The sequence below is a fragment of the Cellulosimicrobium sp. Marseille-Q8652 genome, assembly GCF_965112045.1.
Map to the genome: position 1 here is coordinate 2,171,569 of NZ_CBCOPS010000001.1, position 54,752 is coordinate 2,226,320.

Annotated in this window: 55 protein-coding genes, 1 tRNA gene and 1 riboswitch (2 of these 57 only partly in view); of the genes, 31 read left to right on the forward strand and 25 right to left on the reverse strand. The window is 74.0% G+C overall.

Annotated elements, in window-relative coordinates; genetic code table 11:
* Positions 1-153: the 3' portion of an aspartate ammonia-lyase gene (aspA, locus tag ACWPWV_RS09630; RefSeq protein WP_454042702.1), read on the forward strand. 1,401 nt of this gene lie to the left of the window's left edge; only the last 153 of its 1,554 coding nucleotides appear in the window; the start codon falls outside the window, past its left edge; it ends in the stop codon at positions 151-153.
* Here aspA and ACWPWV_RS09635 read toward each other — a convergent pair.
* Positions 150-1,151, reverse strand: a complete 1,002-nt coding sequence (locus tag ACWPWV_RS09635; protein ID WP_454042703.1) for a DUF5937 family protein — start codon at positions 1,149-1,151, stop codon at positions 150-152. The two genes, aspA and ACWPWV_RS09635, sit on opposite strands and share 4 nt — an antisense overlap.
* A gap of 71 nt (positions 1,152-1,222) precedes the next feature.
* Between ACWPWV_RS09635 and ACWPWV_RS09640 the strand changes: the two genes are divergently transcribed.
* Both ACWPWV_RS09640 and ACWPWV_RS09645 read left to right on the forward strand, forming a co-directional pair.
* Positions 1,223-1,558: a cupin domain-containing protein gene (locus tag ACWPWV_RS09640; RefSeq protein WP_454042704.1), complete on the forward strand. Its 336-nt coding sequence runs from the start codon at positions 1,223-1,225 to the stop codon at positions 1,556-1,558.
* Entirely contained in the window at positions 1,558-1,851 is a 294-nt protein-coding gene (locus tag ACWPWV_RS09645) for a DUF4287 domain-containing protein (protein ID WP_454042705.1), read from the forward strand. The genes ACWPWV_RS09640 and ACWPWV_RS09645 overlap by 1 nt, the downstream gene beginning before the upstream one ends.
* 39 nt (positions 1,852-1,890) lie before the next feature.
* On the opposite strand, the gene ACWPWV_RS09650 is transcribed toward ACWPWV_RS09645, so the two are convergent.
* Positions 1,891-2,316 (reverse strand): MerR family transcriptional regulator, encoded by a 426-nt coding sequence (locus tag ACWPWV_RS09650; RefSeq protein WP_454042706.1) that lies wholly within the window; start codon positions 2,314-2,316, stop codon positions 1,891-1,893.
* Between the two features lie 119 nt (positions 2,317-2,435).
* Between ACWPWV_RS09650 and ACWPWV_RS09655 the strand changes: the two genes are divergently transcribed.
* The 3 genes from ACWPWV_RS09655 (at position 2,436) to ACWPWV_RS09665 (ending at position 4,805) form a co-directional block, all read left to right on the forward strand.
* Complete coding sequence (locus tag ACWPWV_RS09655; protein WP_454042707.1) at positions 2,436-3,944, forward strand: SulP family inorganic anion transporter; 1,509 nt, start codon at positions 2,436-2,438, stop codon at positions 3,942-3,944.
* Between the two features lie 70 nt (positions 3,945-4,014).
* Positions 4,015-4,500, forward strand: a complete 486-nt coding sequence (locus ACWPWV_RS09660; protein WP_454042708.1) for a hypothetical protein — start codon at positions 4,015-4,017, stop codon at positions 4,498-4,500.
* Positions 4,497-4,805, forward strand: a complete 309-nt coding sequence (locus tag ACWPWV_RS09665) for a transcriptional regulator (RefSeq protein WP_454042709.1) — start codon at positions 4,497-4,499, stop codon at positions 4,803-4,805. The genes ACWPWV_RS09660 and ACWPWV_RS09665 overlap by 4 nt, the downstream gene beginning before the upstream one ends.
* 19 nt (positions 4,806-4,824) lie before the next feature.
* On the opposite strand, the gene ACWPWV_RS09670 is transcribed toward ACWPWV_RS09665, so the two are convergent.
* A complete protein-coding gene (locus ACWPWV_RS09670) occupies positions 4,825-6,096 on the reverse strand; it encodes an APC family permease (RefSeq protein ID WP_454042710.1) in 1,272 nt (423 codons plus the stop codon).
* 127 nt (positions 6,097-6,223) lie between these two features.
* On the opposite strand from ACWPWV_RS09670, the gene ACWPWV_RS09675 reads away from it, so the two are divergent.
* Both ACWPWV_RS09675 and ACWPWV_RS09680 read left to right on the forward strand, forming a co-directional pair.
* Positions 6,224-6,469, forward strand: a complete 246-nt coding sequence (locus ACWPWV_RS09675; RefSeq protein ID WP_454042711.1) for a hypothetical protein — start codon at positions 6,224-6,226, stop codon at positions 6,467-6,469.
* A gap of 12 nt (positions 6,470-6,481) precedes the next feature.
* Positions 6,482-7,657, forward strand: coding sequence for a YhjD/YihY/BrkB family envelope integrity protein (locus ACWPWV_RS09680; protein ID WP_454042712.1), 1,176 nt, complete (start codon positions 6,482-6,484; stop codon positions 7,655-7,657).
* 87 nt (positions 7,658-7,744) lie between these two features.
* On the opposite strand, the gene ACWPWV_RS09685 is transcribed toward ACWPWV_RS09680, so the two are convergent.
* On the reverse strand, positions 7,745-9,634 hold the full coding sequence (locus tag ACWPWV_RS09685; protein WP_454042713.1) for an alkyl/aryl-sulfatase: 1,890 nt from the start codon (positions 9,632-9,634) through the stop codon (positions 7,745-7,747).
* Between the two features lie 155 nt (positions 9,635-9,789).
* Here ACWPWV_RS09685 and ACWPWV_RS09690 point away from each other — a divergent pair, with 155 nt between their 5' ends.
* The gene (locus ACWPWV_RS09690; protein ID WP_454042714.1) at positions 9,790-11,961 is read left to right on the forward strand and encodes a hypothetical protein; all 2,172 of its coding nucleotides are present in this window, start codon (positions 9,790-9,792) and stop codon (positions 11,959-11,961) included.
* A gap of 28 nt (positions 11,962-11,989) precedes the next feature.
* On the opposite strand, the gene ACWPWV_RS09695 is transcribed toward ACWPWV_RS09690, so the two are convergent.
* The 4 genes from ACWPWV_RS09695 to ACWPWV_RS09710 form a co-directional block, all read right to left on the reverse strand.
* A complete protein-coding gene (locus tag ACWPWV_RS09695; RefSeq protein WP_454042715.1) occupies positions 11,990-12,448 on the reverse strand; it encodes a VOC family protein in 459 nt (152 codons plus the stop codon).
* A complete protein-coding gene (locus tag ACWPWV_RS09700) occupies positions 12,445-13,380 on the reverse strand; it encodes a helix-turn-helix transcriptional regulator (RefSeq protein WP_454042716.1) in 936 nt (311 codons plus the stop codon). Before ACWPWV_RS09700 ends, ACWPWV_RS09695 begins: the two co-directional genes overlap by 4 nt.
* Before the next feature lie 47 nt (positions 13,381-13,427).
* Positions 13,428-14,012: a DapH/DapD/GlmU-related protein gene (locus ACWPWV_RS09705; protein WP_454042717.1), complete on the reverse strand. Its 585-nt coding sequence runs from the start codon at positions 14,010-14,012 to the stop codon at positions 13,428-13,430.
* An 86-nt stretch (positions 14,013-14,098) separates the two neighbouring features.
* On the reverse strand, positions 14,099-14,995 hold the full coding sequence (locus tag ACWPWV_RS09710; RefSeq protein ID WP_454042718.1) for a helix-turn-helix transcriptional regulator: 897 nt from the start codon (positions 14,993-14,995) through the stop codon (positions 14,099-14,101).
* A gap of 140 nt (positions 14,996-15,135) precedes the next feature.
* Between ACWPWV_RS09710 and ACWPWV_RS09715 the strand changes: the two genes are divergently transcribed.
* From ACWPWV_RS09715 to bsh, 3 genes are all read left to right on the forward strand, one after another.
* A complete protein-coding gene (locus tag ACWPWV_RS09715) occupies positions 15,136-16,158 on the forward strand; it encodes a zinc-dependent alcohol dehydrogenase family protein (RefSeq protein ID WP_454042719.1) in 1,023 nt (340 codons plus the stop codon).
* Between the two features lie 73 nt (positions 16,159-16,231).
* The gene (locus ACWPWV_RS09720) at positions 16,232-16,630 is read left to right on the forward strand and encodes a (R)-mandelonitrile lyase (protein ID WP_454042720.1); all 399 of its coding nucleotides are present in this window, start codon (positions 16,232-16,234) and stop codon (positions 16,628-16,630) included.
* A gap of 105 nt (positions 16,631-16,735) precedes the next feature.
* The gene (gene bsh / locus ACWPWV_RS09725) at positions 16,736-17,689 is read left to right on the forward strand and encodes a choloylglycine hydrolase (RefSeq protein ID WP_454042721.1); all 954 of its coding nucleotides are present in this window, start codon (positions 16,736-16,738) and stop codon (positions 17,687-17,689) included.
* 28 nt (positions 17,690-17,717) lie between these two features.
* Here bsh and ACWPWV_RS09730 read toward each other — a convergent pair whose 3' ends face one another.
* Complete coding sequence (locus ACWPWV_RS09730) at positions 17,718-18,074, reverse strand: iron chaperone (protein ID WP_454042722.1); 357 nt, start codon at positions 18,072-18,074, stop codon at positions 17,718-17,720.
* 197 nt (positions 18,075-18,271) lie between these two features.
* Between ACWPWV_RS09730 and ACWPWV_RS09735 the strand changes: the two genes are divergently transcribed.
* The 7 genes from ACWPWV_RS09735 (at position 18,272) to ACWPWV_RS09765 (ending at position 25,725) form a co-directional block, all read left to right on the forward strand.
* On the forward strand, positions 18,272-19,207 hold the full coding sequence (locus ACWPWV_RS09735) for a cold-shock protein (RefSeq protein WP_454042723.1): 936 nt from the start codon (positions 18,272-18,274) through the stop codon (positions 19,205-19,207).
* A 100-nt stretch (positions 19,208-19,307) separates the two neighbouring features.
* A complete protein-coding gene (locus ACWPWV_RS09740) occupies positions 19,308-20,696 on the forward strand; it encodes an alanine--tRNA ligase-related protein (RefSeq protein ID WP_454042724.1) in 1,389 nt (462 codons plus the stop codon).
* A 272-nt stretch (positions 20,697-20,968) separates the two neighbouring features.
* Complete coding sequence (dnaK, locus tag ACWPWV_RS09745; RefSeq protein WP_454042725.1) at positions 20,969-22,852, forward strand: molecular chaperone DnaK; 1,884 nt, start codon at positions 20,969-20,971, stop codon at positions 22,850-22,852.
* Entirely contained in the window at positions 22,849-23,520 is a 672-nt protein-coding gene (gene grpE, locus ACWPWV_RS09750; RefSeq protein WP_454042726.1) for a nucleotide exchange factor GrpE, read from the forward strand. The genes dnaK and grpE overlap by 4 nt, the downstream gene beginning before the upstream one ends.
* Before the next feature lie 151 nt (positions 23,521-23,671).
* On the forward strand, positions 23,672-24,682 hold the full coding sequence (locus ACWPWV_RS09755; RefSeq protein WP_454042727.1) for a DnaJ C-terminal domain-containing protein: 1,011 nt from the start codon (positions 23,672-23,674) through the stop codon (positions 24,680-24,682).
* A gap of 148 nt (positions 24,683-24,830) precedes the next feature.
* The gene (locus ACWPWV_RS09760; protein ID WP_454042845.1) at positions 24,831-25,235 is read left to right on the forward strand and encodes a heat shock protein transcriptional repressor HspR; all 405 of its coding nucleotides are present in this window, start codon (positions 24,831-24,833) and stop codon (positions 25,233-25,235) included.
* Between the two features lie 181 nt (positions 25,236-25,416).
* Positions 25,417-25,725 carry a DUF1540 domain-containing protein gene (locus ACWPWV_RS09765; RefSeq protein WP_454042728.1) on the forward strand — a complete coding sequence of 103 codons (309 nt, stop codon included), beginning with the start codon at positions 25,417-25,419 and terminating at the stop codon, positions 25,723-25,725.
* Between the two features lie 149 nt (positions 25,726-25,874).
* Here ACWPWV_RS09765 and ACWPWV_RS09770 read toward each other — a convergent pair whose 3' ends face one another.
* Positions 25,875-26,672 (reverse strand): hypothetical protein, encoded by a 798-nt coding sequence (locus ACWPWV_RS09770; protein WP_454042729.1) that lies wholly within the window; start codon positions 26,670-26,672, stop codon positions 25,875-25,877.
* A 205-nt stretch (positions 26,673-26,877) separates the two neighbouring features.
* Here ACWPWV_RS09770 and ACWPWV_RS09775 point away from each other — a divergent pair, with 205 nt between their 5' ends.
* On the forward strand, positions 26,878-27,720 hold the full coding sequence (locus tag ACWPWV_RS09775) for a sigma-70 family RNA polymerase sigma factor (protein ID WP_454042730.1): 843 nt from the start codon (positions 26,878-26,880) through the stop codon (positions 27,718-27,720).
* Positions 27,721-28,152: 432 nt separating this feature from the next.
* A complete protein-coding gene (locus ACWPWV_RS09780; protein WP_454042731.1) occupies positions 28,153-32,196 on the forward strand; it encodes a hypothetical protein in 4,044 nt (1,347 codons plus the stop codon).
* A 36-nt stretch (positions 32,197-32,232) separates the two neighbouring features.
* On the opposite strand, the gene ACWPWV_RS09785 is transcribed toward ACWPWV_RS09780, so the two are convergent.
* The 3 genes from ACWPWV_RS09785 to upp all read right to left on the reverse strand — a co-directional run bounded on the left by ACWPWV_RS09785 (position 32,233) and on the right by upp (position 34,685).
* The gene (locus ACWPWV_RS09785; protein WP_454042732.1) at positions 32,233-32,949 is read right to left on the reverse strand and encodes an NAD(P)H-binding protein; all 717 of its coding nucleotides are present in this window, start codon (positions 32,947-32,949) and stop codon (positions 32,233-32,235) included.
* A 137-nt stretch (positions 32,950-33,086) separates the two neighbouring features.
* Entirely contained in the window at positions 33,087-33,770 is a 684-nt protein-coding gene (locus ACWPWV_RS09790) for a winged helix-turn-helix domain-containing protein (protein ID WP_454042733.1), read from the reverse strand.
* Between the two features lie 279 nt (positions 33,771-34,049).
* The gene (upp, locus tag ACWPWV_RS09795; protein ID WP_454042734.1) at positions 34,050-34,685 is read right to left on the reverse strand and encodes a uracil phosphoribosyltransferase; all 636 of its coding nucleotides are present in this window, start codon (positions 34,683-34,685) and stop codon (positions 34,050-34,052) included.
* A gap of 304 nt (positions 34,686-34,989) precedes the next feature.
* Between upp and ACWPWV_RS09800 the strand changes: the two genes are divergently transcribed.
* Positions 34,990-35,421 (forward strand): nucleoside deaminase, encoded by a 432-nt coding sequence (locus ACWPWV_RS09800; RefSeq protein ID WP_454042846.1) that lies wholly within the window; start codon positions 34,990-34,992, stop codon positions 35,419-35,421.
* Between the two features lie 183 nt (positions 35,422-35,604).
* Here ACWPWV_RS09800 and ACWPWV_RS09805 read toward each other — a convergent pair whose 3' ends face one another.
* Positions 35,605-36,399 (reverse strand): NAD-dependent protein deacetylase, encoded by a 795-nt coding sequence (locus ACWPWV_RS09805; protein ID WP_454042847.1) that lies wholly within the window; start codon positions 36,397-36,399, stop codon positions 35,605-35,607.
* A gap of 315 nt (positions 36,400-36,714) precedes the next feature.
* Here ACWPWV_RS09805 and ACWPWV_RS09810 point away from each other — a divergent pair, with 315 nt between their 5' ends.
* The 3 genes from ACWPWV_RS09810 (at position 36,715) to ACWPWV_RS09820 (ending at position 38,777) form a co-directional block, all read left to right on the forward strand.
* Complete coding sequence (locus ACWPWV_RS09810; RefSeq protein WP_454042735.1) at positions 36,715-37,554, forward strand: siderophore-interacting protein; 840 nt, start codon at positions 36,715-36,717, stop codon at positions 37,552-37,554.
* Between the two features lie 8 nt (positions 37,555-37,562).
* The gene (locus ACWPWV_RS09815) at positions 37,563-38,603 is read left to right on the forward strand and encodes an iron-siderophore ABC transporter substrate-binding protein (RefSeq protein ID WP_454042736.1); all 1,041 of its coding nucleotides are present in this window, start codon (positions 37,563-37,565) and stop codon (positions 38,601-38,603) included.
* A gap of 87 nt (positions 38,604-38,690) precedes the next feature.
* Positions 38,691-38,777, forward strand: a tRNA-Ser gene (locus ACWPWV_RS09820).
* 376 nt (positions 38,778-39,153) lie between these two features.
* On the opposite strand, the gene ACWPWV_RS09825 is transcribed toward ACWPWV_RS09820, so the two are convergent.
* Positions 39,154-39,744 (reverse strand): TetR/AcrR family transcriptional regulator, encoded by a 591-nt coding sequence (locus ACWPWV_RS09825; protein ID WP_454042737.1) that lies wholly within the window; start codon positions 39,742-39,744, stop codon positions 39,154-39,156.
* A gap of 24 nt (positions 39,745-39,768) precedes the next feature.
* Between ACWPWV_RS09825 and ACWPWV_RS09830 the strand changes: the two genes are divergently transcribed.
* Positions 39,769-40,968 carry a YbfB/YjiJ family MFS transporter gene (locus ACWPWV_RS09830; RefSeq protein WP_454042738.1) on the forward strand — a complete coding sequence of 400 codons (1,200 nt, stop codon included), beginning with the start codon at positions 39,769-39,771 and terminating at the stop codon, positions 40,966-40,968.
* 249 nt (positions 40,969-41,217) lie between these two features.
* Entirely contained in the window at positions 41,218-42,915 is a 1,698-nt protein-coding gene (locus tag ACWPWV_RS09835) for a glycosyl hydrolase family 18 protein (protein WP_454042739.1), read from the forward strand.
* Between the two features lie 90 nt (positions 42,916-43,005).
* On the opposite strand, the gene ACWPWV_RS09840 is transcribed toward ACWPWV_RS09835, so the two are convergent.
* The 3 genes from ACWPWV_RS09840 to ACWPWV_RS09850 are packed head-to-tail and all read right to left on the reverse strand — an operon-like array spanning position 43,006 to position 44,843.
* Complete coding sequence (locus ACWPWV_RS09840; RefSeq protein ID WP_454042740.1) at positions 43,006-43,698, reverse strand: phosphatase PAP2 family protein; 693 nt, start codon at positions 43,696-43,698, stop codon at positions 43,006-43,008.
* Positions 43,698-44,396, reverse strand: coding sequence for a phosphatase PAP2 family protein (locus tag ACWPWV_RS09845; RefSeq protein WP_454042741.1), 699 nt, complete (start codon positions 44,394-44,396; stop codon positions 43,698-43,700). Before ACWPWV_RS09845 ends, ACWPWV_RS09840 begins: the two co-directional genes overlap by 1 nt.
* A 48-nt stretch (positions 44,397-44,444) precedes the next feature.
* Positions 44,445-44,843 carry a RidA family protein gene (locus tag ACWPWV_RS09850; protein ID WP_454042742.1) on the reverse strand — a complete coding sequence of 133 codons (399 nt, stop codon included), beginning with the start codon at positions 44,841-44,843 and terminating at the stop codon, positions 44,445-44,447.
* A 148-nt stretch (positions 44,844-44,991) separates the two neighbouring features.
* On the opposite strand from ACWPWV_RS09850, the gene ACWPWV_RS09855 reads away from it, so the two are divergent.
* Positions 44,992-45,483 (forward strand): NUDIX domain-containing protein, encoded by a 492-nt coding sequence (locus ACWPWV_RS09855; protein ID WP_454042743.1) that lies wholly within the window; start codon positions 44,992-44,994, stop codon positions 45,481-45,483.
* 61 nt (positions 45,484-45,544) lie between these two features.
* Here the strand turns inward: ACWPWV_RS09855 and ACWPWV_RS09860 are convergent, their stop codons facing one another.
* From ACWPWV_RS09860 to ACWPWV_RS09870, 3 genes are all read right to left on the reverse strand, one after another.
* The gene (locus tag ACWPWV_RS09860; protein WP_454042744.1) at positions 45,545-45,685 is read right to left on the reverse strand and encodes a hypothetical protein; all 141 of its coding nucleotides are present in this window, start codon (positions 45,683-45,685) and stop codon (positions 45,545-45,547) included.
* A 180-nt stretch (positions 45,686-45,865) separates the two neighbouring features.
* Positions 45,866-47,101: an acetyl-CoA C-acyltransferase gene (locus tag ACWPWV_RS09865; protein WP_454042745.1), complete on the reverse strand. Its 1,236-nt coding sequence runs from the start codon at positions 47,099-47,101 to the stop codon at positions 45,866-45,868.
* A gap of 112 nt (positions 47,102-47,213) precedes the next feature.
* Positions 47,214-48,464 carry an acyl-CoA dehydrogenase family protein gene (locus ACWPWV_RS09870; RefSeq protein ID WP_454042746.1) on the reverse strand — a complete coding sequence of 417 codons (1,251 nt, stop codon included), beginning with the start codon at positions 48,462-48,464 and terminating at the stop codon, positions 47,214-47,216.
* Between the two features lie 249 nt (positions 48,465-48,713).
* Here ACWPWV_RS09870 and ACWPWV_RS09875 point away from each other — a divergent pair, with 249 nt between their 5' ends.
* Positions 48,714-49,403 carry a hypothetical protein gene (locus ACWPWV_RS09875; RefSeq protein WP_454042747.1) on the forward strand — a complete coding sequence of 230 codons (690 nt, stop codon included), beginning with the start codon at positions 48,714-48,716 and terminating at the stop codon, positions 49,401-49,403.
* Positions 49,404-49,458: 55 nt separating this feature from the next.
* Here the strand turns inward: ACWPWV_RS09875 and ACWPWV_RS09880 are convergent, their stop codons facing one another.
* From ACWPWV_RS09880 to ACWPWV_RS09890, 3 genes are all read right to left on the reverse strand, one after another.
* Positions 49,459-50,184 (reverse strand): MBL fold metallo-hydrolase, encoded by a 726-nt coding sequence (locus tag ACWPWV_RS09880; RefSeq protein WP_454042748.1) that lies wholly within the window; start codon positions 50,182-50,184, stop codon positions 49,459-49,461.
* An 88-nt stretch (positions 50,185-50,272) separates the two neighbouring features.
* The gene (pnuC, locus tag ACWPWV_RS09885; RefSeq protein ID WP_454042749.1) at positions 50,273-50,968 is read right to left on the reverse strand and encodes a nicotinamide riboside transporter PnuC; all 696 of its coding nucleotides are present in this window, start codon (positions 50,966-50,968) and stop codon (positions 50,273-50,275) included.
* A gap of 171 nt (positions 50,969-51,139) precedes the next feature.
* A riboswitch (FMN riboswitch) is annotated at positions 51,140-51,264 on the reverse strand.
* Positions 51,265-51,357: 93 nt separating this feature from the next.
* Positions 51,358-52,125, reverse strand: coding sequence for a TetR family transcriptional regulator (locus ACWPWV_RS09890; protein ID WP_454042750.1), 768 nt, complete (start codon positions 52,123-52,125; stop codon positions 51,358-51,360).
* Between the two features lie 82 nt (positions 52,126-52,207).
* Here ACWPWV_RS09890 and ACWPWV_RS09895 point away from each other — a divergent pair, with 82 nt between their 5' ends.
* A complete protein-coding gene (locus tag ACWPWV_RS09895) occupies positions 52,208-52,690 on the forward strand; it encodes an MOSC domain-containing protein (RefSeq protein WP_454042751.1) in 483 nt (160 codons plus the stop codon).
* Here the strand turns inward: ACWPWV_RS09895 and ACWPWV_RS09900 are convergent.
* On the reverse strand, positions 52,672-53,832 hold the full coding sequence (locus tag ACWPWV_RS09900) for a class I SAM-dependent methyltransferase (protein WP_454042752.1): 1,161 nt from the start codon (positions 53,830-53,832) through the stop codon (positions 52,672-52,674). The two genes, ACWPWV_RS09895 and ACWPWV_RS09900, sit on opposite strands and share 19 nt — an antisense overlap.
* A 157-nt stretch (positions 53,833-53,989) precedes the next feature.
* On the opposite strand from ACWPWV_RS09900, the gene ACWPWV_RS09905 reads away from it, so the two are divergent.
* Positions 53,990-54,752: the beginning of an ABC transporter ATP-binding protein gene (locus ACWPWV_RS09905; protein WP_454042753.1), read on the forward strand. The gene runs 1,124 nt beyond the window's last position; 763 of the gene's 1,887 nt are visible here — the first part of the coding sequence; it begins with the start codon at positions 53,990-53,992; its stop codon lies off the right edge, out of view.

A 54,752-nucleotide genomic window follows, 5' to 3' on the forward strand; every position in this document is an offset into this window, starting at 1 on the left:
CGGTACACGGGCCGCTACTACGAGCCCGACGAGCGCGGGCTCCCTGCGGCGGGGGAGGAGGGCGAGTCGTCGCGCGTCGTCGAGTCCGACGACGCGTCCGGCGCGCCGAGCGACCCGGAGCCCGAGGAGGCCGAGAGCGCTCCGCGCGGCTAGCGTCGGTCCTGGTCCGACAGCCCGCCGACGAGCGCCTCGCCCAGCGGCGTGCGGACGTGCATGACCCGGGTGCCCTCGCGCCGGGAGTCGACGAGGCGCGCGCCGCGCAGCACGGCGAGGTGGTGGGAGGCCGTCGAGACCGCGAGGCCGCCGGCGGCGGCGACCTCGCTCGTGGACATCGGCTCGTCCAGGGCGCCCAGGACGCGCGCCCGCCCCTCGCCGAGCAGCGCGGCGAGGGAGACGGAGAGGTCCGCTCCCGCCGTCGTCCACGCCTCCGAGACGCCGAGGGCAGGGTAGAAGAGCGTCGGCTGGGCGGGCCTCTCGGTCAGCGCGGCGCACCCCCGCGACATCACCGAGGGCACGAGGACGAGGCCGCTGCCCGCGCAGTCGAGCACCTCCTCGTGCTTCGCGAGACGGACGCGGACCGCGTCGGAGCCCCACGTCACCGCCTCGTTGAGCGACGCGACCATCGCGCCCAGGCCGTGCGTCGTGACGCGCCGGGACCGGACGCCGATGTCGGCGCGCAGCAGCCGCTCGACCTGCGCCCAGAACGGTCCGAGGGCCGCGTCCCAGAACGCCTCCCACGCCTCGGCGACGGCGGCCCGCGTCCCCACGGGGTCGTCGGCCATGGCCTGCAGGGCGCGTCGGTCGGCTCCCGACGTGCGGAGCACGCGCTTGCCGAGGTCGACGCGCATCGGCCCCGGGTCGGCGCGCCGCAGCCGGTCGAGCTCGTCGTGCGGGCTCAGGTCCCAGTCGGGCGCGGACGTGAGGAAGTCCGGGAGATAGCCCTCCTCGCCCACGACGAGGCGCAGGAGCTCGAAGGGCGCGCGGGGGACGCGCTGGCGCGTGCTGCGCAGCCAGCCCCACTGGAGCGGGTGGTGCTCCGGCCGCGCCAGCACCCGGACGGCGTGCGCGAGCTCGTGACCCGGCGACAGGCCGAACCGGATCGCCGACACGTCGTCCGGGGCGAGCCGGAACTCGACCACCTTTCGATGCACGTCGAAACAGTAGCGGAGGTGTTCCCCGGGGCGGCACGGTGGGCGCACGCACCCCGACAGAGGAGGCCACCATGGCAGCCGTCATCCCCGCCGAGGACCTCCGCGTCACCGGCTCACGCACCCTGCGCTTCGAGGGGGTCGACCACGGCTCCGGCATCTCGTTCTTCCTCGTGACCAACGAGCCGGGCCAGGGTCCCGGCCTGCACCGGCACCCGTACTCGGAGACGTGGACGGTCCTCGAGGGCGAGGCGACGATCACGGTCGGCGACGAGCGGGTCGTCGGCCGGGCGGGCGACACCGCGGTCGTCGGGCCGCACGTCTGGCACGGCTTCACCAACACCGGCACCGGCACGCTGCGCGTCATGTGCGTCCACGCGTCCGCCACGATGATCCAAGAGAACCGCTGATGTCCTTCCAGGCCTACCTCGACGCCGTCGAGACGAAGACCGGTCTCACGCCCCGCGAGCTCGTCGAGCGCGCGCACGAGCAAGGGTTCGGCCCCGGCACCAGGGCGACGCCGATCGTGGAGTGGCTCGGCGCCGACTACGGGCTCGGGCGCGGGCACGCCATGGCGATGGTGCACGTCATCACGAAGGGCGACCGCATCAGCTCGAAGCACGTGGGCACCGACGGCGCGCACAGCGACGCGAGCGACCGGCTCTGGCTCGACGGGAAGGACAGCAAGCCCGCCGATTGGTGAGCGGGACGGTGCGCGGACCCGCGTGCGCCGGGTCGACGATCAGCGCGAGCGCAGGAGCGCGATGAGCTCGTCGGCCCACAAGAGCTTGCGCGCGAGGTCCGCACGTCGTTCCTCGGCGGCGTGCACGTAGGCCGCGAGCCGGCTGCGGAGCTCGTCGTCGGCCGCCCCGCCCGTCGGGTCGGCCGACGCCGGGGCGCCGTCGCACGCGGCCAGACGGTCCGCCACGTCCAGCAGGTCCGCCATCTCCTCGAGGCTGAAGCCGAGCGGCTTCATCCGGCGCACGAGGAGCAGGCGCTCGACGTCGGCCTCCGTGTAGAGCCGGAACCCGCCGTCGGACCGGCCCGAAGGTCGCACGAGCCCGACCTCGTCGTAGTGGCGCAGCGTCCGCAGGGACAGGCCGGTCCGGTCGGCGACGGCGCCGATGTGCATGGTCGGCTGCGGTGCGGCGGTGCGGGGCTCGCTCATGGGGACAGTCTCCCGGATGGTGGACGGCACAACCCTACCCTCACGTAAGGGTAAAGTTCTGCCCCGTGCCGTCCGACGCCCCTCCCTCCCCGCCCGACCCCGCCCCCGCGCCTCGGCCCGTGACCGGCGCGCCCGAGGCCGACGAGTCCTTCTCGGTGCGGGGTGCCCTCAGGTCGCCCCGCCGGCTGAGGACGGAGGTCCTCGCCGGCCTCGTCGTCGCCCTGGCGCTCATCCCGGAGGCGATCGCGTTCTCGATCATCGCGGGCGTCGACCCGCGCCTCGGGCTGTTCGCGTCGTTCACGATGGCCGTCACGATCGCGTTCGTCGGCGGTCGTCCCGCGATGATCTCGGCCGCGACGGGCGCCGTCGCGCTCGTCGTCGCGCCGGTCGCGCGCGAGCACGGCGTGGACTACCTCGTCGCGACGGTGATCCTCGCGGGCGTGATCCAGGTCGCGCTCGGCCTGCTCGGGATCGCCAGGATCATGCGCTTCATCCCGCGCTCGGTCATGATCGGGTTCGTCAACGCGCTGGCGATCCTCATCTTCCTGTCGCAGCTCCCGCACCTGCGGGGCGTGCCGTGGACGGTCTACCCGCTCGTCGCGGTGGGTATCGCGATCATGGTCCTCCTGCCGCGCTGGACGAAGGTCGTCCCGGCGCCGCTCGTGGCGATCGTGCTCCTCACCGCCGCGACCGTCACGGCGGCGATCGCCGTCCCGACCGTGGGCGACGAGGGGGAGCTCCCCGACTCGCTGCCGTCGCTGCTCTTCCCCGACGTGCCGCTGAACCTCGAGACGCTGCAGACCGTCGCTCCCTTCGCGCTCGCCATGGCCGCGGTCGGGATCCTCGAGTCGCTCCTCACGGCCAAGCTCGTCGACGACGTCACCGACACCCGCTCGAACAAGACCCGCGAGGCGTGGGGCCAGGGCGTGGCGAACGTCGTCACCGGCTTCTTCGGCGGCATGGGCGGGTGCGCCATGATCGGCCAGACCATGATCAACGTGAAGGTCTCCGGGGCGCGCACGCGCATCTCCACGTTCCTCGCCGGCGTCTTCCTGCTGATCCTCGTCGTCGGGCTCGGCGACGTCGTCGCGATCATCCCCATGGCCGCCCTCGTGGCCGTGATGATCATGGTCTCGATCGGCACGTTCGACTGGCACTCGGTCCGTCCGTCCACGCTGCGCCGCATGCCTCGGTCGGAGACCGCCGTCATGCTCGCGACCGTCGTCGTCACGGTGTGGACGCACAACCTCGCCTACGGCGTGATCGTCGGCGTGCTCGTCGCGACGGTGCTCTTCGCCCGCCGCGTCGCGCACCTCACGACCGTCACCCGGCTGGACGGCCCGGCGTCACGGGCCGGGGGCGGCACCCGCACCTACGCCGTCGAGGGCGAGCTCTTCTTCGCCTCGTCCAACGACCTCGTCTACCGGTTCGACTACGCGGGCGACCCGGCGGACGTCGTCATCGACATGACGAAGGCCCATGTGTGGGACGCGTCCACCGTCGCGACGCTCGACGCCATCCGGACGAGATACGAGGCCAAGGGCAAGACCGTCACCATCGTCGGCGCCAACCCGGACACCACCGAGCGGCTCGACCGCCTCGCCGGCAGGCTCGGCGCGGGGCACTAGCTCCTCGTCACGACATCCGGCGGTGCGGAATGGCTTGCCAACCGGGAAAGTCATCCATAGACTTGCCGACATGGAAAACGACCATGGCGGTGCCGCGCCCAGGCCCACTCCGGCAGAGGCTCGCGACGCTCTCGCGGATCTCGGTGCCGACGACGCACGACTCGCCGACCGGCTCGTCACACCGAGGTGGTACCACCCGCTGCTCGGCGCGATCGTGGCCCTGATCGTCTGCACGCAGGCGCTGCCGTCCCCGGCGTCGGTCGCCTTCGTGCCCGTCGGGATCTTCGCGCTGCCGGCGCTCGTCCTGGTCTACCGCCGGCGCTACGGCCTCTGGATCGGCCAGCCGGCCGGTCCGCGGTCGAAGCGCATCCTCGGGACCATGGCGGTGCTGTGCCTGCTGTGCTTCGGGGCCGCGATGGTCGTCAAGTTCACACCCGTCGGGTACGCGTGGGTGCTGCTGCCCGCCGCGATCGGGTTCGCCGCGTGCGTGGCGCTCGGCCGCCGGTACGACGACGCCGTGCGCGCCGAGCTGCGAGGGGCGGTGGGCGAGGCGTGAGCGCCGGCACCGCGCCCGCCTTCAACGAGGTCATCCACTCGCCCGTGCGCCTGCGCATCTGCGGGGTGCTCCGGCGCGGCGCCGAGCTGGAGTTCGCGCTCCTGCGCGACACGCTGGGCCTCACGGACGCGAACCTGTCGAAGAACCTCCGGGTGCTCGGTGACGCGGGCTTCGTCACCGTGCGCAAGGAGAGCTCGCCCGCCCGCAGCGACGCCCGCCGCCTCACGTGGGTGACGCTCACCCCGGACGGACGCCGCGCCGTCGAGGCGCACCTCGCCGCCCTGGCACAGATCGCCGAGGGCTGACGGCGTCACCGCGTCGCGGTCAGGCCGCGCGTCGCTCTCGCCGTCGCACGCGCCACCACCGGAGCGTGACGCCGACGGCGAGCACGACGACCCCGGCGACGACGGCGGACGGCGGTAGCGTCACGACGAGCGCGACGCACCCGACGACCCCGATCGCCTGGAGCGCCCGCGGGTAGAGCCGGTGACCGCCGGTCTGCCGCAGCGCGGACAGGTTGGCGACGAGGTAGTACACGAGCACGCCGAAGGACGAGAACCCGATGGCCCCGCGCAGGTCCGTCGTGAGCACGAGGGCGACGACGACCGCGCCCACCACCAGCTCCGCGTGGTGCGGCACCGCGAACCGGGGGTGCACCGCACCGAGCCAGCCGGGCAGGTCGCCCGCCCGCGCCATCGCGAGCGTCGTGCGGCTCACGCCCGCGAGCAGCGCGAGGAGCGCCCCGACGCTCGCCGCGACCGCGCCCACGGCGACGACGCCAGGCGCCCAGCCCCACCCGCCCGCCGCGGCGACGTCGGACACCGGTGCGAGGGACGTCGCGAGCGCGTCCGGACCGAGCACCGCGAGGAGCGTCGCCGCGACCACGCCGTAGAGGACGACGACGATCCCCAGGGCGAGCAGGATCGCGCGCGGGATCGTCCGGCGCGGGTCGCGCACCTCCTCGCCGAGCGTCGCGACGCGCGCGTAGCCCGCGAACGCGAAGAACAGCAGCCCGGCGGACTGCAGGACGCCGTACCAGCCGCCGTGGGCGCCGTCGGCGTCCACGACGGTCGACCAGTCGGCCCGCCCGCTCGTCGCGCCGGCCGCGACCGCCACGGCGAGGGCCACGAGGGTCAGGGCGACGAGCAGCCGCGCGGCCTGCGCCGTGCGCGTCACGCCGCGGTACCCCACGGCGGTCAGCAGCACGACCACCGCCACCGCGACGGCCCGCTCCCACCCGGGGGGCGCCGTGTAGGCACCGACGACGAGCGCCATGGCGGCGCAGCTCGCCGTCTTCCCGACGACGAAACCCCACCCCGCGACGTAGCCCCACCACGGGCCGAGGTGCTCGCGCCCGTACACGTACGTGCCGCCGGACGTCGGGTGCTGGGCCGCGAGCTGCGCGGACGACGTCGCGTTGGCGAGCGCCACGAGGGCGGCGAGCGCGAGCCCGACGAGCAGGCCGGTGCCGGCAGCCGCCGCGGCAGGCGCGAACGCCGAGAAGACGCCCGCGCCGATCATCGACCCGAGACCGATCGTCACGGCGTCGGCGGTGCCGAGCCGACGGGCGAGGGTCGGGTCGTCGCGGTGCTCCACGGGGGCAGCGTGCCAGACGTCGGTGTCCGCCGGGTGAACGCCCTCCAGTTGTGGGTGCCACGGACCGACCTAGGTTCGGGGGAGGGCGTCGGCCGACGTGCCGACCACATCGACGAAGGGGACGCTGATGAGCGAGACGGAGCCGCAGGGCGGCGGGACGGCCGAGGAGCGGGGCCGCGGGGACGACGTGCGGGGCGAGCCGGACATCGGCACCGCAGGCGCGTTCCCCGCGCTCGCGAACGACGCGCTCCCGAAGGACCCCGACGTCCCGACGGACGTCGACCCGGGCGACCCGCGGCGTCCAGCGGACGGTGGCGAGCTCGACGACGAGGGCGGCTCCCGGTCCGACGGCCCGTCCGGCACCGACGACTGAAGAGGGCGCGACATGACCGACAGCGACCGCGCCGGGCAGCGCACCGACGTCCCGGCCCCGGACGACCGCCGCAAGCCCGACGACCCGACGGACCTGCACGCGCCGTCGTGGAAGTACTCCCTGAAGAGCACGGTGAGCCAGTTCTCCCGGGACCAGTGCCTCGACCTGGCCGCGGGGCTGACGTACTACGCGGTCCTCGCCGCGGCGCCCGCGCTGCTGGCGCTCGTCTCGCTCCTCGGCCTCGTGGGCGACGCGGAGAGCATGGTCAACCGGGTGATGACCTTCCTCGAGGGGATCGTCCCGGAGGACACCCTCCAGACCATCCAGCCGCTCGTCGAGAACGCTGCCGGGGGCGGCGGGCGGGCCGGCTTCGCCCTGGTCGTCGGTGTCGCGCTCGCGCTGTGGTCGGCGTCCGGGTACGTCGGAGCGTTCGGCCGGGCGATGAACCGCATCTACGAGATCGACGAAGGGCGGCCGATCTGGAAGCTGCGCCCCGTGATGCTGCTCGTCACGGTGGTCACCGTGGTCCTCGCGGCGCTCGTCATCGCGGCGCTCGTGCTCACCGGGCCGATCGCGCGCTCGGTCGGGGACGCGATCGGGCTCGGCTCGACGGCCGTCACCGTGTGGAACGTCCTCAAGTGGCCCGTGGTCCTCGCGCTGGTCGTGGTGCTCCTGGCGGTCCTGTTCCACGCGACGCCGAACGTGCGACAGCCCAGGTTCCGCTGGATCAGCGTCGGCGCGGTCGTGGCGCTGCTCGTGTGGGCGATCGCGTCGGCCGGCTTCGGGTTCTACGTCGGGAACTTCGGGAACTACGGCGCGACGTACGGCTCGCTCGCGGGCATCATCGTGTTCCTCCTGTGGCTGTGGATCACGAACCTCGCGCTGCTGTTCGGCGCGGAGCTGGACGCGGAGCTCGAGCGAGGCCGGGAGCTCCAGGCGGGCATCGCGGCCGAGGAGAGCATCCAGCTGCCGCCGAAGGACACGAAGGCCAGCGACAAGCGCGAGGCGAAGCGGCAGGAGGCCATCGAGCAGGGACGCGAGATCCGTGAGTCCGCCGCCGCCAACGGGGCGGACGGTGACCGGGCGGACGGACACCCGACGGACGGTGACCGGGCGGACGGTGACAGTGCGGGCACCCGGCGCGACGGGCGCGAGCGCGACCCTCGCTCCGAGACGGCCGGGTCCTGAGACGCCGGACCCCGGGTCGCGTCCCCTCCACGCACGTGGAGGGGCCGCGACCCGGGGTTAGCCGTCTCTACGGGAGCTGCCCGGGCGTCACGGCGTGACGATCGCGAAGTCCTTGTCGCCGGGCTGGAGCAGCGCGCCGAGCCGCGCGAGCGCGGAGACGTCGCCCTCGGTCCGGATCCCGGCTTCGGCGAGCTGGTCGGGCGACAGCGCGCCGAGCGCGATGGCCGGCAGCGTCCGCCGTGTCGTGGTCAGGGTGAGGTCTGCCGTGCCGCGCTGGGGCGCACCGCTGTAGGAGAGCACCCCGTTGGCGAGGCGGAGGCGGTAGCGCTCGTCGGTGTCGGTGAGGACGACGTCGATCGTGAGCCGCTCGTCCCACGCGCGAGGTCCGTCGACCTGGACCGCGATCGCGTCGAAGAGCAGCGTCGGGGTCAGCTGGGCCACGACGTCGGGCGCGTTCGTGTCGGTCGGGGTGCCGAACTGGCCGTCGCGCAGCTCCGTGGCCCCGGAGAGGAAGAAGTTGCGCCAGGTGCCGTTCTCCGAGCCGTAGCCGAGCTGCTCGTAGGTGTCCGCGAGGAGGTCGCGCGCCGCGGCGTGGTCCGGGTCGGCGAACACGACGTGGTTGAGCACCTCGGCGACCCAGCGGTAGTCGCCGGCGTCGAACGACGCCCTGGCCTTCTCGACGACCGCGTCCGGCCCGCCGCCGAGCTCGACGTACCGCTTCGCGCGCTCGACCGGCGTGTGCTCCCACAGGTGTGCCGGGTTGCCGTCGAACCATCCCATGTAGCGCTGGTAGATGGCCTTGACGTTGTGGCTCACGGAGCCGTAGTAGCCACGCGTGCTCCAGCTGTCCTCGAGCGCCGGCGGGAGGGTCATCTGCTCGGCGATCTCCGGACCTGTGAGTCCCTGGTTGATGAGCCGAACGGTCTGGTCGTGCAGGTACCCGTACAGGTCACGCTGGAGGGAGAGGAAGTGGATGACCCGCTCGTTGCCCCACGTCGGCCAGTGGTGCGACGCGAACACGACCTCGACGTCGTCGCCGAAGAGGTCGATGGTCTCGGTGAGGTAGCGCGACCAGCCGTGCGGGTCGCGGACCACGGCACCGCGGAGCGTCAGCAGGTTGTGCAGGTTGTGCGTGGCGTCCTCGGCGGCGCAGAGCGCCTTGTGGTCGGGGAAGTAGAAGAGCATCTCCGACGGCGCCTCGGTGTCCGGCGCCATCTGGAAGACGATCCGGACGCCGTCGACCGTCTCCTCCTGGCCGGTGGTCGTGATCTCCACCGTGGGGACGACGAGGCTCACCGAGCCGACGGACGTCGTCTGCCCGAGCCCTGCACCGACCTGTCCCTGCGGGCCACGGGTGAGCGCTGCACCGTACATGTACCCGGCCCGTCGCGTCATCGCGGTCCCGGCGTAGACGTTCTCCGCGACGGCGTGCTCGACGAACCCGGCCGGCGCGAGGACGGGTACCCGTCCCGAGTCGACGTCCTCCTGGTCGACGATCCCCCTGACCCCGCCGAAGTGGTCGACGTGGGAGTGGGTGTAGATGACGCCCGTCACCGGGCGGTCGCCGCGGTGCTCGCGGTAGAGCGCGAGCGCGGCGGCCGCCGTCTCGACCGAGATGAGGGGGTCGATGACGATCACGCCCGTCGTCCCCTCGACGAACGTGACGTTCGACAGGTCGAGGCCGCGCACCTGGTAGATGCCCTCGACGACCTCGTAGAGGCCCTGCTGGGAGACGAGCTGCGACTGCCGCCACAGGCTCGGGTTGACCGTGTCCGGGGCGTCGCCCTGGAGGAAGGAGTAGGTGTCGTCGTCCCAGACGACCCGCCCGTCCTCGGCCGTCACGGCGCTGGGGCTCCGCCGGCCGATCAGGCCGCGGGTCGCGTCGTCGAAGTCCTGGGTGTCGGAGAAGGGCAGGCTCTCGAGCAGCGCGCGCTGCTGCTGGACGATGGCGTCGGATGCTGGCTTCGGTGTCGACATGCTCGGAGCATCCCAGCGCTCCCTCCGGAGTGCATCCGGAACGGGACCGCGGTATCGCGCGCGCACGGTAGAGTTCGCCGACGCCCACGGGGCGCCGGCCGCGTGGCGGCCGTGGAGCGCGGACGACGGAGACGCCGGTGGTGCAGGGACGTGGGGTGCGCGGGAGGTCTCGCGCGGGAGAGCCGGTCGGCCGGGCGGCGCGACGAGGAGCGACGGGGCTGCTCGTCGCAGGGCTCCTCGGAGCGAGCGTCGTGGTCGCGCCCGGTGCGGCGGCGGAGGACGACGGGCTGGACGAGACGTCGCAGAGCAGGTTCGTCCTGGAGGCCGGTGCGGGCGCCGTCGCCGCATCCGTGACGGTCACGATCCGCAACGTGCAGCCCGACGACGGCGCGTACTTCTACTACTGGGACAGCTACGCGATCCCCGTGCCGGTGAGCGCGACGGACGTGCGGGCCACGAGCGACGGCGCCGAGCTGTCGGTCTCGGTCGAGCCGACCGAGGACCCCGGCACGTCGCTCGCGACCGCGAGGTTCTCCCCGCTGAACTACGGCAGGTCGCGCACCATCGAGTGGACGTACTCCGTGGCCGGCGAGCCGATCCGTTCCGCCGGTCTCACGCGGGTGGGGGAGGGGTACGCGACGTTCCCCGTCCAGGGGATCGGCGAGCCGGGACAGGTGGGCGTCGACGTCGTGCTCCCCGCATCGATGACGTTCGACGCGACGACCGACGTGTTCACGAGGAGCGAGGAGGGCGGGGTCGTCACGTACTCCACGCGCGAGAGCACCGACGAGTACGGGATCTGGGCCGTCGTCTCGGCACGCGACCCGGAGGCGGCCGACGAGCGCGCGCTGGAGGTGGGCGACACCACCCTGACCCTGCAGAGCTTCCCCGGTGACGGCGAGTGGGCCGACTTCGTCGAGACGCAGGTCGAGAAGGGGCTCCCGGTGCTCGAGGACGTCATCGGCCACCCGTGGCCCGGCGGGCTCGAGGTCATCCGCGAGGACGTCTCGCCGCAGGTGCTCGGGTATGCGTGGTTCGACCCCGACGCGGACGAGATCGTCATCCCGGAGGACCTCGACGAGGGCCTGCTGTTCCACGAGCTGACGCACGCGTGGCTCGACCCGGTGCACGTCCGCGAGCGCTGGCTGTACGAGGGCCTCACGGAGGTCGTCGCGGAGCAGGTCGTCGCCCGGACCGGCGGCACGTTCGAGGGCTGGGACGTGCCGGACCGTGCCGCCGAGGTCGCGGTGCCCCTCGCCCAGTGGACCGAGCCGATGGGCGAGGCCGCCGAGGCGGTCGACGAGTACGGGTACGCGGCGTCGTACACCGCGGTCTCCGAGCTCCTCGCGGATCTCGACGACGAGACCTTCACGGAGATCGTGGCGGCGTCGTACGCCGGCGAGAGCGCCTTCGAGGAGGCGGGCGCGGCCGAGAAGAACGGCGGCCGGACCGACTGGCGCCGGTTCCTCGACCTCGTCGAGGTGCGAGGCGGCGTCGGCGACGCCGCGGACGTCTTCCGGACCTGGGTGGTCGACGGCGCGGACGCCGACCTCCTCGACGGGCGCGCCGACGCCCTCACGACGTACGCGGTGCTCGACGAGACCGACGGCCCGTGGCAGGCGCCGCTCGGTGCACGGTCGGCGATGACGCACTGGCGCTACGCCCAGCTCGACGACGCGGTCGCCGCCCTGGGCGACGCACCCGGCGACGCGAGCGTCGTGCAGGACGCGGCCGAGGAGACCGGCCTCGCCGTCCCGGCCGGCGTCCGCGAGGCGTACGAGGCGGCCGCCGACGCCGAGGACTACGCCGCCGTCGCGGCGCTCCTGCCGCGGGCTGCCGGGGCGATCCGGAGCGTCGGGCAGGCGTCGGACGCCGCAGCGGTGGACCGCGACCCCGTCTCGCGTCTCGGCGAGCTCGTCCTCGACGTCGACGGCTCGGCGGCTCAGGCCCGGACCGTGCTCGCGGGGGGTGACCTCGACGGCGCGGTGGGGCTCGCCGACCGGACGAGCACCCGCGCCGGCCTCGCCACCTGGGTGGGCGTCGCCGTCGTCCTGCTGGGGGTCGCGGTGCTCGCCGGCGCGGTCCTGACCGTCCGTACCGTGCGGAGGCGGCGCGCGGCACCGGCCGCGGACGTCGTTCCGGACGCCGAGCCGGGACCGGGAGAGGTCGTGGCTCCCGCCGCGGAGCCGGAGCCGGCGGCGGACGTGGCTCCCGACACCGAGCCGGAGCCGGAGCCGGCGGCGGACGTGGCTCCCGACACCGAGCCGGAGCCGGCGCCCGCGCCGGCGGAGGACGACGAGGAGCGGCGGCCCGCCCCGGTCCCGTGAGCAGCGCAGGACGCGCGGTGCGGGTCGGCTACCGCCGGGCCGGTTCGCCGCGATAGCTGCCGAAGGACCACAGGTTGCCCTCGGGGTCGGCGCACGCGAAGGTGCGGCCCCCGTAGTCGGGGCTGCTCAGCGGCTGGACGATCCGTGCCCCTGCGGCGACCGCCCGGTCGTGGACCTCGTCCACCCGGTCGGTCACCACGTAGGCCCCGCCGGTCCCGGGCTGCTGGGTCCACGGGGTGCCGGGCCGGTCGCTGCCGAGCATGACCCCACCTCCCTCGGGCCAGGTCAGCTCGGCGTGCTGGACGACGTCCCCGTCGGCGTGCACCGCCGTGGCGGTGAAGCCGAGCACCGTCGTGAGGAAGTCGATCAGGGCGTGCGCGTCCCGGGCGCGGAGCGTCGGCCAGACGCTCGGGGCCGGGACGCCGTCGGCCGTGCTCGTGTCCGTGCTCGTCGGTCTGCTCTTCTGTCTGCTCGTCTCCGTGCTCATGGCACCACCCTGCCGCGCGGGCCACCGGCAGAGATTGAAGGTTTCGGTGGAGCCTGTCCGTCGTCGCCCTCCGGGTACCCCTCGGCGGCGAGCGTGCCGAGCTCCTCGGCCAGCCAGCGCGACGGGCTGGTCCCGACGAGCGAGCCGAAGTCGCGCGTGAGGTGCGCCTGGTCGGCGTACCCGCACCGGGCGGCGACGTCCGCCAGACCCACGTCACTGCCCTGGGCGACCCGGCTCCCGATCAGCTGCTTCGCCCGCTGGAGCCGGAGCAGGCGGTTGAACCGCTTCGGGCCGACGCCGAGCTCCGCGGTGAAGACGGCGTGCAGCTGGCGCGGGCTGAGCAGGACGTGGTGGGCCAGGTCGGAGACCCGGCCGGTGCCGCGGTGCCGCACGAGCCAGCCCCACGCCTCGGCGACCTCCGCCCGGACCGGTGGACGGTCGGCGGCCCGGTCCACGCGGCCGCGGAGGAATTCCTGCACCAGGAGGAATCGCTCCGGCCAGTCGGTGGTCTCGATCAGCCGCGCGCGGAGACGGCCGATCTCCGGACCGGCCACGTCGCTGCCCTCGACCGTCCGGTGGCACAGCTCCGCGGCGGGCACGCCGAGGACCGCCCGCGCGGCCGTCGGGAGCAGCGCGACCTGGATCCCCGACTGTGCGGGTGGCTGGCGGACGTAGGCCGGGCGCGTGTGCAGCCCCGCCGTGACGACGTCGACGCGCGTGGCCGACGGCCCGGACGCCTCCTCGACGGACCAGCCGGTGACGACGGGCTCGTCGAGCGTGAGGATCAGGGTCAGGTGGGGCGACGGCAGGCCGCGGTGGATCGGGCGGTCGACCCCGTGGGCGTCGTACCCGACGACGGAGTCGGCGACGCCCGGCATCATGCCGTCCGCGCGCCGGAACTCCCACGCGGGGACCTCGGCAGGGCGAGCCATGGCTCCATCGTGGCACGGTGGTCCGGGCAGGGCCCAGGGCTCGTGCGTCAGGCGCCGGAGGAGTCGAACCCGGTCGCGCGGATGGTCCGGGCCGGCACGCCCGCGACGACGGTGTCGGCGGGCACGTCCTTGGTCACGACCGCGCCCGCGCCGACGATCGCGCCGTCGCCGATCGTCACGCCGGGGACCACGGTCACGGCAGCACCGATCCACACCCGGCGGCCGATCACGACGGGTGCGGGGACCATGTCGGCGCGCCGGGCCGGGTCGACCGCGTGGTTGAGAGTGACCACGGTGGCGCCGTGCCCGACGAGCGTCCCGTCCCCGACGGTGATGCCGCCGGCGTCCTGGAAGCGGCAGCCCATGTTGAGGAAGACGTCGCGCCCGAGGACGAGGTTCTTCCCGAACTCGCAGGAGAACGGCGGGAACACCGTCACCGACTCGTCGACCGTCCGGCCGGTCAGCCGGGACAGCAGCGCGCGCACCTCCTGCGGCGTGCGGTACCCGCCGTTCAGCTCCGCGGTGATCCGCAGCGCCTCCTGCGCGGTCTCGTGGAGGAACGCGTGCTCGGCGGAGCCGCCCTCGATGACGTCTCCGCGACGCACGTGGGCCAGGAAGTCCTCCAGCAGCATCGGTCGGTCCTCTCGTCGGGGGTTCGGGCGGTTCGGGGGGCCGGGCGGTGCGGTCCCGCCTCGGGCGTCGGTCGGGCGCCGGTCGGTCATCGGTCGGTCACCGGGGCGACGGCAGCGTCTCGGGAGCCGACGGTGTCGGCCGCCCAGGACGCCAGCAGGCGAAGGCGCTCGGCCGACGGGGAGCCCGGCTCGGCCGTGTAGACCAGCAGCACCTGGCCGGGCTCGGCCGTGATCGCGAGCTCCTCGTAGGCCAGCGTGAGGTCGCCGACGACGGGGTGGTGGAAGCGCTTGGTCCCGGCACCGTGCGTGCGCACGTCGTGCGCGCCCCACAGCCGGCGGAACGTCTCGCTGCGCGTCGACAGCTCGCCGACGAGGTCCTGCAGGCCCTTGTCGTGCGGGTCCCGGCCCGCCTCGGCGCGCATGATCGCGACGCACATCTCGGCGAACAGGTCCCAGTCGGGGTAGAAGTCCCGCGCCGCCGGGTCGAGGAACTGGAACCGGGCCAGGTTCGGCGTCCGGCCGCCGTCACCGACGACGGGGGAGTAGAAGGCCCGGCCGAGCGCGTTGGTCGCCAGGAGGTCCTGGCGCTGGTCCCGCACGAACGCGACGCCGTCGGTGATCGCGGACAGCGCCCACTGCAGGCTCGGCCGGGGCGCCGGCGACCGGGTCGCGCGGCGCCGCGCGCGTCCCGACGACGGGACGCCGTCGGCCGCACGCGCGAGGTCGAACAGGTGCGCGCGCTCCGTGTCGTCGAGCTGCAGCGCCCGGGCCACCGCGTCGAGGACGGACGCCGAGGCCCCGCCGACCGCGCCGCGCTCGAGCTTGGCGTAGTACTCCACGCTCACGCCGGCGAGGCTCGCGACCTCGCTGCGGCGCAGACCCGGGACGCGCCGGTTCGCCCCGCCGACGACGCCCGCCGCCTCGGGGGTCACCTTCGCGCGCCGCGACACGAGGAACTCCCGCACGTCCGCCCTGTTGTCCATGGTTCGAGGTTAGGCCGGTCGGGGTGCCCCTGCGGGAGTCCCTGTCATGGGGTGCACTGGTGGTACACCCCACCACAGGAACTCCCACGGGGGCGGGATCGCGTGCAGGCTCGAGCTACCCGAGAGTGAAGGAGAACCTCATGCGTGGCGTGATCATGCACGGCCCCGGCGACGTCCGGGTCGAGGACCGCGACGACCCGACGATCGTCGACCCGACCGACGCGATCATCCGTCTGGCCGCGACCTGCATCTGCGGGTCCGACCTGTGGCCCTACCGCGGGGCCGACCAGGTGGACCACGCGAAGATGGGCCACGAGTACGTCGGCGTCGTGGAGGAGGTCGGTGCCGAGGTCGTGACCGTCGCGCCCGGCGACTTCGTCGTGGGCTCGTTCGTCATCTCCGACGGGACCTGCGAGATCTGCCGCTCCGGCTTCCCGTCCAGCTGCGTGCATCGTGTCTTCGTCGACGGCGCCATCGGCACGCAGGCGGAGAAGGCGCGCATCCCGTTCGCCGACGGCACCCTCGTCGCCACCCCGGGGCAGCCCGACGCGGACCTCGTCCCCCACCTGCTGGCGGCGTCCGACGTGCTGGGTACCGGCTGGTTCGCCGCCGTCGCCGCGCAGGCGGGGCCGGGCAAGACCGTCGCCGTGGTGGGGGACGGCGCCGTCGGTCTGATGGGCGTGCTCGCCGCCAAGCAGCTCGGCGCGGAGCGCATCATCGCGATGTCGCGGCACACCGACCGCCAGGACCTCGCACGCCACTTCGGGGCGACCGACATCGTGGAGGAGCGTGGCGATGCGGGCGTCGCACGGATCAAGGAGCTCACCGGGGGGCTCGGCGCCCACTCGGTGATCGAGGCGGTCGGCACGCAGGAGTCGATGGTCCAGGCCGTCGGCGCGACGCGTCCCGGCGGGAACGTCGGCTTCGTCGGCGTGACCCACGATGTCGAGCTCCCCGGCGAACTGCTGTTCTTCTCCCAGGTGCAGATCCTCGGTGGCCCCGCCCCGGTGCGTCGCTTCCTGCCCGAGCTGATCCGGCTCGTCTGGGACCGGACGATCGACCCGGGCAAGGTCTTCGACCTCACCCTGCCGCTCGAGCAGGCGGCCGAGGGCTACCGGGCCATGGACGAGCGCCGCGCCACGAAGGTGCTCCTGACCCTCTGACCCTCGACCCACTGATGGGCCGCCCGGCCGCCTGACCGAGCGGCAGAACTCCCCACGAGAGGACACGACCCTCATGAAGCTGACGCGCAGCGGTGGCCGCACGGCCCCGGGCCCCGGGGACTGGTTCACCGGGACGGTGTACGTCGACGCCGTCCGTGACCCCGACGAGCAGTCCTCCGTGGGGTGCGCCCACGTGCGGTTCGCCCCGGGTGCTCGCACGGCCTGGCACCGCCATCCCCGGGGGCAGACGCTGTACGTCACCGACGGAATCGGGTATGTCGCGACCCGCGGTGGTGAGGTCCAGGAGATCCGGCCCGGCGACGTCGTCTACGTCGAGCCCGGTGAGGAGCACTGGCACGGCGCGACGGCGGACCGGTTCATGGCTCACGTCGCGATGCAGGAGGCTGACGACGAGGGCCAGGTCGTCACGTGGCTGGAGCACGTGACCGACGACGACTACGGCCGCCGCTGACCTGCGGAATCCTGTCCCAGGTGCTCGAGACCATTCCCGGATGCATCCTGGGACAGGGACCGGCGCGGCGCCCGGCCCCGCCGGGCCGACCGACAGGGGGACGCCATGTGCACGGGCATCAGGTTCTCGGACGGCCACGACAACCTCTATCTCGCACGGAACCTCGACTGGACGAGCGGCTACGGCCAGCAGGTGGTGGTCACGCCCACGGGGTACGCGCCCCGGTCGCCGTTCGGGGCGGTCCCCTCCATCCGGCACGCGACCATCGGCATGGGCATCGTGGAGGACGACACGCCGCTCTACTTCGACTGCGGGAACGACGCGGGGCTGGCCGTGGCCGGGCTCAACTTCCCCGGGTACGCGGACTACGCGCCGGGACCCGTCGAGGGCGCGACCAACGTCGCCGCGTTCGAGTTCCCGCTGTGGGTGTGCTCGCAGTTCGCGAGCGTCGACGAGGTCGAGGCCGCGCTGGCGGACGTGGTGATCGTCGACAGGCCGATCAACGACAGGTACCCGAGCTCCTTGCTCCACTGGATCATCGGCGACGCCAGACGTGCCGTCGTGGTGGAGCACACGAGCGACGGCATGCACGTGTTCGACGACGACGTCGACGTCCTGGCGAACCAGCCCGGGTTCGCGTGGCACCACGAGAACCTGCGCAACTACCTCAACACCTCGCCGGAGTTCCCCGAGGAGGTCGAGCTCGGCAGGGCACGGCTCGCGCCGTTCGGCTCGGGCTCGCACATGCGGGGCATCCCGGGCGACTACTACTCGCCGTCGAGGTTCGTCCGTGCGGCGTACGTCAACGACCACTACCCGACCAAGGTGAGCGAGGAGGAGAACGTCAGCCGCGCGTTCCACACGCTCCAGCAGGTCGCGATGGTGGACGGCTGCGCCGCGATGGGCTCGGGCGAGTTCGAGATGACCATCTACACCGGGCTCTTCTCGTCCCGGACGCAGACCTACTACTGGAACACCTACGACGACCCCACGATCCGGAGCGTCGCGCTGGCGGACCGCTCGCCCGCCGGGACGGAGCTCGTCGTCGCCCAGGGCTGAGTCGCCTGGGGCTGCCGTCGCCGAGCCGTCAGGCCAGCGCCTCCTCGCGCGACGCCCGGACCAGCCGTTCGACGAGGTCGTCCGGGACCGGTCGGCGCGGCGAGAAGGTGATGCCGGTCTTGGTAGCCCTGAGCCCGGCGTCGGCGATCTCCTCCGCGTGGTCGGCGAGGGCGCCGGGGAGCAGGTAGAGGCCGCACTGCTTGCTGAACGCCGCGTAGCTCGCGACGACCGAGCCGCCGACGCTGAACCCCGGCATGCCGTAGGCCACGATCTCGTCCGCCTCCGGCAGGGTGCGGGACAGGAGCGACCGCAGGTGTGCCAGCGCGGGCCGGAACTGCTCGGGCGCCGCGGCGATGTACGCGTCGTGGTCGGTGCTCGTCGTCATGGGAGGTGCCTCGCTCTCGGGTCCTCGTCGTGGCTCAGATCATCGCGCACGCGCGCCGTGGGCGGCCTCGCGTGCGACGGGTGCACGTGCCGCGCACGGGCCCGGTGCGACGCCGGCGGCGGCCGGACTCCCCCGTCCGCGGTTCCGTCGGGGACACTGGATGACAGCAACCTCTGCCGAGACAAGGAGTACGCGCGGTGCCCCAGGGAACTGTCCGATGGTTCGACGCCGACCGAGGGTTCGGTTTCATCGACCTCGGGAACGAGGCCGAGGACCTGTTCGTGCACGCGTCCGAGATCGTCGGTGACGACGGTCCGAAGGTCCTCCGCGAGGGGCAGGTCGTCGAGTTCGAGATGGGCGAGGGCGACCGTGGCCCGCAGGCGCGCCGCGTCCGTGTCACGGGCGACCGGGCCGCCGACGCGGCCGTGGGCGTGCTCGGCACCGTCGCCTGGTACGAGCCGGCCAAGGGCTACGGCTTCGTCACGCCCGACGACGGCCGCGGCGAGATCTTCGTGCACAGCTCGGCCATCGTCGGGGGCGGGGTCGTCTCGGAGGGGCAGCGGGTGGCGTTCCTCGTCGTGGACGGGGAGAAGGGGCCGCAGGCGGACCACCTGCTGCCGCTCGCGGCCCAGGCCGCCCGGCCGGACGTGCCCTCCGACGGCGCGGACGGCACGGTGTCCTGGTACGACGACACCAAGGGCTTCGGGTTCGTCGCTCCCGACGGGGGTGGCGACGACGTCTTCGTCCACGTCAGCGCGCTCGGTCACGGGCTGACCGAGCTCTCCGAGGGTGCGCGCGTGACGTATGACGTCGTCGCCGGCGACAAGGGACCGAACGCCCGCAACGTGCAGCTCGTGCGCGGCTCCGGGAGCGCGCGCGGGGCCGGTGACCGCGGACGGTCGAACCGTCCGTCGGGATCCGGCGCGCCCGTGCGCGGAGGGCAGGGCATCGTCGCGCGCTACGACGCGGACCGCGGTTTCGGCTTCATCACGCCCGACGCCGGGGGCGCGGACCTGTTCGTGCACGTGTCGGTCGTGCGGGGCGCCGAGGTCCTGGAGGAGGGCGACCGGGTCCGGTACAAGGTGCGTCAGAGCGACCGGGGGCCGCAGGCCGACAGCGTCGAGCTGATCTGAGCGAGCCGGCCCTCCGACGTCGCGACCTCGTCGTGAGGAGCGTCGCCGACCGCAGGGATTGCCCTGGAGGTCCGCCCGCGCGGTCCCTAGGGTCGACGAGATGGACGCCCAGGAGATCCGCTCGGCCTACCTCGAGTTCTTCGTCGCGCGAGGGCACGCCCTGATCGAGCGAGCGCCCCTGGTGCTGCGCGAGGACCCGACGACGTTGTTCACGGGTGCGGGGATGCAGCCGTTGATGCCCTACCTGCTGGGCGTGCGGGAGCACGGTGCCGGGCCGCTCCTGGTCGACTCGCAGCCGTGCGTGCGGGCGCAGGACATCGACGAGGTCGGGGACCGACGGCACACGACCTTCTTCGAGATGCTGGGGAACTGGAGCCTGGGAACCGCCGACGTGGAGCAGCAGGTCCGGTGGTTCGCCGAGTTCCTCACGACGGTCGGTGTCGACCTCGGGCGCCTGTACGTGACGTGCTTCCGCGGGTCGCCCGAGCACGGGATCCCGCGTGACGACGCGGCGGCTCGGGCCTGGGTCACGGTCTTCACCGAGCACGGCGTCGCGGCACCGCTCGTGGACGTGGGCTCCCGTGCGGACGGCGACCGTGAGGGGATGCGCGGCGGTCGGGTCTTCCTCTACGACGCCGAGGAGAACTGGTGGAGCCGCGGAGGCGGCCTGGAGGGCACGCCGGTGGGCGACCCCTGCGGACCGGACTCGGAGGTGTTCTACGACCTCGGGCACGAGCACCACGACCCGTCGGTCGGCGAGCCCCACCCCGCGAGCGAGGGCGGACGGTTCGTCGAGATCGGCAACCAGGTGTTCATGCGCTACCGCCGCACCAGCGAGGGCTTCGTCGCGCTCGACGAGCCGAGCATCGACTTCGGGGGCGGGCTCGAGCGCATCGCCGCGGCCGCCGCGGGGACCCCCGACGTGTTCGACGTGAGCCTCCTGCGCCCCCTCGTCGACCGTCTCGAGGAGCTCAGCGGTCGCACGTACGCGGAGGACCCGCGTCCGTTCCGCGTGATCGCGGACCACGTCCGTGCCGCGACGTTCCTCGCCGCCGACGGGGTGCGCCCGAGCAACAAGACCCACGGGTACGTCCTGCGGCGGCTCGTCCGTCGGGCCGTGGTGCACGCTCTCCATCTCGGCCTGGAGGAGAGGTTCGCCGACGACCTCGTCGCCGTCGTGGCCGAGACGTACGGCGAGAGCTACGCGGGCCTGGTCGAGCAGCGCGAGGAGCTGAGCGCGGTCCTCCACGACGAGGAGGCACGCTTCCGTCGCACCGTGCACCGGGGGCTACGAGAGCTCGACAAGCTCCAGGGCGCGACCGTCACCGGCGAGGACCTGTTCGTGCTCGCGGACACGTGGGGCTTCCCCGTGGAGCTGTCGGTCGACGAGGCCCGCCGCCGCGGCATGGCTCTCGCCACGGACTGGCGAGAGGTCTACGCGCTGCACCGTGAGCGCCAGCGCACGCGGTCGCGCGCAGCGGTCCGCTAGGGGAACCCGGCTCCGTCGGGCGCGCTGGGGTGCGGACGTCGCCGTGCCCGGCCCTCGCGTCCCGCCGACGGGGCGAGCCGGCGCCGCCGGGAATGAACGGCTCGCGACCAAGGTTGAGCCAGGTGGACTCAAGTACGGCCGGGTGGACTTGCGAGACCCGCCACCAGGTGCCTACCTTGAGTGAAGCAGACTCAACCCGGTTCGCCCGGGCCACGGTGCGCCGTCGCGCGCCGGGGGACCGAGGCGACCAGAGCACAACGGAGGCAGCACACATGGCACGAGCAGTCGGGATCGACCTCGGCACCACCAACTCGGTCGTCGCCGTCCTGGAGGGCGGTGAGCCCACCGTCATCGCGAACGCCGAGGGCTCGCGCACGACGCCGTCGGTCGTCGCGTTCTCCAAGACCGGCGAGGTCCTCGTCGGCGAGGTCGCCAAGCGCCAGGCGGTCACGAACGTCGACCGCACCATCAGCTCGGTGAAGCGCCACATGGGCACCGACTGGAACGTCGAGATCGACGACAAGAAGTACACCGCGCAGGAGATCTCCGCGCGCATCCTCGGCAAGCTCAAGCGGGACGCGGAGGAGTACCTGGGCGAGCCCGTCACCGACGCGGTCGTCACGGTCCCCGCGTACTTCAACGACGCCGAGCGCCAGGCGACCAAGGACGCCGGCCAGATCGCGGGCCTCAACGTGACCCGCATCGTCAACGAGCCCACCGCGGCCGCGCTCGCGTACGGCCTGGAGAAGGGCAAGGAGGACGAGCTCATCCTCGTCTTCGACCTGGGTGGCGGCACGTTCGACGTGTCCCTCCTCGAGGTCGGCAAGGACGAGGACGACTTCTCCACGATCCAGGTCCGCGCGACGTCGGGCGACAACCGCCTCGGCGGCGACGACTGGGACCAGCGCATCGTCGAGCACCTCATCAAGCAGGTGAAGAACAGCTCGGGCGTCGACCTGTCCAAGGACAAGATCGCCCTGCAGCGTCTGCGTGAGGCCGCCGAGCAGGCGAAGAAGGAGCTGTCGTCCGCGACGAGCACCAACGTCTCGATGCAGTACCTCTCGATGAGCGAGAACGGCCCCATCCACCTGGACGAGAAGCTCACGCGCGCGCAGTTCCAGCAGATGACGCAGGACCTGCTCGACCGGACCAAGGCCCCGTTCCACAAGGTCATCTCCGACGCGGGCGTCTCGGTCTCCGACATCGACCACGTCGTGCTCGTGGGTGGCTCCACCCGTATGCCGGCCGTGACCGACGTCGTGCGCGAGCTCACCGGCGGCAAGGAGCCCAACAAGGGCGTCAACCCGGACGAGGTCGTGGCCGTCGGCGCCGCGCTGCAGGCCGGCGTCATCTCGGGCGACCGCAAGGACGTCCTGCTCATCGACGTGACCCCGCTGTCCCTCGGCATCGAGACCAAGGGCGGCGTGATGACCAAGCTCATCGAGCGCAACACGGCCATCCCGACCAAGCGCAGCGAGATCTTCTCGACGGCCGAGGACAACCAGCCGTCGGTGCTCATCCAGGTCTTCCAGGGCGAGCGCGAGTTCGCGCGCGACAACAAGCCGCTCGGCACGTTCGAGCTCACCGGCATCGCGCCGGCCCCGCGCGGCGTGCCGCAGATCGAGGTCACCTTCGACATCGACGCGAACGGCATCGTCCACGTCGGCGCCAAGGACCGCGGCACCGGCAAGGAGCAGAAGATGACCATCACGGGCGGCTCGGCGCTGCCCAAGGAGGACATCGACCGCATGGTCAAGGAGGCCGAGGAGCACGCGGCCGAGGACAAGAAGCGTCGCGAGGAGGCGGAGACCCGCAACCAGGCCGAGGCGTTCGTGTACTCGACCGAGAAGCTCGTCTCCGAGAACAAGGAGAAGCTCCCGGCCGACGTCGTCACCGAGGTCGAGGCCGACATCGCGTCGGTGAAGTCCGCGCTCGAGGGCGAGGACGCCGCCGCCGTGAAGACGGCGCACGAGAAGCTCGTCACGTCCTCGCAGAAGATCGGCCAGGCGCTGTACGCGTCGGCCGAGCAGGAGCAGGCGGCAGGCAACCCGGGGGCGGCGCAGGACGACGCGACCGCCGCGGCGGGTGCCGGCTCGGCGCCTGACGAGGACGTCGTCGACGCCGAGATCGTGGACGACGAGGACGACAAGAAGTGACGTCGGACGACGCACGGGGCCCCGAGGAGCAGGCCGGCGAGACCGGTCAGGGCCCCGAGGACAAGCCGTTCCAGTTCACCGACAAGCGCAAGGTCGACCCGGAGACCGCCCGGCCGCGCGAGAGCGCGGCCGGGGCAGGGCCGGCGGCCGACGCGGGTGTCGCCGCAGGCGACGAGGCAGGGCCGGACCCGCTCGAGGGGCTCGACTTCGAGCCCTCGGGAGAGGCCGAGGTCGACGCGGCCGTCCTCGCCGCGAAGGCGGAGGCGGCTCAGCACCTGGAGTCGCTCCAGCGCGAGCGCGCGAGCTTCACGAACTACCGCAACCGGGCGCTGCGCGACCAGGAGGCCGCGCGCGCCAAGGGCGTGGAGGACGTGCTCACCGCGCTCCTGCCCGTGCTCGACGACGTGGACCGCGCCCGCCAGCACGGCGAGCTCACGGGCCCGTTCGCCGCGATCGCGGACAAGCTCGACGCGAGCCTCGAGCGGTTCGGGGTCCAGCGGTACGGGACGGTCGGCGAGGAGTTCGACCCGACCGTCCACGAGGCGCTCATGCACCAGACCGAGCCCGAGGCCACGGCGACCACGATCAACCTCGTGATCGAGCCGGGCTACCGGATCGGCGAGCGCGTCGTGCGCGCCGCGCGCGTCTCCGTCGTCGGACCGGAGTAGCGCAACCCTCGTGCCCGACGGCGCGGCGCACCTTCCGCGCGAAGGTGCGCCCCGTCGTCGGGCACGGCACGATCACGACCGGAAGCACACCGCAGCACCGTACGAAGGACAGGACCACGACCGCACGAACCACCACCGGGAGGGAGGCGCCATGACCGGACAGGACTGGATGGAGAAGGACTTCTACGCCGCGCTCGGCGTCCCCAAGGACGCCGACGACGCCGCGATCAAGAAGGCGTACCGCAAGCTCGCCCGCCAGTACCACCCCGACCAGAACCCGGGCGACGACGCCGCGGAGGCGAAGTTCAAGGAGATCGGCGAGGCGTACGCCGTGCTGTCGGACCCCAAGGAGCGCGAGCAGTACGACGCGATCCGCGCGATGGCGGGCGGCGGCGCCCGGTTCTCCGCGGGCCCGGGCGGTGCCGGCGGCGCGGGCTTCGAGGACCTGTTCGGCGGCATGTTCGGCGGTGGCGGCGCCCCGGGCGGGGCGCGCGTGCGGTACTCGACCGGCGGCCAGGGCGGGGCGGGGTTCGAGGACATCCTCGGCTCGATGTTCGGTGCCGGTGCCGGTGCCGGCGGTCCCCGGTTCACCGGCCAGGGATTCGGCGGGCCGCAGGCCGGCGCCGACGTCGCCGCGACCACGACGCTGCCCTTCCGCCAGGCGGTGGAGGGCTCGACCGTCACGTTCACCGTCGACGGCCGCCAGGTCACGACGCGCATCCCGCCGGGCGTGCGGGACGGCCAGAAGATCCGCCTGCGCGGCAAGGGCCGCCCGGGCGGCGGGGGCGGGCCCGCCGGTGACCTCGTCGTCACCGTCCACGTCACGCCGCACCCCGTGTTCGCGCTCGACGGGACCAACCTGCGCGTGAGCGTCCCCGTGACGTTCGCCGAGGCGGCTCTGGGCTCGACGATCTCGGTCCCGACGCTCGACGGGTCCACGGTCAAGGTCAAGGTGCCCGCGGGCACGCCGTCGGGCCGGACGCTGCGCGTCAAGGGCCGCGGCGTCCGGACGACGAAGGGCACGGGCGACCTGCTGGTGACCGTCCAGGTGGTCGTCCCGCAGAAGCTGTCGAAGGCGGCGCGCGCCGCGGTCGAGGCGTTCGCGGCCGAGACCGACGGCCAGGACGTGCGCGCCGACCTGGTGCGCCAGGCGGCGGAGTGACGGAGGTGGCGTCGTGAGGCGGGACCAGGCCGCGCGGCGTCCGGCCGACGCACCGCGTCCGGCCGACGCGCCGCACCCGGTGGAGACCCAGGACGTCCCCGGGGACGCACCCGTCCTCGTCATCTCCCAGGCTGCGGCCCTCGCGGGCATGCACCCGCAGACGCTGCGCCAGTACGACCGTCTCGGGCTCGTCGTGCCGCGCCGCGCCGCCGGGCGCGGGCGGCGGTACTCGTTGCGCGACGTCGCGAAGCTGCTCGAGGTGCAGCGGCTCAGCCACGACGAGGGCATCAACCTCGCCGGGATCCAGCGCATCCTCGCGCTGGAGTCGCAGGTCGAGCGGCTCGAACGGCGGCTCGAGGCCCTCTCGGCGCGCGTCGAGCCGGGCGGACGCGTGTTCGCCGCGGCGGCGAGCGGCGACGTCGTCGTGGTCCCGCGCGGCCGCAGCGTGCGCCGCGGGGTCGACGACGCCCTGCGCGAGACGTTCGCCGAGCAGGCCGAGGCACGCGCGCTCGTCATCTGGCGGCCGTCCGCCCGGTCGCACGACGACCGCTGAACCCGCTGGAGGGCGCGGCGCGCGGGACCTGTCGTCGCATTCCGAAAGAATGATGTGCGCTAATTGAATGCACGCGCAGCAATTGTTAGTCAGGCCTTGCTTGCTATACACGAGGGAATTCCGGGAATACCGTGGAGAACGGAAGCCCGGCCCCCCGGGCCCTCGGAGCGAGGAGACAACGATGAGCAGCCTCATGGAGATGCCGCAGGTCGTCGAGTGTTCGATCGACGGGTGCGGGTACAACCACGACCACGGGTGCCACGCCGGCGCGGTGACCATCGCCGGCCACGTCGGAGACGCCGAGTGCGCGACGTTCATCCCGCTCGGCACCAAGGGCGGCCTGGAGAAGGTCCTCGCGCACGTGGGCGCCTGCCAGCGCACGGAGTGCGTCCACAACGAGTCGCTCGAGTGCTCGGCGCCGTCGATCCGCGTCGGCGCGGGACCGTCCAGCGAGGACCGGGCGGACTGCCTCACCTTCACCCCGCGCTGACGCGCGGCAGACCTCGCCGGAGGCGGCCCTGCCGCCCGCCGGACCGCGAGGACGCCCCACCCCTGACGCCCCGGGACGAGCGCTCACCCGCTCGGACCGGGGCGTCGTCGTGCCCGGCCCGCACCGGCCGCACGCCCGGGGCGGGCCGCTCAGCGCTGCAGCGTGTCGAGGAGCGCGACGGCGGCCGCGTGGGTCCCGGGCAGCGGCTCCGTCCAGAGCCGCGGCGGTCGCCGCAGGATCGCGGACACGCCGAGGGACAGACCGGTGCGCTCGATGCGACGGCGCAGCTCCGCCCGGACCGCCTCGCCGTCGACCAGCCGTTCGCCGAGGACGACGAACAGCCCGTTGCCGAGCGACGCCATGGGATGGCCGTCGCCGAACGTCTGCGTCAGCGCACGACCCATCGCCGCCGACCGGGCGAAGCGCTGCCACCCCGTCAGGTCGTCGACGGCCACGTCCACGACGAGCAGGCCGTGGGTGTCGCCGACGGGCACGCCCGACCGCTGCGCGGCGCCGTAGGTCTCGCGGAGGCGGTGGGTCAGGTACTGGGGCGTCGCGAGGCCGGACTCGGGGTCGAGGACCTCGGGGGAGACCGGGGTCGCGGCGTACCCCTCGGCCCACCCCACCGCGACGGCGCGCAGGAGCTCGTGGTCGGGCTCGCGGTCGTGCGAGCGGTACAGGCACGCCACGTCGTCGATCGCCTCGCCGATGCCGACCCCGGCCTCGCCGCGCGCGTGCCCCAGCCGCTCGGCGGCGGGCGTGACGTCCTGGCGGTCGATCACGGCCTCGGCGAGCGCGTCCACGGCGGGGTGGTACCAGTCGCCGGGGCGCAGCCAGACGCTCTCGGCGCTCCTCGCGCGCCAGGTCTCCCGCAGGCGCTCGGGGGCAGGCGCGGCGTACCCCTGGATGTGGTCCATGTAGATGAGACGCGCCAGGGCCTCGGTCATGACGCGGGTTCGACGAGAATCTTCGGCGAACCCGCTACCGCGGGTGAGAGGAACCCGCGGTAGCGGGTAAAGACGGGACGAAGCAGGACGGTTCGACCGCTCGGCAGGTCGATGTGCGGGACCCTCTCCCCGGAACCTGGACGGGCGTCTACCATGAGCACCGTCGTACGTCTTGCTGCAGCAGGACGATGTCCGAGGCGGTGGCATGACTGAGGCGCGAACACAGGTGTCCAGCGAGGCGTTGAGCGACGCCGAGCTCATCACGGCCGTGCGCGGAGGCGACCCGGAGGCGTACGGCGCGCTGTACGAGAGGCACGCCGCCGCGGCCCACACCGTGGCCCGGCAGTACGTGCGCTCCAGCGTGGACGCCGACGACGTCGTCTCGGACGCCTTCGCCCGCACCTTCTCGGTCCTGCAGAACGGCGGCGGACCCGACGTCACCTTCCGCGCGTACCTCTTCACGGTCGTCCGGCGGCTCTCCTACGACCTCGTCAACGGTGCCCGGCGTACGCAGCCCACGGACGACGAGCGGACCTTCGAGTCCGCGTTCGGACCGATGGCCTCGACGGAGGACCCCACGCTCGAGGGCTTCGAGCGCTCGATCGTGGCGCGGGCCTACTCCGAGCTGCCCGAGCGGTGGCGCGCCGTCCTCTGGTACACGGAGGTCGAGAACCTCCCGCCCGCCGAGATCGCGCCGATCCTCGGGCTCACCGCCAACGGTGTCTCCGCGCTCGCCTACCGGGCGCGCGAGGGCCTGCGCCAGGCCTACCTCCAGCAGCACCTGACGTCCGTCCCGGCCGAGGAGTGCCAGGGCGTCAACCCGCTGCTGGGCTCGTACGTGCGCGGCGGTCTCGCGAAGCGCGAGACGGCGCGGGTCGAGAGCCACCTCGACGGCTGCGGCGAGTGCCGCGGGCTCGTGCTCGAGCTCGGCGACGTCTCGCACGGCATGCGGGCGGTCATCGCACCCCTGGTCCTCGGGATCCTGTCTCTTATACACATTCCGAGCCCACGAGACGGACTCCTATCTCGTATGCCGTCTTCTGCTTGAAAAAAAAAAATTAATCCATATCCCTCTGAAGATTCTTTGATTCTCTACTTCCTGTAGCTTTTTTATTCCTTATGGCCGGGTCCGGGGCGGGGCAGGGCGCCTCCGGCGGTGCCGCCGGCTCGGGCGGGGCCGGGTCCGGAGGTGCCGCAGGCGGGGCCGCGGGCACCGGTGGTGCAGCAGGCACCGGAGGCGCGGCGACCGGCGGGGTCGGCGCCGTCGGCGGCGGCGGTGCCGCAGCAGGGACCGGCGCGGCCGGGAGCGTCGTCGTGGGCGGCGGCGCCGCGGGCGGCGGGGTCGCGGCGGCGGGAGCCACGGCCGCGGGAGCCACCGCGGCAGCCGGTGGTGCGGGGGCGGCGGCAGCGGCCGGCGGCCTCCGCGCTCGTCGCCTCGGCTCCTCTCGCGGCCGCGGCCGTCGGCGTCGGGGTGCTCGCCGTGGCGGGCCTCGGTGTCGCGGGTGCCCTCGGCGTCTTCACCCCCGACGACGCCCCGACCCCCGAGCCCACGGCGGCGACGAGCCCGTCGCCCAGCGCCTCGCCGGAGCCCTCGGGCTCCGCGACCACCGAACCCTCCACGACGCCCACGGACCCGTCGACGGACCCGACGTCGCCGACCAACATCCCGACCACCGACCCCGCGGCCCCGCCGGGAGAGACGGCGGAGGGCGGCGCAGCACCCGTCCCCGGCGCCCCGGCCGTCCCGCCCGCCGACCCGGGCGCGACCACGACCGACCCGGGCGCGTCGCCCGTCGGGCCCACGCCGGGCACGGGGGAGCCCACGACCGTGCCGACCGAACCGCCGCCACCTCCGCCCGCTCCGCCCGCGCTCGAGCTGGAGCTCGGGACGGTCAGCCTCGCTGCGCGCCAGCCCGCCGACCTCACCGTCATCGCGGCCAACACCGGCGGCCGGGCGGCCGAGGAGGTGCTGGTCGAGCTGACCCTCCCGGAGGGGGTCACGACGGGCACGTCGTCGCTCGTGCCGGGCGGCGCGGCCGTCGCGCCCGCCATCCGGACGGCCGCGCTGCCGTGCGGCAGCGCCGTGCCCCAGGCCGACGGGACCAGCGTCGTCACGTGCTCCGTCGGCGTGCTCTCGCCGGGCGCGAGCCAGGACCTCGTGGTCCAGGTGACGGCGCAGTCCGGCGGGGAGTACCTGTTCCACGGCGTCGCGCGGGCGAAGGGGATCGAGCCCGTCCGCAAGGCGTTCCGGCCCACCCCGGTCGGCTACTACGGTGCCGAGGTGCGGGTCGCCGCCCTGTACGCGGAGGGCCGGGCGTTCACCCTGACGAACCCCGGGACCGTCGACATGACGCTCGAGGTGCGCAACGCCGGCGACAAGGTCGCCCGCCAGCCCTCCGTCGAGTTCGCGCTCCCGGACGGCGTGGTCCTCGTGACCGAGGACGACGGCGCGCAGCGCACCGACGGCTGGGTGTGCCTCCCCGGGGACCGTTCCGTGGTGTCGTGCTCGACCGAGGCCGAGCTGGCGCCCAAGCAGCGGGCGAAGTTCGCCGTCGACCTGCTCGCCGACGCCGGCGACGTCGACGGCGCGCGCCACACCGTGACCGTGAGCGGCGACGCGGCGGACGCCCACGACGGGTCGACGACGGTCGTGCTGGAGGTCGCCGAGGCCTGGGCCGGTGCCGAGGACGGGCTCACGGGACCGGTCGTGCCGCGGTGCGGCGTGCCGGGCGACCCGGAGCGCGCGTCGGTGCTCGTGGACTACACCAACACGACGGCCTACGACGACCTCACGGTGAGGGCGGAGGCCGCCGGGTCGAGCGCGACGTCGCCCGTGGCCCGCGGCGAGACCGGTGCGCTGCGCGTCGACGACGGCGTGCGCTTCCCCGCCGGGTCCGCCGCCGTGGTGCTCTCGACGACGATCGCCGACGAGACGTTCGAGCACCGGCTCGACGCCGGGACGTTCGGCGCCCTGGACTGCTGGGACCCCTCGTGGCTCACCGCGGCCGACGTCGGCGTCACGGCGGAGAACGTGGACGGGGTCGTCCGGTACACCGCGGACGTCGTCAACGACACCCGCGACCCGATGGACGTCCGTCTGCTCGCCCCCGGAGGCGGCTCGTGGGACGGCGTCGCCGACTCCTCGGCGGCCCGGCTCCGGGCCGAGGGCGGGACGAGCGGCCTCGTCCTGGACACGGGGCTGCGGGAGACCTCGCGGGCGAACGCGGTCCTGCGGCAGTACCGCTGGCACGCGGACGCGGACGGCGACGCCCAGGGCTACCAGCGCCTCCTGCCCATCCTCCTCGACGCGCACCGGATCGCGCCGTCCGTCCCCGAGCCCACCGTCGGCCGGTGCGTGTTCGACCCGGCGACGGACACGTCGTCCGCGTCGGCGTCGCTGCGGTACGACAACGCCGCGTCGACGCTGCCCGTGGCCTTCTCGGTCGTCGGGCACGGCGAGCTCGCGCGGACCGTCCCCGCCGGGGAGTCCCTCGTCGTCGACCTGCCGCGTGCCGGTGCCGCTCCGGCCTCGTACGCGGTGCGGACCGACGGCGGTCGGCCGGTCGACCGCGCGGTCCCGGCCGTGGACTGCTTCGTGTGGTCGGTCGAGGGCGCGGCGACGTCGCGGTGGTCGGCGGAGTCCGGGTCGGTCGTCGTCGACGGCACGTTCCGCAACCAGCACGCGGCGGCGCCGCTGCGCGTGGTCATGGACGCGGGCGAGCTGGGGACCACGGAGCCGGTGGAGGTCGCGCCGGGCGCCGAGGTGTCGTTCTCGGTCGACACGGGCTCGCGCGACGTCGCGGCCGGTGCGGTGACGTTCCGGGTCACGCGTCTCGACGGGTCCGATGGGTCGCGCGACGAGCCCGCGTCGTTCCCGGCGGTGCGGTACGCGCCGTCGGCGGCTGCGGCGCCGAGCGTGGGCGAGTGCGTGTTCGACCCGGCGACGGACACGTCGTCGGCGCCGGTGTCGCTGCGGTACGACAACGCGGGGTCGACGCTGCCGGTCGTCTTCTCGGTCGAGGGCCGTGACGACGTCACGGCGACGGTCGGGGCCGGCCAGGTGCGCGACGTCGCGCTCCCCGGCGGGGTGGGCCAGCAGCCGGCGACCCTCGTGGTCCTGGCGGACGGTGCGCCGGTCGCGACGCACGACGTCGCGGGCGTCGACTGCTTCGCGTGGTCCGTCGACGGCGCGGTGTCGTCCGGCTGGGTCGTCGACGCCGGGACCGGGTCGGCCGCGCTCACGGGCACCTTCCGCAACGACCACCGCGCGGCGACGCTGCGGGTCGTCCTGGACGCGGGCGCGCTGGGCAGCGCCGGGCCCGTCGAGGTCGCGCCCGGCACCTCCGCGACCCTCACCGTCGGGACGCGCCTGCGCGACCTGCCGGCCGGGTCGGTGACGTTCCGCGCGGAGCGCACGGACGGGACCGGGGGGACGTACGACCTCACCAGGTCCTACGGCGCGTTCACGTACGTGCCGACCTGGGCGACGACGGCGACCGTCGAGACCCGGTGGCAGGACGGATCGGTCAAGATCGTCGGGACGCTGACGAACGACTCTCCCGAGACGATCGACGCGCGCATGCTCGGCGGCCGGTTCGGGGACTCGGCGCCCGTGCAGAGCATCGCGCCGGGACAGAGCGCGACGTTCACGATCGACACGCAGTCGCTCGACGTGAGGCCGGGCGCGGTGTCGTTCCGCCAGTACCGCTGGGTGCAGGGCAAGGGCTTCGAGGACAAGGGCCTCACCGCGCGGTACGGCCGCGCGGCGTACGAGCCGGACTGGTCCGCGACGGGGACGGTCAACGCCCGGTGCACGGGTGACACGGTCTGGCTCACGGCGAGCCTCCACAACGACGCCGCCGAGACCGTGCACGTCGTGGCCACGACACCGTGGGGCACGCACGACCTCGGGGACGTGGCGCCCGGCCAGGCGTCGAGCGTGGACGTCGACTCGGGTGCGCTGTCCGTCAAGCCCGACAAGGTGAGCTTCGACCTCTCCCGCACCCTCCTGGGCCGCACGTTCACGCAGTCGCTCGTGGTGCACGTCGACGCCGTCGACTGCGCGGTCGCGGAGCCGACGGCGGAGCTCGTCCTCGGGGACGCGTACTACGACGAGAGCCGCGGGCACTCCTACCGCGCGGTGTCGGCGGTGCTCGACAACTCGGGCTCGAACGTGCCGATGACGTTCCGGGTCACGGGTCAGGCCAAGGGGTCCTGGGACCTCGCGGCGCGCGAGGTCCGCACGGTGGAGCTCGGCGAGGCGCCGTGGTCCGGCGCGTCGTACGTCGTCCACACGCAGGGCAGCCCGCTGCGGCTGACCGTCGAGCCGTTCAGCGTGGCGCCGCAGTGCGCCGCCGAGTGGCAGCGTGACGTGTGGTACTCCCACTCGGCCACGGTGTCCTACGGCGGGCTCACGTACGCGGCGCGCAACGGCAGCATCGGCATCAGGCCCGACCGGGACCTGCTCCATCTGTTCTGGGAGCGTGGGACGCCCTGCGGCGAGAGCGGGCGGGGCAAGGGCTGACCCACGCGAGCGCGTGACCGGCGGGTCGGAGGTCCGTCAGGTGAGCACGCCCGCCAGCGCCTCCTCGACGGGGCGGTCGCCCCCGACGAGGTCGAGCACCAGGCCTGCCGTGCGCGGCTCGTGCAGCACGGCGGCGATCACCAGCGCGACGTCGTCGCGCGTGACCTCCTCTCGGCCGGCACCCGCCTTGCGCCGCTTGCCCCGTGGGCGGCCTCCGTCGTCCTCGACCGGTGCGAGCGCGACGAGCCCCACACCCGGCTCGTCGGTGAGGCGACCGGGCCGCACGACGGTCCAGCGCAGGCCGTCGCGCGTGCGCAGGTCGTCCTCCGCGGCGGCCTTGGCCTGGAGGTAGGCCCAGAAGGTGTCGTCGATCTCGTCGGGACGCTCGTCGGTGCGCGCCGCCTCCGTGCCGCGCGACGAGAGGAGCACGTAGCGCTCGACGCCCGCGCGCTCCGCGGCGTCGGCGAGCAGCACGGCACCCGCGCGGTCGACGGTGTCCTTGCGCGCGGCACCGCTCCCCGGACCGGCACCGGCGGCGAACACGACGGCGTCCGCACCCTCCAGCTCGAACGAGACGGCGACGGCGTCGTCCGCCTCGAGGTCGACGAGGGCCACGTGCGCGCCGATCTCGGTCAGGTCGGTGATCTGCGAGGCGGAGCGGACGAAGGCCACCACGTCGTCGCCGCGCTCCACCAGGGTCCGGGCCAGGCGCCGACCGATCTGGCCGTGACCTCCCGCGATGACTGTGCGCATGGCCCGAACGTAGCGCCGTCGGCCGGCACCTGCCCGTCGAGCAGCGTCGCGCCCGGAGCGTGACCCAGGGGTCGCTGCCGGGCCGGCGGGTCCCGACGTACCCCCACGTCGTCCGCGGCCCGGCAGCGCGCGGGTCCTCAGGCGGCGTCCCCCGAGCCGCCGAGGACGAGGGAGGTCCGCGGGTCGAAACGGTAGCCCAGGCCGCGCACGGTCGTGATGACGTGGTCGAGGCCGAGCTTCTCCCGCAGACGGCGGACGTGGACGTCGATGGTGCGGCTGCCGGCCGCGACGGCGTGGTCGGCCCACACCGTGTCGAGCAGCTCGGCCCGCGTGACGACGCGGTGCGACGACCGCGCGAGGTAGGAGAGCAGCTCGAGCTCACGGTGCGTGAGCCGCGTGCGCCGTCCCTCGACGGTCACCGAGCGGTCGACGGGGTCGACGACCACGCGCGGCACCGGTGACAGCGTCGCGAGCCGCTCGCGGAACGCGGCGATGTCCTGGACGGGCTCACGCTCCCCGGCGACGGGGCCGCGGCTGGGCTCGGCGAGCGCGAGGGCGGTGTACGTCTCGGCGCTCGGGAGCCAGTCGCGGGCGAGCTCTCCGAGGGCCTCCGCCAGCTCGACGAGCTCGGCGGCCGGCGTCTCGCCCGGTGCGGCGTCGACCCCGACGTAGAGCACGAAGCCGGGGTTGCGGCGGGGCGACGTCGGGGCGACGGCGGCGGACTGCGCGGCCGGTCGGTCCGGGACGACGCGCGGGGGCGTCGGGACGACGGACGTCCGCGGACGGCGGTGGGTGGGGCGGGGTGCGGTGAGCGTGGTCATGGTGGCTCCGGGTGCGTCGGGCCGACGGCGGCGCCGGAGGTCCGGCGGGTCGGCAGGGTCAGGGTCTGAACGGGGCGGGAGAGGCGTTCAGGCCTGACAACAGACGCACATGACCGCGCCCGGGAGCGCGCCGGACGGCGCGCTGGCGGGACGGGTCGAGGTGCTCACGAGAGGCAGCATGGCAGGGCGCGGGCAGGCGCGCCAAGAGGTACGGTGGAAAGTCTCACGATGCGGGACTCTTGCGTCTCGTCAGACGAGCCGCCCACCCGCGTCGACGCCTCAGACGACGCCGTACAGCCGGTCGCCCGCGTCGCCGAGGCCCGGGACGATGTACGCCTTCTCGTTGAGCCGCTCGTCGACGGACGCCACGACGACGTGCACGTCCACGCGGTCGCCGACCGCCTCCTGCAGGACCTGGAGCCCCTCGGGCGCGGCGAGCAGGCACACGGCCGTGACGTCGCGCGCGCCCCGCGCGAAGACGTAGTCGATCGCCGCGACGAGCGTCCCGCCGGTCGCGAGCATCGGGTCGAGGAGGAACACGTGCCGGCCCGTGAGGTCGTCCGGCAGGCGGTTGGCGTACGTGATCGCCTCGAGGGTCTCCTCGTCGCGCTGCATCCCGAGGAACCCGACCTCCGCCGTCGGGAGCAGGCGCGTCATCCCCTCGAGCATGCCGAGACCCGCGCGCAGGATCGGCACCACGAGCGGACGCGGCTCGGCGAGACGCACCCCGACCGTCGTCGTGACGGGCGTCTCGATCTCGTGCGGCTCCACGCGCACGTCGCGCGTCGCCTCGTACGCGAGGAGCGTGACGAGCTCGTCGACGAGCAGCCGGAACGTCGGCGACGCCGTGTCCTTGTTCCGCAGGACGGTGAGCTTGTGGGCCACCAGCGGGTGGTCGGCGACGTGCAGGCGCATGGCCCCACGGTACTGGACCGTCGGCGCGGGTTGTCAGCGTCACGTCGGTCTATACCCTGGTGAGCGGTTGACACGTCCGCGGCGAACCCGGCCCGTCAGCCGTCCGCCGCGCCTCGCGCGGTGACCCGCCGACAGCTCCGGAGGTCCCGTGCCCGACGACGGCCCGCACCCCGGCGACGGCCCGCACGTTGGCGAGGGCCCGCACCCCGGCGACGCGGCGCGTCCCGGCCTCGGCCTGCCGTGGTCCGAGGGGGCGTTCCCGCCGGCCACGCTCGCCGGGCGCCACCAGGTGTGGGACGCGCTCATGGGGCTCGCGCTGCACGAGGCCACCCACGCCCTCGCGAGCGACGACGTGCCCGTGGGGGCGCTCGTCGTCGGACCGGACGGGCGCCTGCTCGGCATCGGCCGCAACCGGCGGGAGGAGACCGGTGACCCGACGGCGCACGCCGAGGTCCTCGCGCTGCGGCAGGCCGCGGCGACGCTCGGGACGTGGCGCCTGGAGGGGTGCACGCTCGTCGTCACGCTCGAGCCGTGCGTCATGTGCGCCGGGGCGCTCGTCCTGGCCCGCGTCGAGCGGCTCGTGCTCGGCGCGTGGGACCCCAAGGCGGGCGCGACGGGCTCGGTGTGGGATCTCGTGCGCGACCAGCGGGCGAACCACGAGGTCGAGGTCGTGCCGGGTGTGCGGGCGCACGAGTGCGGTCAGCTCCTGCGGGAGTTCTTCGCGACACAGCGCTGAGCGCGGGTCCGCGTGGTTCGGGGTGCGGCCGGGAGGCACGACGGCGCCGGGTCTACCATCCGCGGGCCTCGTTCCTCGGCCCGCTCCCGCCAGGCCCGCCACGACCCGGCGCCGTCGTTCCTCCCGGCCGCAGCGCCGTCTTCTCTCCTCAGCCCGTGAGCGCCTCCGTCCGGCGGATCGGGGTCAGGCCAGGGCGTCGGCCAGCGCCGTGAGGGTCTCGGAGACGCCGGCCTCGACCTTGAGCGTCGCGAGCGGGTCGCCGCGGGTGGCGCCGCGGTTGACGATGACGACCGGCTTGCCGTCCTTCGCCGCGTGCCGGACGAACCGCAGCCCGCTCATCACCGTGAGCGACGACCCGGCGACGAGCAGCGCGTCACCCGCGTCGACCATCGCGTACGCGCGCTCCACGCGCTCGCGCGGCACGTTCTCGCCGAAGTAGACGATCTCCGGCTTGAGGACGCCGCCGCAGAACTCGCACGGTGCCGGGTGGAAGTGGGACGTGCGCTCGATCACGGCGTCGGCGTCGGGGGCGATCTCGACGTCGCCCACGTCGCCGATCGACTCGAGGAAGCCCGGGTTGAGGGCCGAGAGCCGCTCGGCGAGGTGCTCGCGCGAGACGACGCGCCCGCACTGCAGGCAGATCACCCGGTCGTAGCGGCCGTGCAGGTCGATGACGTGACGGCTCCCCGCGTCCTCGTGCAGCAGGTCGACGTTCTGGGTGATCAGCCCCACGAGCACGCCGGCCTCCTCGAGGCGGACGAGCGCACGGTGCCCGGCGTTGGGGTGCGTGCGGCGCACGTGCTGCCACCCGACGTGGTTGCGCGCCCAGTAGTGACGGCGGAACGCCTCGTCCTGGACGAACTGCTGGTACGTCATGGGGTTGCGCGGGGGAGAGTCGGGCCCGCGGTAGTCCGGGATGCCGGAGTCCGTCGAGACGCCCGCGCCCGTGAGAGCGGTGATCCGCAGGCCCCGCAACAGCTCCGCGGCGTCCGCGACGGTCCCCGTGCGCGGTGCCGGACCCGTGCCCGCCGGTGGCTGGCTCGGCCGCCACGTGAGCCGCGACGAGACCGTCGGGACGGGCGACGGCGGCACGTCGGCGGCGGAGGTCGCGACGTGCGCGGGGGAGGTGCTGGGGCCGGGAGGCGTCGGGTCGGGCACCCAACCACGGTACGACGGACGGCGGCCTCGGTGAGGGTGGTCCCGTGCCGCCGCCCGTCCGAGCGGCCGTCCCACACAGCGCGCCGGTGATGTTAGCCTCACCTAAGAATCGACGGCCATCGACGAGAGGCAGGCATGTCGACCACCCCCACGCAGGCTCCGCGGCGCGCCCGCCCGCAGACCGTCCTCGACGTCCTCGAGACGACGTGGATCGCGCCGCACATGGTGCGCGTCGTCGCCGGAGGGCCCGGGTTCGCCACCTTCCAGAGCAACGAGTACACCGACAAGTACGTCAAGGTGCTGTTCGCCAAGCCCGAGCTCGGTCTCGAGCCGCCGTACGACGTCGCGGCCCTCCGCGAGACCCTCGCTCCCGAGGATCTCCCCGTCACGCGCACGTACACGGTGCGCTGGGTCGACGACGCGGCGCAGCGCCTCGCGATCGACTTCGTCGTCCACGGCGACGAGGGCCTCGCGGGGCCCTGGGCGGCCGCCGCCCGCCCGGGCGACCGGATCGTCCTCTCCGGCCCCGGCGGGCTGTACGCCCCGGACCCGGGGGCGGACTGGCACCTCCTGGTCGGCGACGACTCCGCGATCCCCGCGATCTCGGCGGCGCTCGAGGCACTGCCGCGCGACGCCGTCGGGCTGGCTCTCCTCGAGGTGGGCACCGCGGCGGACGTCCAGGCGGTCGACGCGCCCGTGGGCGTCGAGGTCACGTGGCTCCACCGCGGCGACGCGCCCGCCGGGACGACGACGCTCCTGCCCGACGCCGTGCGCGCGGCGCCGTGGCGCGACGGCCGCGTGCACGTCTTCGCGCACGGCGAGCGCGGGGCGATGAAGGCGCTCCGCCGCGTCTTCGCCGAGCGCGGCGTGCCGCGCGCGGACCTGTCCCTGTCCGGCTACTGGGCGTACGGACGCGCCGAGGACCGGTTCCAGGCCGAGAAGCGCGAGCCCATCGGTCAGATCTTCGAGGACTGAGAGAGAACATGAACGCACTGACCCACCGCGGCACGTCCGCGTCCCGCCGCGCCGCCCTCGCGGGCGTCTCGGCCGTCGCGCTGCTCGCACTCGCCGCCTGCTCCGCCGACTCCGGCGACGACACCACGGAGGGCGACGCCGCGCCGTCGGGCACGGAGAGCGCCGCGGGCGAGCAGTTCCCCGTGACGATCGAGACCGCCTTCGGCGACGTCGAGATCCCCGAGGAGCCGACGCGCGTCGTCGCGCTCGGGTGGGGCGACGCCGAGACGGCGCTCGCCCTCGGCGTCGAGCCCGTCGGCGCGAGCGACTGGCTCGCGTTCGGCGGCGACGGCGTCGGGCCGTGGCTCGAGGACGCGTACACCGAGTCGCCCGAGATCATCGGCACGCTCGAGCCCTCCTACGAGCAGATCGCCGTGCTCGACCCGGACGTCATCCTCGACGTGAAGTCGTCGGGCGACCCGGAGCGGTACGAGCGCCTGTCGGAGATCGCCCCGACCGTCGCCGTCCCCGAGGGCGGCGAGGCGTACCTCGCGTCCATGGAGGACCAGGTCTCGATGATCGCCACGGCGCTCGGTCGTGCCGACGCGGGGGAGGAGCTACTCGCCGAGGTCGACGACGCGTTCGCCGCCGCGCGCGAGGAGAACCCCGACTTCGAGGGGAAGACCGCGGTCATCGGGTCCTACTGGGCCGAGGGCTTCGGCGCGTACGTGTCGTCGTCGAGCCGCGGCGAGTTCATGCAGAGCCTCGGGTTCGTCACCAAGCCCGAAATCGACGAGGCCGCCGGCGAGGAGTTCTCGGCCAACCTCGGCACGGAGAATGTCGCGCTGCTCGACGCCGACCTCACCGTGATCCAGCCCATCGGCTTCACCGCGGCGGACGTCGAGGCGCAGCCCGCGTTCCAGACCGTGCCGTCCGTCGCCGACGGCCGCTACGTGGTGTTCGACGACAAGGACCTGTCCAACGCGTTCTCGCTCGGCACGCCGACCGCCGTCGTCTACGCGATCGACAACGTCGTGCCGCTGTTCGCCGAGGCGCTCGGGGGCAGCTGACCGGTCGGCCGACCGGTCAGCCGGGAGGTCGATTCGGTGTCCGGGGCCCGGACCAGGTATCCTTCCTGGGCCGGTGCACCCGGCGAAGGTAGCGTGTCCGAGCGGCCTAAGGAGCACGCCTCGAAAGCGTGTGTGGGTGAAAGTCCACCGTGAGTTCGAATCTCACCGCTACCGCCTCCCGAAGGGCCCCACCCGCAGAATCTTGCGGCTGTGGGGCCCTTCGTCGTACCCCGGCCCTCCGTCTTCACTCCGTTGTGCTCCGTGGACTGAACGAGCGGCGACGTCGGGCGCCCCAGCGCAGCCGCTGCGACGATGATGTGTATGGCCGTCCACGACCTCGGACCGCGCTGGAGATTTCTGCCAGTCACGCTGGGTACCTCGTTGGGCGTTCTGGGACTGGTCCTCGGCAACACGATCTGGAATGCTCCCACTCTCTGGGGGCCCTGCTTGATCGGTGGGTACCTCCTTGGCGGGGGCGTGTTCGCCATTCGGTACTTTCGCCAGCGCGGCGACGACGCCTGAACCCCATGCAGATGCTCCGAGACGCGCGTCAGGCGCGGTGCCGCGCGATCGCCGCGTCGCCGAGTGCCCGGCACGGCAGCGGTGCGGGTCCGCCGTCGTCCGCCACCGCGCGGCGGGTGCGCGCGGCGAGCGCGCCGTCGTAGAGCGCGAGGAGCTCGGCGGCGAGAGCGTCCGGGTCGTCGGCGCCCGTGGCCTCGGCGAGCGCGCGCAGCCGGTCGTTGAGCAGCTGCGTGTCGGCGGCGAGCCACCGGTATGCCGGGTGCTCCGGGTCGGTGACCTCGACGGCGGCGGCGAGGAACGCGCAGCCCCGCGTGCTCGCACCGTTCTGGAACGTCTCGAGCGCGTCGAAGACCGACAGTGCCCGCGCGTCGGGGTCGTCGCCGCAGCGGTCGAGGGCGTCGTCCCACGTGGCGCGCCAGCGCTCGTGGCGGCGCTGCAGGTATGCCGCGACGAGGTGGTCCTTGCCGGCGAAGTGCGCATAGAGGGTCGCCGGGGCGACCTCGGCTCTCCGCAGGACGGCGTCGACGCCTGTCGCGGCGATCCCGCGCTCGACGAAGAGCTCCTCCGCGGCGTCGAGAAGTCGCTCCCGCGCCGGCCGCCGTGCGCCCGTTCCGACCATGTGGGTAGTGTAACGATCACTATGGTGAAACGATCGTTACGCCCTTCGAGGACCACGCCCGTCAGGCTCGTCGCCTCCGGCGCCGGGTTCATCGCCGTGACCTACGGGATGGTCCGGTACGGATACGGCCTGCAGCTCCCGCAGCTGACCGCGGAGCTCGGGCTCTCGACCACCGCCGCCGGGGCGATCGCCTCCGGCAGCTTCGCCGCCTACTGCGCGACCGCGCTGTGGGCGCAGCGGTCGATGGCCCGGCGGTCCGCGAGGGTCGTCCTGTGGCTCGCCACTGCGCTCGCGACGTCCGGCGCCCTCCTGGTCGGCGCGTCCTGGTCGACGGCGAGCCTCGCCGCCGGTGTGCTCGTCGCGGGGAGCGCGGCCGGTGCCGCGTCGCCGGCCCTGGTCGCGGCGGTCGGCTCGACGGTCCGCGGCCCGCTCGCCGATCGCGCCCAGGCGGTGGTCAACGCGGGGACCGGTGTCGGTGTCGCGCTGGTCGGCGCGGCGACGCTCGCCGCCCCCTCGGTGTGGCGGCCGGTCTGGTTCGGCGCCGCGGTCGGCGCGCTCGTCACGGCGGTGGTCGTCGATCGGCGCGCCCGGTGGCCGCTGGGCGCGGAGGGCTCGGGCGGCAGCGCGCGAGTCCCTCGCGGCAGCACCGACGCGGCGCGCACCCTGGTGTGCCCTCTCCTCGCGGCGTTCGTCGCCGGGACCGGCAGTGCCGCGGTGTGGACGTTCGGGCGCACCCTCGTCACGGAGACCGGCGGCCTGCCCGAGCGCACGACGGCCGCCCTGTGGTGCCTGCTCGGTGCGGCCGCGGTCCTCGGGGCCCTGAGCGGCGACGCGGTCCGGGCGCTCGGTCTGCGCCGGGCGTGGGTCGTGACCGCGGGGGCGACGGCGTCCGGCACCGCCGCTCTCGCCCTCGCGCCGGGGAGCGTCCTCGTCGCGGCCGTGGCGGGAGCGCTGTTCGGCGGCGCCTACACCGCGCTCAGCGGCGTCCTCATCGCCTGGGCCGGGATCCTCCGGCCGCACGCCGCGGGGCGGACCACCGCGACCCTGTTCGTCGCCCTGACCGCCGGGCAGGCCGTCGGCGCCCTGGCGGCCGGTGGTCTCGCCGGGCTGGCCGGCGCACAGTCGGCGTTCTGGGCAGGGGCGGCGCTCCTGCTCGTCGCAGCATCGATCCGTCCCGCCGCGCCGGCGGGTGCCGGTCGAGCGCACACCGCGCACGGGCCCTGAGGGGCGGACGCTGGGGAGTGACCGCTGAGGCCGAGCGCGTGGAGCTCCCTTCGGGCGAGTCCGCGACACGCGAACGTCATCAACCCGTGACGAGATGGTTTCGTTCGGACTCTGGCCGAATCAGGTGTCGGCCGATAGTGTGCAGGAGACCGAACAAACCCCGGAGCCCCAGTCCGGCGCACGAAGAGCAACGAGGCCTTCATGTCGTATCGATCATCCCCAGCACCCCGACCCTCGAGGCGTGATCCCGTGAACACTGCACCCAGCCGGTCCCTATCCCGTACAGCGGGAGTGGCGCTCGCCGCCGCCACCGCCCTCGCCGCGGGAGCGCTCGCTGCGCCCGCGGCCGCAGCACCCCTGCCCACAACGAAGCCCGTCGCGTCGGTCGACGGCCCGGCCGACATCAACGGCTACCGCAGCGTCGGCTACGTCATGTCCGACTCGCGCGTCACCCGTGACTTCCAGGTGGCCGACCTCGTCCGCACCGGCGCGATCGAGGACCTGACCCACATCAACTACGCGTTCGGCAACGTCACGACCGACCTCGTGTGCGACATCGCCGACGTCCCGGGCGAGGGCGACCCGCTCAACGACTTCGTCGCGGAGATCGCCGCCGCGGACTCGGTGGACGGCAAGGCCGACAAGCCCGGCCAGGCGCTCGCGGGCAACTTCAACCAGCTCCGCAAGCTCAAGGCCGTGAGCCCCGAGACCAAGATCCTCATCTCCCTGGGCGGCTGGACCTGGTCCGACAACTTCTCCGAGGCGGCCTCGACGCCCGAGGGTCGCACCGCGCTCGTCGACTCGTGCCTCGACCTCTACATCGACGGCGACCTGCCGGAGATCGACGGCAAGGGCGGCGCCGGCGCCGCGGCCGGCATCTTCGACGGCATCGACATCGACTGGGAGTGGCCGGTCACCGGTGGTGAGACGGCCAACGCCCGCCCCGAGGACAAGGAGAACTTCCTGCTCCTCATGGAGGAGTTCCGGGCCGAGCTCGACGCGCGCGGCGCGCAGGACGGCGAGGACTACCTCCTCACGGCGTTCGCCCCGGCGGGCGGCTGGAACGCGGGGCAGGGCGGGTGGCTCGACCCGCGTCTGTTCGCCGTCGTGGACTTCCTCAACGTCCAGGGCTACGACTTCCACGGCGGCTGGGTGCCGAACCAGACCGGTCACCAGGGCAACCTGCACCCCGACGGCACGCAGAACTGGGGCCTCGGGCTCGACGGCGCGCTGGCCATGTACGTGAACGCCGGCGCCGACCCGTCCCAGGTCAACGCGGGCCTCGCGGCGTACGGCCACGGCTGGTACGGCGTCGAGGACGGCACGCAGGGCTGGCAGCCGGCCGCGGGGTACGTGGGCACGAAGACGTACGCGGAGCTGCGGTCGTTCGGCAAGGCCTTCTTCGACCCCGAGATCGGCGCCAGCTGGCGCTACGACGGCGACCAGTGGTGGAGCTTCGACGACCCGACGTCGGTCACCGCCAAGGCCGAGTTCGTCGCGACCCAGGGCTACGGCGGCGCCATGTGGTGGGACCTGTCCGGTGACTACCGCAACGAGCTCGGCGACGCGCTCGGCTCGACGCTCCGCGCGGCGACGCCGGGACCGGGCGTCGCGGACGAGTGCGCCGTGCCCTGGTACGGCACGGGCGTCTACACCGGCGGCGAGGTGGTCTCGCACGAGGGCTCGGAGTACAAGGCCCAGTGGTGGACCCGCAACCAGGAGCCGGGCTCGAGCTCGGCGTGGAAGAAGGTCGGCCCGTGCGGCACGGCGCCCGCGGTCGAGGTGGCGGACTGCTCGGCCGAGTGGTCGCGCGAGACCGTCTACACCGGGGGCCAGAAGGTCTCCCGTGCCGGCGTGACCTACGTGGCCCAGTGGTGGACGAGGGGCGAGCTGCCCGGCTCCGTCACGTGGGGCGCGTGGGACCCGGTCGGTCTGTGCGCGTGGTGACGACTGCCGGGTGGCCGCGCGCCACCCGGCCGGACGACGACGGCGGGCCCGGTCAGGACGACCGGGCCCGCCGTCGTGCTCCGGGTCGGCTCAGCCCGCGCGCGCGTCGCGGCGCAGGTAGTTCCAGGCCAGGGCGCAGCAGACGATGCCGTTGACCAGCCCGACCACGACGTCCGCCGGCCCGTGCGCGCCGCGGTACAGGCGTGAGAACCCGATCGCCAGCGGGACGAGACAGCACAGCACGGTCACGACGACGCGGAGCACGGGGTGCGTGATCCGCTGGGCCAGAAGGGCCAGGGTCAGGTAGAACGCGGCCGACGCGCCGGTGTGCCCGGACGGGAAGCTCGACGTCGGGGGTGCCTCGTCGAGGCGCGAGACGTCGGGCCGCTCGCGGCCCACGACGATCGAGGACGTGAGGAAGATCAACGCCTGCAGCGCGACGGCGAGGGCGGGCACGATCGCGAACCACCACTGCCGCGTCCGCCACCACACGAGCAGCACCGCGAGCAGCGTGCCGCCGATGATGAACTCGGTCGTGCCGATCAGCGACAGCACGTCGGTGATCGCGTCCCACGTGGGCGTGCGACGCTCCTCGAGCCACCGGTTGACCGCCACCTCGCCCGGGAGGTCGCCGAGGGGGCCCGTGACGAGGAACCCCGTCGCGACGATGAGGACCCAGAGCAGGGCGCCGGGAAGGAACGCGCGGAGCCCGACGTCGCGCAGCACCTCCTTCGCCGTGGGCCGGGTCGTGTCGGTCTCGTAGCGGTGCACGAAGGTGTGCATCAGGCCTCGTTCCTGGGAGCGGCACCGGGGGTGCCGGGGGTGAGGGTGGTCGTCCACCCGTGGTATCCGACGGCGGAAGCGCCGGCGACGGCACCGCCGAGCAGCAGCCCGGCGACCACGTCGGACGGGTAGTGCGCGCCGAGGAGCACGCGGTCGGCCGCGGTGACGAGCCCGAGCGTCGTCGCGCCGACGACTGCCGCCGCACGGGCGCGCCGGCCGAGCACCGGCCACACGAGGACCGTGAGCGCGACCCCGACGGCCGCGGCGTTCATCGCGTGACCGGACGGGAAGCTGCTGCCGGGGACCGTCGTGACGGCCTCGTCCACGACGGGACGGGCGCGGTCGACGAGCTCCTTCGCACCGAGCCCGAGCGCCCACGCGCCCCAGATGGTGCCCGCAGCCCACGCGGCGCGCGACGCGAGCCCGTGCCGACGCCAGGCCCAGACGCACACGCCCATCGCGCCGATGTTGAGCCACCGCGCAGCGAGCACCTCCTGGCCCACGAGCAGCCCGCGCTCGAACGCCGGCCGCTGCGCGGTGAACTGCGTCGCCGCGGCGACGGCGGCCCGGTCGGCGTCGACCACGAGGCCCGACTCGGCCCGCACGAGCCATGCCAGCGCGAGGACCGGGACGGAGGCCACGACGCCGTAGAGCGCGGCGCGCGAGAGCGCGCGTCGTCGCAGCTTGTCGGCAGGCACCCCCGGACAGTAGCGGGAGAGAACCGCTTTCGCGCGAGGTCTGCCGGGTCAGGCGGGGAGCGCGGCGACCGCCTCGATCTCGACGAGGGCTCCGGGCCGGCCGATCCCGACGCGCAGCACGGTCACCGCCGCGGGATGAGGGCCCCACACCTCACCCACGACGGCGAAGCCCTCCATGAGGTCCGCCTCCGGGGCGAGGTAGATCGCCAGCCGCGCCACGTGCTCGGGACCCGCGCCCGCGGCGTCGAGCACGGCGAGGACGTTCCGCAGGGCCTGGGCGGTCTGCGGGGCGATCCCGCCCTCGACGATCTCGCCGTCGGGACCGGTCCCATCCTGCCCGCCGACGTACAGGGTCCGACCGGTCTCGACGATGGTGCCCTGCGAGAACGCCGGGTTCGTGTGCAGCCCGGGCGGGTTGACGTGCGTGACGGTCTGCGTTCCGGACATGGTGCGCCTCCTGGGTCTCGTCGCTCACGGACGGGCACTGCTGGTCGTCGCCGACCACGTCGCGACGCTACGCCGCGCCTCCCACAGCGCGGTGGCCCTCTCCGGCCCTCGACGCGCCCTCGTGCCGTGGGCTGTGTAGGAAGGAGGGGTGAAGCACTCAGCAGGGCTCCTCCTCTACCGGGTCCGGGACGGCGTCGTCGAGGTGCTGCTCGGGCACATGGGCGGCCCGCTGTGGGCGCGCAAGGACGCCGGCGCGTGGACGATCCCCAAGGGGGAGGTCGACGCGGGCGAGGAGCCGCACGCCGCGGCCCTGCGGGAGTTCGCCGAGGAGCTCGGCGTGCCCGCGCCGGTGAGCGACGATCCCGACGTCGACCTCGGGACGGTGCGGCAGCGCGCGGGCAAGCTCGTCACGGCGTGGGCGCGCGAGGGCGACCTCGACGTCTCCGCGATCGCGAGCAACGCCTTCGCGATCGAGTGGCCGCCACGGTCCGGGCGGATGCAGGAGTTCCCCGAGCTGGACCGCGCGGGCTGGTTCCCGCTCGCGACCGCCCGCGGCCTCGTGGTCTCCGGGCAGGTCGAGCTCCTGGACCGGCTCGACGCGGCGCTCGCGGACTCCGAGGAATCACCGGTCGCGCGGTGAGGCCGGGCAGCACGAGGCCCCGGGACCCGTCGGGTCCCGGGGCCCGAGGGCGTGGCGCGGATCAGCCCAGGATGTAGGGGGCGGCGGCGAAGCCGCCCAGCAGGCCGACGGCGACGACGGCGACGGCGGACAGGTGCGAGCGGCGGGCCCGGTCGGAGGCGCGGCGCGCCGTGTGGGTCAGGTGCTCGGTCACGGTGGTCATGACGGTCCTCTCGTCGTGGACGGTGTTCCAGGAGGAGAGACCGCGAGCGGCGCGATCCATGACGCGGTTTCGGCATCCAGTTGACGCGATCTACGTCACACGTGCCCGTCGAAACGCGTCGACCCTGGTTCATCATGGTGCACCAGGGTCGTTCAGCACGCGCGGCCAACCGCGCCAGCGTCAGCCGGCGCGCAGGATCAGGGCGTCGCCCTGGCCGCCGCCGCCGCACAGCGCGGCGGCCCCGACCCCGCCACCGCGTCGCCGCAGCGCGAGCGCGAGGTGCAGCGCGAGACGCGCGCCGGACGCGCCGACGGGGTGGCCGAGCGCGATCGCGCCGCCGTCGGTGTTCACGACGTCCTCGTCGATCCCGAGGTCGGCGACCGACTGCAGCGCCACCGCGGCGAACGCCTCGTTGATCTCGACGAGGTCGAGGTCCGACGCCGCGAGCCCCTCGCGCTTCAGCGCGGCCTCGATCGCGCGCGACGGCTGGGAGTGCAGGGAGCTGTCGGGACCCGCGACCTGGCCGGCCGCGCCGATCTCGGCGAGCCACGAGAGCCCGTTGCGCTTCGCGAAGGCGCGGCTCGCCACGACGACCGCTGCGGCGCCGTCGGACAGCGGGGAGCTGGAGCCCGCGGTGATGGTCCCGTCCGCGACGAAGGCGGGGCGCAGGCGTTCGAGCGCCTCGAGCGTCGTGTCGGCGCGCACGCCCTCGTCGTGCTCGACGACGACCGGCTCGCCCCGGCGCTGCGGCACGGTCACCGGCGCGATCTCCTCGGCCAGGTGCCCGGCGTCGCGCGCGGCTGCGGCCCGCTGGTGCGAGCGCAGCGCGAACGCGTCCTGCTCGGGGCGGCCGATGCCGCGCGTCGCGCAGCCGCGGTCCGTGAGCTCGCCCATGACCTCGCCGCTGAAGGGGTCGTCCAGCCCGTCGTGCGTGAGCGAGTCGGCCATCGTCACGTCGCCGAACGCGAAGCCCGCGCGCGACCCGAGCACGAGGTGCGGCGCGTTCGTCATGGACTCCTGGCCGCCGGCGACGACGACGCTCGCCTCGCCCGTGCGCACGAGGCGTGCCGCGTCGATGATCGCCGTGAGCCCGGACAGGCACAGCTTGTTGACCGTCACGGTCGGCACGTCCCATCCGATGCCCGCGTGGATCGCCGCCTGGCGGGCGGGCCCCTGCTTGGCACCCGCCTGGACGACCTGGCCGACGATCACCGTGTCGACCTGCTCGGGCGAGACCCCCGCCGCGGCGAGCGCCCCGCGGATCGCGTGCGCGCCGAGGTCGGCGGCCGTGAGCGACGCGAGCGCGCCCCGGAACCGCGCGAACGGCGTGCGGGCGCCGTGCAGGAGGACCGGGGTGACCTCGTCCTCGGGGGTCACGGCTGCGCCGTCGGGCAGGGTGCTGGCGTCGTTGCTCATGGGGTCCGTCCGGGGGTGCGGGAAGTGGGGAGGGAGAGGGGCCCCGGCGCCGCGAGGAGGGGCGGAGCGGCGCCGGGGAGCGTGAGGCGTGCGCGCGACGCGCATGGCCCGGTCAGACGAAGGCGGAGACGCCCGTGATGTCGCGCCCGACGATGAGCGCCTGCACGGACTCGGTGCCCTCGTAGGTGTGCAGGGCCTCGACGTCGGCGAAGTGCCGGGCGACGCGGTTGCGCAGCAGGATCCCGTTGCCGCCGAGCAGGTCGCGCGCGCTCGCCGCGATCTCGCGGGCTCCGCGGGTGCACGTGTACTTCGCGAGCGAGGCCTGCGGGCCGGTGAGCTCGCCCGCCTCGTCGAGCCGCGTCATCTGCGCCACGAGGAGCTGCATCTGCGTGAGCGTCGACAGCATCCGCGTGAGGCGTTCCTGGATCATCTGGTTCGCGGCGAGCGGGCGGCCGAACTGCACCCGCTGCGTCGCGTACGCGACGGCGGTCTCGTAGCACGCGACCGCGTGCCCGACGGCGGCCCACGCCACCCCGAGGCGCGTCGCGAAGAGCACGCGCGAGGTGTCCTTGAACGACCGCGCGCCCGGGAGCGCGTTCTCGGCGGGGACGAACACGTCGTCGAGCACGACGTGCGCCTGCCAGATCGCGCGGAGCGACACCTTGCCGGTGATCGTCGTGCCGGTGTAGCCGGGGGAGTCCTGCGGGACGACGAAGCCGTGGACCTGGTTGTCGCCCTCCCCGCCCTCGCCGTCGACGAGGCGCGCCCACACCACGGTGATGTGCCCGGACGACCCGTTGCCGATCCACTTCTTCTCGCCGTTCAGCACGTAGCCGTCGACACCGTCGCGGGTCTCGCGGCGCGCCGTGGTCTCCAGGGAGACGGAGTCGGAGCCGTGCGTCGGCTCGGTGAGCGCGAACGCACCGATGATCTCGCCGCGCGCCATGGGCTCGGCGTACCGGGCGCGCTGCTCGTCGGAGCCGAGCATCTGGATCGAGCGGAGCGCGAGCCCGCCCTGGACGCCGCAGATCGTCGCGACCGAGCCGTCCCCGCGGGACATCTCCATCGCGGCGAGGCCGGCGCCCATGAGGCTGACGTGCTCGCGGCCCTCGACGTCGACGCCGTCGCGCAGGAGGTCCAGCTCGCCGAGGCGCTTGACGAGGTCGAGCGGCACCTCGGCGCGCTCCCAGTACTCGTCGATGACGGGGAGCACCTCGTCCTGGACGAACTCGCGCACGCGCTGCTGGTGGGCGCGGTCCGCGTCCGACGCGTCGGCGAACGCGCCGGCGTAGTCGACGTCGAGAGGCGTCCGGAGGTCGTAGGCGGGCTCGGTGACACCGGGCGTGGACGGCGTGGCGGGCATCGGTGCTCCAGCTGGCTGCGTGCGATCGGTCGTTCTCCCATCGTGCGTCGATACTCCGTATCAGTCAAGTGAGATCCTGTCTCAGGCCAGCCTGGGGGGCATGGCTCTCGATCTCTTCGTGACGCTGCACGTCCGGGACCCCCGACCGCCACGAGACGTACGAGGGCGGTGTCACCAGGACGGTCTTCCGGGACCCGGACGGCAACGAGACCGGTCTCGGCGGCGCGCTCCCGGCGTAGGGTGCCGGGCATGGAGCACGCGGGCACGGTCGACTGGGACGACGACGGCTCGGCCGGCGCCTGGATCGCCGAGCGGCTCGGGCCGTTCGGGCCGCGCGTCGACGGCACGGTCCCGCGGGGCTACGCGGCGTACGCGTGCGTCCCGTTCCCCGAAGCGCACGGCACGCTGCTGTTCACCACGGAGGACGGCAGCCCAGCGCCGCTCGACGTCCTGGTCGACGTGCTCGAACCGTTCACGGGCGACCAGCCGGTGCACGCCGGGCTGTGGACCGGCTTCTCGTTCCTGTACGACCACGGCACCGACTCGCGCCACACCTCGGGCACCGCGGTGGGCATCGCCTGGGACGAGGACGAGCCGCGACCCAGCGAGGAGGAGATCGAGGCCGCGCGCGACGAGGCGTGGGCGCAGCTGGCACCGACGCTCGTCGAGCGGCCGTCGGCGCCGATGCTCCTGCTCCCGCACCGCGAGCACCACCTGTGGACGGGCACGCTGGCCGACGTCGCGGCGTTCCGTCACCACGGCCAGGCGCCGAGCCTGTGGTGGCCCGAGGACCGGTCGTGGTTCGTCGGGTCGGACGTCGATGGTGCCGCGGCCTACCTCGGCGGGAGTGACGCGCTCGTCCAGGCGGTGTGCGCCGAGCCGACGCTCGGCGCGTACCGGGTCGCGCCGTCGGACACGATGCCGTTCGAGGACGACTGAGCGCTGCCGGAGAGCGACCGGGCCGTCACCCGCTCGCCGCGGTGTGCCGCGGAGCTCAGGGCTGCGGGTCCGCGAAGGGGTCGCGTGCCTCCCGGACGAGCCGTGCCGCGTCGTGCAGCACGGCCTCGCCGTGGCCGAACCCGGCGGTCCCCGCTCCCGTGGCGGCGATCCGGAGCGCCGAGCGCCGGGTCTCGTCCCGGTCGACGTCGAACACCCCGAGGACGACCTCGCCGTCGAGCTCGGCCACGGTGTCCCCGGTGAGGACGGTGTCGAGGCGCGGCAGGTGCAGCGCGAGGCTTCCGGGTGTGTGACCGGGCAGCAGCAGCACGCGCGCCTCGCCGCCCACGGGGAGGACGTCGCCGTCGGACACCTCCAGGTCGACCCGGCACGGCGGCGCGGCGGGCGGCTCCGAGGACTCCGGGTGGATGGCGCGCTCCGCCGCCGTGAGCCGGGGGAGCGGCCCGGTGACCGCCCCGCGGACGACGTCCGCCTCGGGTACCCCGGCGATGACCTGGACGTCGCCCCAGCCCGCGATCTCCGCGGCCGCGCCGGAGTGGTCCTCGTGGAAGTGGGTCAGGACGACGCGGCGGACGTCGTCGCGCCGCCGGCCGAGCGCGTGCAGCGCCGACTCGACGACGGGCGCGCTGTCGGACCACCCCGTGTCGACGAGCGTCACGCCGTCGTCGTCGAGGACGAGGTAGCTGTTCAGCAGGTGCGCCGGCCCGCCGTCGATCCGCAGACGGAACACCGTCGGGGCGAGAGGCTGGAGGTCGGGTCGCATGGCACGAGGCTAGGGACCCGGCGGCCCGCACGGGACGTCGTTCTTCTCGCAGGAGAACGCCGCCCGCACGGGGGACGTGCCCGTCCGGTCAGGCGGGTGCGCCCGCGGCCAGCGCGTCGGCCGTCGCGCGCCGGTTGATGCGCCACCACACGAAGAACCCGACGAGCGTGAACGCGCCGTAGAACACGTACATGAACGCGGACGCGTAGTACCCGGCGGACACCAGCAGCGGCACGCCGACGACGTCCACCGCGACCCAGATCAGCCAGAACTCGACCCAGCCCTTCGCCATGCCGTAGGTCGCGAGGAGGGAGCCCATGAAGATCCAGGCGTCGGCCCACACCGGCTCGAACGAGCCGAGCGCGCGGAACACGGGGGTGAGCACCGCCGTGCCGACCAGGAGGGCCACCACCAGGGCGATCCGCTGCCGGGCCGTCGCCCACCGCGGGACGACGCTCACGCCGTGGCTGTCGGCGTCCGCGTCACCGAGACGCTGCTGCGTGCGACGCCACTGCACCCACCCGTAGACGGAGACGATGACGAACATGACCTGGCGGCCGGCCTGGCCGAGCAGGTTGACCGGGTTGGGCGTCGCGAACACCGCGCCGAGGAACACCGTGAGCAGCAGCAGGTTGCCGACGATGCCCACGGGCCACGCCCACACCTTGCGCCGCATGCCGCCCAGCGCCGATGCCAGGCCGAACCCGTTGCCGACGATCTCGCGCCACAGCAGGTGCTGGTCGCCGATCGTGAGCTGCGCGTCGAACAGCGCCATCAGGTCCATCGCTCGTCCCTCGTCCTCCCCGGGCACGGGTGGCTCCGGGGTGAGGGCGGGCGGAGCGCCGTGGGCCCTGCGGCCCTCCGACGCCGTCGCTCACCACGGCGAGGACGACCTCCGCGGGTGCGGGCTCGTCGAGTGCTCGACGGACCCGTCCCCTCGGGGACGACCGCGCCGCACGTGCTTCCTCCCATCCGGACTGTCACCGTCGGTCCCGGAGTTCCACCAGGTCAACCGCGCGTAGGGCGCGGGTCGCGGACTGTCACCGCCGGCTCGGAATTGCACCGACCCCGGAGCACGTTCGTGCGTACTGCGTTCTGCAACGGTGGATGCTACCCCGGCATTCCCCCCGAGTGCTCGTACCCGGGGAGTCGTCTCACCGTCAGGACGACCCGTCAGCCGAGGGCGTCGCGGACGGCGCGGGCGACGGCCTCCGCGACGTCGTCGGGGTCGGGTCCGGGCTCGACGACGGTCACGACGACGCGCGCCGCGCCGTCGCGCGCGGCGACCGCGCTGGCCACCTGCGCGACCGCCACGTCGCCCTCGGCCGCCGTGCGCCCGGCGGCGGCGCGGCGCAGCTCGGCGAACGCCTCCTCGAGCTGCGGGCGCAGGTCCGCCTCGGGGTGGCGGAGCCAGCGGCGCAGGAGCGCGTTGTGCACGGCGACCACCGACGCGGCGAACGCGATGGACGCGGTGGAGCGCCGGGCGTCGGGCGGCAGGGCGTCGCGCAGGTAGGCGGTGAACGCGCGCTCGTAGCGGTGCGTGGTGACGAGCTCGCGGTCGCGCAGGGCGGGCACCTGCTGCAGGAGGTGCCACCGCGCGATCGACGTCTCGCGCTGGCCGACGTGGTGGTCGAACACGAGGCGCGCCGCGCGGCACACCTCGAGGTACGGGTCGACGGACGGGTCCGGGACGAGGTTCCCCGCGGCGTCGGGCACGGGCCGGGTCCCGGCGAGCATGACGACGACCTCGTCGAGCAGCAGCTCGTGGTCCGCGAAGACCACGTCCTCCTTCGAGCGGAAGCGGCGGAAGAAGGTGGCGCGGCTGACCTGTGCGGCGTCGGCGATCTCCTCGACGGTGGTCTGCTCGTACCCCTTGCGGGTGAAGAGCTCGATCGCTGCGTCGACGGCCTGGGCGTGGGTTCGGCTGCGGACGTCGGTCATGGACGGGACGGTACACCGGTACCCGGTCCCCGCCCGGGGAGCGCTGCTGGTGACCGACCGGGCGGGGTGGCACGCTGGCCCGGTGAGCGAACCGCCCCGTGTCCACTCGGTCCACGTCGCGAAGGCCCGACGGCTGCCCACGCGCACGGTGCCCGAGGTCGAGGCGGAGGAGGGTCGGGGCCTCGTCGGCGACCGGTACCACGGGTCCAAGCACCGGCACGTGACCGTCCAGACGCTCGCGGACCTCGCCGCGGCGTCCGCCGAGCTCGGGCAGGAGATCGATCCCGGACTCACACGGCGCAACGTGACCCTCACGTACGGCGACCTGCCCACGAAGCCCGGGTCGTTCCTCACGCTCGGCGACGTCGAGCTGCAGGTCCTGCGCATCGCCGCCCCCTGCCGGCTGCTCGACGACTGGATCGCGCCCGGCGCCATGCGCTCGATGCACCGGCGCGGCGGCGTGGTGTGCCGGCTGCTGTCGTCGGGGACGATCCGCGTCGGCGACGAGGCCCGCTGGCCGGACCCGGCCGCGGAGGCCGCCTCCGATCAGTGCACGAGGCGGTAGAACCGGAAGAACGAGAAGTCGTCGACGGGCAGCACCTCGACGCCCGAGTAGCCCGCCTCGAGCGCGTAGCGGCGCAGCGTCGCGGGCCGCATGACGGTCCCCGTCCCCACGGACGGCTGCGTCGACAACCCGTCGGGCAGGCAGACGAAGAGGCTGTAGCCGTACATGATCCGGTCGACGTCGTCGGCCGGGGCGCTGAACTCGTCCGCGACGGCCTCGTCCATGACGACGACCAGGCCGTCGGGCCGCACCGCCCGGCGCACGGCGTCGAGCACCGCGACCGGGCGCGGCAGGTCGTGCACGCACTCGAACGCGAAGGCGGCGTCGAACGGGTCCGCGAGCGTGAGCTCGGCGGCGTCGGCGAGGTGGAACGTCACGCGGTCCCCGAGCCCGGCCGCGTCCGCCGCGGTCCGGGCCGCCTCGACGGACGGCCGGTCCACGTCGATCCCGTGCACGACGGCGCCCGGGTACGCGCGCGCGATCGCGAGCGTCGACCACCCGAACCCGCACCCGACGTCGACGACGCGCGCGCCGGGTCGCGACAGCACGTCGTGGACCTCCGGCAGGCGTGCCAGCGCCGGCGCGAGCTCGCGCTCGAACCACGGCCTGTTGACGTCGGCCTGCGCCTCGCGCGCGTCGTCGCCGAGCTGGTCCCACGAGACCCCGCCTCCGGTCCGGTAGGCGTCGAGCAGGTGGGGGAGCTGCGGGCCGATCGCCCCGACGAACCGGGCGAGCGGTGCGGAGTACGCGAGGGAGGTCGCGTCCGTGAGGACCTCGGCGTGCGCGGCGGGCAGGGCGTAGCGGCGCTCGCGAGCGAGGTCCTGCGGGTCGGCGCCGAGCGCGGGTCCCGCGGCCGGGTCCTCGGCGGCGAGGATGCCCGACGCGGCCTGCTGCTCGAGCCACTCGCGGGCGTACCGCTCGTGCGTGCCGGTCGCCTCGGCGAGCGCGGTCGAGGTGAGGGGACCCGACGCGGTGAGCGCTCGGTACCACCCGAGCCGGTCCCCGACGTGCACGGAGAGCACGTCGATCGCGCCGAGCGTCGCGGCGAAGAGACGTTCCGCGAACGCGTCGACGGGCGACGCGTCGTCCGCCTCGCCGGCGGGATCCCCCTGCTGCGCGCTGGTCCGGTGCTCGGTCGTCACGACGGTTCCCGTCCACGGTGGCCGGGCGTGCCGTGAGGGGCGACGCCCGTCCCCCGACCGTAGACCTGCGTGACGGGCCGCGTCGACGGTTCGAGCGGCTGAATCTCCGCGGTCAGGGGTCTCGTCAGACGTCTTAGGTTCGCCTATCCTGTGCTGCGTGACCGGGGACGTGACGCCGACCGGCGCGTCCACGGACGCGCCGGCGCTCGCCGTGCGCGCCGTGAGCATCCGGCATCACCTCCACCACGACGACCTCGCCGACCCGGGTCCCGTCGTGGGCGCGCCACGCCGTCCGGAACCGACGCCGAGCGGCGTGACGTTCGAGGTCCGGCCGGGCGAGGCGGTCCTCCTCCTCGGTCCGTCGGGGTGCGGCAAGTCGACCCTGGCCCTCGCGACGAACGGGCTCGTGCCGCACGTCGTGGGCGCCGACCTCGAGGGCGAGGTCCGCGTGCGCGGCCGCTCGACGGCGGAGCACTCCCCGCCAGAGCTGTCGCGCGACGTCGCGATGGTCTTCCAGGACCCCGACGCGCAGGTCGTCACGGGCACGGTGCTGGACGAGGTGTGCTTCGGCCCCGAGAACCTCCTGCTGCCGGTCGACGCGGTCCTCGCGCGCGCCGGGGCGGCGCTGCGCACGGTGGGCCTGTGGGACCGACGCGACCACGACCCGGCGACGCTCTCCGGGGGCGGGCGCCAGCGCCTGGCGATCGCGTGCGCTCTCGCCCTGGGCTCCCCGCTCCTGGTCCTCGACGAGCCGACGGCGAACCTCGACCCGGTGGGGACCGAGGAGGTCTACGCGGTGCTGCGCGACGTCGTGGCGCGCGGGGACCGGTCCGTCCTGCTCGTCGAGCACGACCTCGACGCCGCCGTCTCGCTCGTCGACCGCGTCGTGGTGCTCGACGCCGCGGGCCGACTCGTCGTCG

What these genes read in the sequence shown, in the direction of transcription:
- ACWPWV_RS09800 (WP_454042846.1), top strand. Translation starts at nt 34,990, where the DNA reads ATGGGGCTCGCGCTGCACGAGGCCACCCACGCCCTCGCGAGCGACGAC.
- upp (WP_454042734.1), bottom strand. Translation starts at nt 34,685, where the DNA reads ATGCGCCTGCACGTCGCCGACCACCCGCTGGTGGCCCACAAGCTCACC.
- ACWPWV_RS09785 (WP_454042732.1), bottom strand. Translation starts at nt 32,949, where the DNA reads ATGCGCACAGTCATCGCGGGAGGTCACGGCCAGATCGGTCGGCGCCTG.
- ACWPWV_RS09775 (WP_454042730.1), top strand. Translation starts at nt 26,878, where the DNA reads ATGACTGAGGCGCGAACACAGGTGTCCAGCGAGGCGTTGAGCGACGCC.
- ACWPWV_RS09850 (WP_454042742.1), bottom strand. Translation starts at nt 44,843, where the DNA reads ATGTCCGGAACGCAGACCGTCACGCACGTCAACCCGCCCGGGCTGCAC.
- ACWPWV_RS09840 (WP_454042740.1), bottom strand. Translation starts at nt 43,698, where the DNA reads ATGCACACCTTCGTGCACCGCTACGAGACCGACACGACCCGGCCCACG.
- ACWPWV_RS09640 (WP_454042704.1), top strand. Translation starts at nt 1,223, where the DNA reads ATGGCAGCCGTCATCCCCGCCGAGGACCTCCGCGTCACCGGCTCACGC.
- ACWPWV_RS09825 (WP_454042737.1), bottom strand. Translation starts at nt 39,744, where the DNA reads ATGGTCGGAACGGGCGCACGGCGGCCGGCGCGGGAGCGACTTCTCGAC.
- ACWPWV_RS09710 (WP_454042718.1), bottom strand. Translation starts at nt 14,995, where the DNA reads ATGGACAACAGGGCGGACGTGCGGGAGTTCCTCGTGTCGCGGCGCGCG.
- ACWPWV_RS09740 (WP_454042724.1), top strand. Translation starts at nt 19,308, where the DNA reads ATGGACGCCCAGGAGATCCGCTCGGCCTACCTCGAGTTCTTCGTCGCG.
- ACWPWV_RS09865 (WP_454042745.1), bottom strand. Translation starts at nt 47,101, where the DNA reads ATGAGCAACGACGCCAGCACCCTGCCCGACGGCGCAGCCGTGACCCCC.
- dnaK (WP_454042725.1), top strand. Translation starts at nt 20,969, where the DNA reads ATGGCACGAGCAGTCGGGATCGACCTCGGCACCACCAACTCGGTCGTC.
- ACWPWV_RS09755 (WP_454042727.1), top strand. Translation starts at nt 23,672, where the DNA reads ATGACCGGACAGGACTGGATGGAGAAGGACTTCTACGCCGCGCTCGGC.
- ACWPWV_RS09675 (WP_454042711.1), top strand. Translation starts at nt 6,224, where the DNA reads ATGAGCGAGACGGAGCCGCAGGGCGGCGGGACGGCCGAGGAGCGGGGC.
- ACWPWV_RS09730 (WP_454042722.1), bottom strand. Translation starts at nt 18,074, where the DNA reads ATGACGACGAGCACCGACCACGACGCGTACATCGCCGCGGCGCCCGAG.
- ACWPWV_RS09680 (WP_454042712.1), top strand. Translation starts at nt 6,482, where the DNA reads ATGACCGACAGCGACCGCGCCGGGCAGCGCACCGACGTCCCGGCCCCG.
- ACWPWV_RS09880 (WP_454042748.1), bottom strand. Translation starts at nt 50,184, where the DNA reads ATGCGACCCGACCTCCAGCCTCTCGCCCCGACGGTGTTCCGTCTGCGG.
- ACWPWV_RS09695 (WP_454042715.1), bottom strand. Translation starts at nt 12,448, where the DNA reads ATGAGCACGGAGACGAGCAGACAGAAGAGCAGACCGACGAGCACGGAC.
- ACWPWV_RS09870 (WP_454042746.1), bottom strand. Translation starts at nt 48,464, where the DNA reads ATGCCCGCCACGCCGTCCACGCCCGGTGTCACCGAGCCCGCCTACGAC.
- ACWPWV_RS09720 (WP_454042720.1), top strand. Translation starts at nt 16,232, where the DNA reads ATGAAGCTGACGCGCAGCGGTGGCCGCACGGCCCCGGGCCCCGGGGAC.
- ACWPWV_RS09700 (WP_454042716.1), bottom strand. Translation starts at nt 13,380, where the DNA reads ATGGCTCGCCCTGCCGAGGTCCCCGCGTGGGAGTTCCGGCGCGCGGAC.
- ACWPWV_RS09645 (WP_454042705.1), top strand. Translation starts at nt 1,558, where the DNA reads ATGTCCTTCCAGGCCTACCTCGACGCCGTCGAGACGAAGACCGGTCTC.
- bsh (WP_454042721.1), top strand. Translation starts at nt 16,736, where the DNA reads ATGTGCACGGGCATCAGGTTCTCGGACGGCCACGACAACCTCTATCTC.
- ACWPWV_RS09860 (WP_454042744.1), bottom strand. Translation starts at nt 45,685, where the DNA reads ATGACCACCGTGACCGAGCACCTGACCCACACGGCGCGCCGCGCCTCC.
- ACWPWV_RS09810 (WP_454042735.1), top strand. Translation starts at nt 36,715, where the DNA reads ATGTCGACCACCCCCACGCAGGCTCCGCGGCGCGCCCGCCCGCAGACC.
- ACWPWV_RS09765 (WP_454042728.1), top strand. Translation starts at nt 25,417, where the DNA reads ATGAGCAGCCTCATGGAGATGCCGCAGGTCGTCGAGTGTTCGATCGAC.
- ACWPWV_RS09815 (WP_454042736.1), top strand. Translation starts at nt 37,563, where the DNA reads ATGAACGCACTGACCCACCGCGGCACGTCCGCGTCCCGCCGCGCCGCC.
- ACWPWV_RS09715 (WP_454042719.1), top strand. Translation starts at nt 15,136, where the DNA reads ATGCGTGGCGTGATCATGCACGGCCCCGGCGACGTCCGGGTCGAGGAC.
- ACWPWV_RS09890 (WP_454042750.1), bottom strand. Translation starts at nt 52,125, where the DNA reads ATGACCGACGTCCGCAGCCGAACCCACGCCCAGGCCGTCGACGCAGCG.
- ACWPWV_RS09875 (WP_454042747.1), top strand. Translation starts at nt 48,714, where the DNA reads ATGGAGCACGCGGGCACGGTCGACTGGGACGACGACGGCTCGGCCGGC.
- ACWPWV_RS09760 (WP_454042845.1), top strand. Translation starts at nt 24,831, where the DNA reads ATGCACCCGCAGACGCTGCGCCAGTACGACCGTCTCGGGCTCGTCGTG.
- ACWPWV_RS09685 (WP_454042713.1), bottom strand. Translation starts at nt 9,634, where the DNA reads ATGTCGACACCGAAGCCAGCATCCGACGCCATCGTCCAGCAGCAGCGC.
- pnuC (WP_454042749.1), bottom strand. Translation starts at nt 50,968, where the DNA reads ATGGACCTGATGGCGCTGTTCGACGCGCAGCTCACGATCGGCGACCAG.
- ACWPWV_RS09790 (WP_454042733.1), bottom strand. Translation starts at nt 33,770, where the DNA reads ATGACCACGCTCACCGCACCCCGCCCCACCCACCGCCGTCCGCGGACG.
- ACWPWV_RS09705 (WP_454042717.1), bottom strand. Translation starts at nt 14,012, where the DNA reads ATGCTGCTGGAGGACTTCCTGGCCCACGTGCGTCGCGGAGACGTCATC.
- ACWPWV_RS09660 (WP_454042708.1), top strand. Translation starts at nt 4,015, where the DNA reads ATGGAAAACGACCATGGCGGTGCCGCGCCCAGGCCCACTCCGGCAGAG.
- ACWPWV_RS09650 (WP_454042706.1), bottom strand. Translation starts at nt 2,316, where the DNA reads ATGAGCGAGCCCCGCACCGCCGCACCGCAGCCGACCATGCACATCGGC.
- ACWPWV_RS09770 (WP_454042729.1), bottom strand. Translation starts at nt 26,672, where the DNA reads ATGACCGAGGCCCTGGCGCGTCTCATCTACATGGACCACATCCAGGGG.